Source organism: Roseibium album (genome assembly GCF_001404515.1).
Lineage (GTDB): Bacteria > Pseudomonadota > Alphaproteobacteria > Rhizobiales > Stappiaceae > Roseibium > Roseibium album.
The window spans coordinates 862,607-912,299 of record NZ_CXWE01000002.1 but is presented as its reverse complement, the minus strand read 5'-3'; the positions used below and the strand labels follow the sequence as shown (position 1 = coordinate 912,299).

The following is a 49,693-nucleotide window of genomic DNA, read 5'->3' as shown; positions in this document are numbered from 1 at the left end:
AAATCCTGCTCCCGCAACCAAATACGCCAAAGGCCGTCCAACAGGGCGGCCTTTGGCGTATCTGGACAGTGGATACAGGCGAGAACCTCTCCGGGCCCATCAAGGAGGGCAAAGCCCGACGCAGAAGGGCAAAAAAACACCAAATCCTGATCCCGCAAACAACAAAAACAAGCCGCCCACATCGGGCGGCTTTTTTGTTGGAAGGGGTCGCCGATTTTGACCTGACGGGGGCCCCGGAAGGAGGACATAGTCCGACGCAAAGGGGCAGAAAAACACCAAATCCTGCTCCCGCAAACAACAAAAAAAGCCGCCCACATCGGGCGGCTTTTTTGTTGCACCCGACAAGGACCCGGACCTTGCAAAACGCGACCAAAAGGCCAGGCTCACGACAAGCGCCTAGACCCAAAGCGCAACGCGAAAGCAAAATCCCGATCCCGCAAACAAACAAAGCCCGCCGAGAAATCGGACGGGCTTTTTTTTGGATCCGACAAAACAAATCCACCCGAGCAGTGACCAGACCCGACGCAGCAGACTAAAAGTCGCAAAGCTAACCACACTCAAATGGGTGGATCTTGCAGTGTCGGGCCGGAAGACCGGTGTCAAATCAGATTGGATCTGACGACCAGTTTCCGTCGACAAGCCTGCGGACACCCAGCGGATTGGTGTTTTTGAGTTCCTCAGGCAGCAACGCATCCGGAGTGTTCTGGTAACAAAGCGGGCGAACGAACCGATCGATGGCGCGCTCGCCGACTGATGTCGACTGCACATTTGTGCTGGAAGGATATGGGCCTCCATGCGACATGCCGGCGCAAACTTCAACACCGGTGCCATAACCGTTGAAGATCAAACGTCCGACCTTTTTCTGCATAACTGCGGCGATTGCAGTACTCATTTCACTGTCGGATTCTTCGGCAAATATCGAACCGGTCAGATGACCATGGAAACTGCCGGCAACCTGCAGCATCTCGCTGTCAGTGTCGCAGAGGATCATCAGTGTCGACGGCCCGAAGATTTCTTCCTGCAGATGCGGATCGCCCAGATATTCCTTTGCAGAGACGGCCATCAGCACAGGCGAAGCATCATTCCCGGATGCGTCCATACCAGTAGACAGAACGGACACGCTCTGCACACTCTCACGGTGAGCATTTCCTTTTCGAAAACTCGCGCATATCGAGGAAGTCAACATTGTTTGCGGAATTTGCTGCGAAACCAGCTCTGAAGCGTTTTTGATGAATGTTTCCGTTGCCACATTTTTTCGTGCGACAAGGATGCCCGGATTTGTGCAGAACTGACCGGCGCCGAGGGTCATCGCACCTACGAACGCCTGGACAATAGATTCTCCATTTGCCGCGAGTGCCTCCTCCAACAGGAACACCGGATTGGTAGAACCAAGTTCTCCGAAAAACGGGATCGGGTCGGGGCGCCCTGTTGCAACATCAAACAGTGCTCGGCCACCCGACACGGAGCCTGTAAAGCCTCCGGCCTTGATGCCCGGATGCCGCACGAGCGCTGTGCCGACAGTCCGTCCCGGACCGTGTAACATTGCAAAGGTTCCCGACGGAACACCCGTTTGCCTGATGGCGGCTAGAATGCAGCCTGCGACCAGTTCGGAAGTTCCCGGATGAGCGGAATGCGCCTTGACGATAACCGGACAACCCGCGGCAAGAGCGGAGGCCGTGTCACCGCCCGCAGTCGAAAAAGCCAGCGGAAAGTTACTCGCTGCGAATACAACGACCGGACCGAGTGGCACCTGCGTCAGGCGAATGTCCGGTTTCGGCAAGGGCTGGCGTGCAGGGTCGGCTGTATCGATCACAACACGTTTCCAGTCGCCACGTTTCAACAGATTGGCAAACATCCGCAGCTGTCCGGTCGTGCGGCCAAGTTCTCCACGGAGCCGCGCTTCCGGTAACCCGGTTTCCAGAATACCGCGATCGACAATAGGGTCGCTGGCGTGTTCCATCGCAGTGGCGATTGCCTCAAGAAAGGTGGCGCGTTTGGCGGCAGGCAGTACCGAATAGGACCGGAAAGCCTCTGTCGCCGCGCTCACTGCCAGATCAATTTCTTCTGGAGACGCATTGGCAAACTCCGTCGGCAGTTGCGTGTTGTCGGCGGGGTTGACTACCGTGAAAGCTTCATGCGGCAAGGAAGAAGCGAGCCAGCTTCCATTGATCAATAGATTTCCAGTCAGACTTGTCATGTTCAATCTCGGTCATGTTTAGAGTTTGGCTCATGAAGCCTAGGTCACGGGACATTGCCTGACAAAAGACGATTTTTGAGATACAGATGAGGATATACTCATCTAACCAGAACCAATTCCATTCACAGCGCCATGGCCTATCCTTCACTCAACAGCTTGCGTACGTTTGAAACGGCAGCGCGTTTGCTGAGCTTCAACAAGGCCGCAGACGAGCTGTGCATCAGTCCTTCTGCCGTCAGTCATCAGATACGCCAGCTTGAGAACACGCTCGGCGTCAAACTGTTTGCGCGGGTCGAGCGCGGTGTCACGTTGACGTCGAGAGGTGAGTTCTACTTCATGAATGTTCAGCAGGGCGTCCGGATTCTGCTTCGTGCGACGGATCTGCTGATGGATCCAAAGCGAAGCCGAACGATCAAGATGTCAGTCGTGCCGTTTTTTGCCACTCGCTGGCTGATGCCGCGCCTTGAGCGATTTCAGTCTCTCTTTGCCGACTGGGAACTGGCGATTCAAACCAGCACCCAGAAATCCGACTTTGAAGCGGAAGATCTGGATTTTGTCATCCGCAGGGGCAAGGGCAGTTGGCCGAACCTGGTGTCGCGTTTGCTCATGAACGAAAATCTGACGCCGTTCTGTGCGCCGCTTCTGGCCGATTCAATTTTAGACCTGAATGACCTCAAGACTGCGCCACTTCTCTATAACTCGCAGGTTCCGGCAGAATGGAGCGAGTTTTTTGCAAGTGTTGACGAGCCGTTCGATGCTCCGGCCGCACGCCTTGAATTTCAGAATACGTCTCAAATTCTCGATGCCTGCATAGCAGGTGCAGGCATTGCGCTGATGGATCCCGCTTTGATCGCAGCGGAGTTGCGCGACGGGCGCATCACCCCGGCTCTCGACATTACCGTTGCCAGTTACCGCCAGTACTATCTGGTCTTTCCGGAAAATCACGCCGACCGTCAAGCCGTCGATATTTTTTTGAAATGGGTCGACGCAGAGCTTCTCGCACAGGGCACTCAATAACGTCACTGCCGCGAGGATATGCCATACCCTGGTGATGAATTCCAAATTCCGCCTCCGGCAGGCCCAAACTTTCAGCGGCGCAAGACTGTTTCGATGTTCAAGGGCAAGCGCAGTGACCTGAACGGCTATCTGCTTCAGCGCAAGAAGAATGCCAGGGTCATGATCGTTCCGACTGTGGTCACAAAGTGATGGAGAAGATCGGTTCTGACGATTTTGAGACTGACCCGAGCACCCGCATAGCCGCCGAGAGCTGCGCTCGCAGCCATGATCAAAGCCTGTTCCCAGGCAATCAAACCTGCGGTGATGAATGTGAGGGCGGACACAAGTGACAGTATGACGGACAGGAGGTTTTTCAAGCCGTTCATTCCGTGCAGGTTTTCGTAACCCAGCAGGCCAAAGGTTGCGAGCAGCATGATTCCGAGGCCGCCGTTAAAATATCCGCCATAGATCGATACACAGATGATTGCGAAGATCGAAAAAAATGTTCCCGGATTTTCCATACCCCGTATGCGCATCCAGCGGAGCAACGCGGGTCCGACTGCAAAGAGTACCGTCGCGATCATCAGGAACCAGGGTACGATCCACAAAAAGGCCTCCCCTGGCGTGACAACCAGCAAAAGCGCTCCAAGGACACTTCCCACTGATGCGACGCCGATGATTACCGTCAGCTTCAGACTGCCTTCAGGGTGCATGTCTCTTCTGAATGCCCATGCACTGCCGAGATACCCGGGCAAGGCACTCAATGTAGCTGTCGCGTTGGCGCTGATCGGCGGAATGCCCGCGTAAAGAAGCGCGGGCAGGCTCAGGAATGTTCCGCCACCTGCGACGGCGTTCAAGAGGCCGGCCGCAAAACCGGCTGTAAACAGGAATGCAATTTCAAACACGTTCAGTCCCCATTCTGCATGAAGCGGAACTTGTCTTGCACATTGACAAAATGGTCTACAAATTGGTCTGAAAAGGAGAGGCCGATGTCCAGAAAATCAAGCGAATCCGTTTTGACCGAACTTCGGCAACTTCTTGCCGACCTCGCTCCCGATGCCGGTGACAGGTTGCCTGCCGAGCGGGTCTTGTCGATGCGCCTTGGCTGCAGCCGTGAAACGCTTCGAAAAGGGCTCTCCGACCTGGAGAAAGAAGGGGAAATCTGGCGCAATGTCGGGCAAGGTACCTTTCGCGGCGCGCGGCCTCGACATCTGCCTGTCCGGGATACATTGCTGTTGGAAGGCGCAACACCACCTGATCTGATGCGTGCCCGAATTCTGCTTGAGCCGCAAGTTGCTGCCGAGGCCGCCCGCCGCGCGGATGCGGCGGATGTTGCCATATTACGCAAACTGGTTGCGGAAGGACGCAAGGCCGCGGACAGAACCGCATGCGAACAAATAGATGATGCGTTTCATCGCACGGTCGCACTGGTGTCGCGAAACCCTATCCTGATCGGATTTCTGACTTATCTTTCCGGCGCGCGCCGCCGGGCTGCCTGGCAAAAGGAATGGGATCGCACGTATCGTCGCCTGGGCGCTGATGAATTCCGAACTGCCCATGGCGACCAGCACGAAAACATCGTGAACTTTATTGCATCCGCTGACGTAATCTCAGCTTCCAGTGCCATGGCTGATCACCTGGAGACGGTTGAAGCCGCCATGTCTCCAGGCAGATCGTAAGTGTTTCTTTTCAATAGTATTCCGCCCCTGGTGCGATTGGTCGGCCAGCGAACGACGTGAGATCCATCTTCCGCAAATCGAGCAGCTCTCCAGCCAACGTGAGCGCTTCTCTCCCGGTCATGTCGAATAGTACACGCGTGTTGACCGGGCAAAAGGCATAATAAGCGACGCGATGCTGCGCCTTTCAGATGAGACCGTTCACGTCAATAACTGACATGCCCGCATTGCCTGCTGCCTGCAGGCCTTGAGGACTGTCTTCAAAGACCAGGCAGAACCGGGATGTCACACCCAGACGTTCAGCTGCCTCCAGAAAAAGGTCCGGTGCGGGTTTGGCGTTGTTGACATCATCGATCGTCACGACGGTATCGAACAGCTGGAGCAAACCAGCAGCATCCAGTGATGCGCGGACGATTTCCCTAGGGCCACCCGAGGCGACCGCCATCGGTTTCAGGCCGTGGAACCTGCGAGCGACCGAAGCTACGTCCTGTATTTCCCGGACGGACGGCATGTCCTGGAGCAGAGCAGTCCGCAAGTCCTGGACCGTTCGCTCGCGGTCGAGTTTTACGTTGTGCTCCTGCTCGTAGGCGTCCATCAACACGTGTTCGGACATACCGGCGCGCAGGTGATACCAGGCGAGCTCCATGTCCAGCCCGGCATTCCGGAAGGCTTTCCGCCAGCCCTTGCCATAGAGATCAGGAGTCTTGACCAGCGTTCCGTCGCAATCGAAAATCAGGGCCCTGGCGCTGTGCAGGAGTGCCTCAAATTTTCCCGTATCGGGTGATGACAACGCGCCCTCAGGACAATCACTCATGATCAGGCCCGACACTCGACTGACGTTCGATCAGATTGACATCGTGGTGCTTGACGTCCGGCGGGCGTATATCGTCGACGATCCAGGTGAGCATGGCCTGTGCAGCACTTTGCCCGAAGAGTTCCGTGTCACACCTTATGGAACTGAGCCGCGGGTAAACAAGTGAACTTTCTTCGATATCGTCAAAACCGACGAGCCGAAAGTCCTCGCCAACCTTCACACCCGCCTCGGCAAAGCCGGAAAGCATGCCGAGTGCAACGAGATCACTGAAGCAGATCGCAGCTTCGATTTCCGGATGTTCAGAAGCTATTGTAAGCGCCATTTCCCGGCCGAATGCCCGGGAAGGCCGACCATGGAATGTTGTGGCGGAATATCCAAGGGCGGTCATGACCGTACGATAGCCAGACATTCTTTCATTTGTGATCGGCCGGTCTTTCAAACCGCCGACAAAGGCAATTTTCCGGCAACCCAGGTCGATCAGGTGGTGTGTCGCCATCTCGCCGCCTGCAGCATAGTTGTGCGTGGCGAAGGGGAACAGACCCGTTCGATTGTCGACCTGACGGAGCACCTGCATTGTCGGTATGCCGGCGTGCTCTATCCGGTCAAAGGCATTGTCGCCACCGCCATAGGCAGGTGAAATGACAAAGGCCGATACACCGTGCTCGATCATCGTTCCGATGACTTGTGCCTGATTGCCGGGGTCTTCGTCTGTGTTGGCAATGACTGTCGAATACCCCTTTCGGGCAAATTCCATCTGCGCGCTTGCAGCAAATTCGGTGAAGAAAGGGTTGCGCAAATCGTTGATGATGAGGCCGATCAGTCCGGAGGAGGCGCCGCGCAAACCGGCTGCGGAGCGGTTATAGACGTAGCCGAGGTCACTGATGGCCCTGTTTACATCTTCGCGCGTCGACTGCCTGACCGACGGAGAGTTCTGCAGGACAAGCGAGACGGTCGATTTCGATACGCCTGCCTTGTCCGCAACATCCAGTATCGTCGGTCTCTTTTTCATTCGCGCCCACCCCGGCCGTGCTCAATCAATGCCGTGCAGCTTCAAAAGCAGTTTCATCCGCTCAACGGCTTTGTCCGGCTTTGACAACAAACGTGCGCGATCCGCAAGCCTGAAGAGTTCCGCATAGTGCGTAATTTCCCGGGAAGACTGAAATCCGCCCGGCATGATGAAGTGGCTTTGCGCGTCATTCAGCCAGGCGAGAAACGCTATCCCGGCCTTGTAGAACTGGGTCGGGGCCTTGAAGATTTCCCGGCTCAACGGAACCGTCGGGCCGAGCAGCGCGTGATAGGTTTCACGGTCATCCTGCGCCAGGGCTTCAAGGGCCTGGCTGGCGGCAGGCGCGATGGCGGCAAAGGCGCCAAGCAAGGCATGGGAGTAGCGTTTGCCGTCGCCTTCGATCAATTCCGCATAGTTGAAATCGTCGCCGGTATAAAGGTGGACGCCTTCCGGCAGACGCCTGCGCAGATTTTCCTCATAGGATTTTTCAAGCAGCGAGATCTTGATGCCGTCGACCTTGTCCCGATGGGCCCCGATGATCGAAAGCACCGTTTCCATGGCGGTGCCGACATCTGCAGATCCCCAATAACCCTTCAGCTTCGGGTCGAACATGTCTCCGAGCCAGTGGAGGATCACGGGCGCTGAAACCTGTTCGAGCAGCCGACCATAGACAACCGCGTAGTCCGCGGCATTTGCACCGATTGCCGGAAACGCCTGAGAGGCCATCAGGATCACCTGTCCGCCCGCCGCCTCGATCGCTTCCATCTGTTCTGAGTAAGCGGAAATGATGTCGTCTGTTGTCTTGTAAGCGTCCCTCGGGTTTTGATCCGTCCCCGCGCCGCACGCAACACGTGGTTTCAGCGGATGCGCCCGGGCGTCGCGCATGGTGCGTTCGATCAATTCCTTCGCTGTCGGCCAGTCGACCCCCATGCCACGTTGCGCGGTGTCCATCGCTTCGGCAAGGCCGAGGCCCTGGTCCCAGAGCCAGTGACGAAACTGCAAGGAATTATCCCAGTCGACAGCCGGAGGTCCGAGCCAGGGATCCCGCTCTTTCAGGGGTGAAGAGACAACATGCGCTGCTGCAAAGGCGGTTCGGGTCAGAGGTACGCGCGGGGCCCGGGGGATGAGGGCATCCCCGGCGAGGCGGTATTCCTCAAGCCTGTTGTCGAGCGTGGGAAGGGTCAGCATCGGCTACTCCAAGAACATTTGCTGCCAGTCAGGCGGGGACAGGAATATCGAGCACAAGAATGCCATCAATGCCACCAACCGCATTGGCAACAAGCTTGGCACCAAGTGCCTTGTGATCTGGATGTGTCTGGTAGCGTTCAAGAGCGTCCCAGTTTTCGAAATCGACGACAAAGCCGTGCATGTAGCCGCGTTCGATCTTTTCGGGGCTCTCGCTGCGGCCGGATACGATGTCCAGGATGCCGGGGACCTGATCCCGGATCCTTCGCAGTTCCTGGAAAAGATCTTCGATGGTTTCTTCGGAAACACCTGTCTGAAATTTGACGAGAACGATATGTCTGATCATTGAAGTTCACCGTGGTCTTGCCGGATCATGTCAGCTCCCTTTTCACCGATCATAATGGCTGCTGCATTGGTATTGGAGGAAACGACTGTCGGCATTACCGATGCGTCGATGACGCGGAGACGGTCGAGGCCTTTGAAACGAAGTCGCGGATCGAGCACCGCCTTGTCATCGGGGCCCATGCGACATGTGCCGGCAGGGTGATGCGAGGTCTTGGAATGCTCGCAGATGAAGTTGAAATAGTCCTCGTCGGTCTTCACGCCCGGACCTGGCAACCGCTCTGCCTTGATGAAGTGCTCGAGTGGTCCCTGTGCGAGGATTTCCTGTGTCAGCTTCAGGCCCCTGATCGACATCTCCCGATCGCGGGGATCCTGCAGGTAGTTCGGATCGATCAACGGGGCATCATTCGGATTGGCACTTTGAAGGCGAACGCTGCCGCGGGAGCGTGGCCTGAGGTAGCACGAATTGAGTGTGACACCGCCGTCCGGCATCGATGCCACGCCAGATTCAATACCTGTACCAAGGCCAAGATGGAACTGAAGATCCGGTGAGCGTGCCTCCGGGTCGGCGTACCAGAAGCCGCCGGTTTCAAACAGGCTGGAGGAGACCGGCCCGCGTCTCGTGAAGAGATATTGCAGCCCCGCCAATGCCGACCAGTGCAGCTTGGCGTATCGATCATATGTGTGCGGACCGCTGACTTCGCAAATGCAGTAGAGATCGAGGTGATCCTGAAGATTGGCGCCGACTTCCGGCTGGTCGTACACCACCTCGATACCGAGATCTTTCAGGTGGTCAGCGGGTCCGATGCCGGACAGCTGCAACAATCTTGGCGAGCCGATGGACCCCGACGACAGAATGACTTCGGCGGAAGCGGCCAAGCGTGAACCATCAATCAATTCGACACCGGTCGCAGTTCCGTTTTCCACCACGATGCGGCGCACGGGTGCGCCGGTTTTCACGTGGAGGTTTTTCCGGTGCCGGTTGGGCGCCAGATAGGCCATGGCGGCAGAAGACCGGCGGGCGTTCTTTTGCGTCAGCTGGTAATAGGCAACGCCATCCTGTTTTTCTCCGGTCACATCCTCGTTTCTCGGAATGCCAAGCTCGGCCGCCGCCTTGAAATAGGCGTCGCAGATCGGGAGGGGCGCGCAAGGTTTGGAAACGCCGAGTGGCCCGCCCTGCCCGTGGTACCGGTTGTTGTACGTGTCGTTGTCCTCCGCCTTCCGGTAATAAGGCAGGACATCCTCGTAGCCCCAGCCGTCGCACCCCATCTGACGCCACTCGTCGTAGTCGAGCGCATTGCCGCGCGTATAGATCTGGGCGTTGATGGCGGAACCGCCGCCAATCACCCTTGCCTGGGTATAGTTGAAGACGCGATCCCGCATGTGTTTCTGTGGAACGGTTTGCCAACCCCAGGAGCCGATGCCCTTGGTCATTTTCGCGAAGCCGGCAGGGACATGATAAAACGGATGCCGGTCGTGCCCGCCCGCCTCCAGAAGCAAAACGCTGACATCAGGATTTTCGGTCAATCTGGCCGCGAGCACCGAGCCCGCGCTGCCACCGCCGATGATTATGAAATCGTAGCCTTTTTCCATTTCGGTCTCTCAAAGGCGTGGAATGGAAAGGCCGCCATCGACATTGATGACGGAACCGGTGGCGAAGGCCATCCGGCCTTCTGCGATCGGCACAACAGCCGAAGCAATGTCTGACGGTTGTCCCCAGCGCGCGGACGGTACAAGGCCATCTTCGATCTGCGGCGTGTATTTGTCCTTCACGGCGCGCGTCATGGCGGTTTCGATAATGCCGGGGCGGATTTCAAAGACGCCGATGCCATGCGGCGCCAAACGGGCCGCAAAGAGTTTTGCCATCATCGAGGCCCCGGCCTTCGACAGGCAGTATTCCGCACGTTCGATCGAAACCATGCCCGCACTGACAGAGGTGACGAAGGTCATCGAGCGATAGCTGTCACAGGATTGTTTCAGCATGCGCCGGGCGACATTCTGGGCGAGAAAAAACGCGCCGCGGAGATTGACGCCCAAGGTGAAATCAAAATTGTCGGGTTCAAGATCAAGCATGTCACCGCGTGCCTTCGCAGGTACACCGGCGTTCGAGACAAACGTTGTTATGGGCCCCAACCGGTTTTCGACCTGTTCGACAACCGCCGCGTGGCCGTCAATATTCAACAGGTCATGTGAGAAGAACGATGCATCAGGTCCAAGGCGCTCCAGAGCATCGGCAACTTCCGGGTCGCCGGAGCCGCATTGCGCGAGCAGGGCGATCTTGTAGCCTTCACCGGCAAGTGCTTCGGAAATACCGAACCCGATGCCTCGCTGGCCGCCGGTTACGAGTGCCACCTTGTTCATGCCGCAAGTTCCCGTCTGATCGTTTCCGCTGTTCTCAGGGACAGCGCGGCCACGGTAAGTGCCGGGTTGACCGCGGCGGATGTCGGCAATGCAGCCGCGTCCGTGACAAACAGATTTGGGTGATCCCAGGATCGGCAATCGGGATCGAGAACGCTGTTTTGCGGATCGGCGCCCATGCGAACGGTGCCGCATTGATGAGAGGGAACGCGGCCGTCGAACAGACGGGAAAGCACAATTGGAAATCCGGCCTTTCTCAAAGTCGCCTTCATCTTCCCGACGAGCTTCTTGTGCGCCTCCATGTTGGAGCGGCGCCAGACCAGTTGGATCTTGCCGTTTTTCAGAACGACACGACTTTCGGGATCGGGCAGGTCTTCCGATATCAGATAAAGATCAAGCGCATGACCGGAAATCCATCTGGCCGCAAAGTTTGGAAGTTGGGGCACCTGGATCTTCAGAATGTCCGGTGTCACACGCCCCAGCAGCTGGACGTTGCCGAGCGGTTTGCCTGCATCATTGTCTGCAAGATACCAGTCGTTGAGGCCGAATGTCTTCTGATAAACCGAGTCGTTTTTGTAACGGGGGTCGATTGCGATCATCGCCGTCGCGTTGTGGTTCATGAAACACCGGCCAACATAATCGGAGCTGTTGGCGATTCCGGATCGAAGCAAAAGAGCTGCGGATTGAACCGCGCCGGCGCAAACGGCAACAATCGACGAAGACAGGTTCGTTTCGACGCCTTCCTTCACATAGGTAACGGTGTCGACCTTTCCGGTTGACGGGTCCACCTTCAGTCCGGTGACCTCCGCACCGGTAATCAGATTGACATTTTCGTGGGCGAGTGCAGCCTCCAGCCCGCAGGTCTCCGCATCCATTTTCCCGCATCTGAGATCGGGATAGCCGTCCCAGCCGGTTTTTCCGGCCGAAAGCCATCTGTCGATATCGACGCCAAGAGGAAGACAGAAGGGATTGACGCCTGCCTGTTCCAGTCTCATGCGCGCAACCCGGATTGCCGGCTCGTCCGGTACCGGAGGAAACTGATAAGGTCCTGCGTGCGCCGGCTCGGTCGGGTCGGATGTCGCATCCCCCCTGACCCGGTAAAGCTTTTCGGCTGCGTCATACCAGGGAGCCAGTTCTTCGTAGGACAATGGCCATGCGGGCGAAAAACCTTCAAAATGTTCCAGTTCCGCAAAGTCTTCCGCGCGGTAGCGGATCAAAACGGCGCCATAGAGTTTCGAATTGCCACCGACATTGTAATAATTGCCCGGCTCGAAGGAATTGCCGTTTTCATCGAGCCAGGTTTCGGCGGACCGGAAGGCGCTGTTGGTATAGATGCGCCAGGGGTCGCGCGCCGGCGCATCGTCCGGGATCCGGTGACCCCGTTCCAGGATCGTGATTTGTGCTCCGGACGGTGCAAGACCGGCGGCGAGTGTCGCGCCGCCCATCCCGCTTCCGACGATGACGATGTCCGGCGCAGACGTCATGCTTCAGGCGATCCTGTTTTCGCTTTGCGGGTCGAAGGCGACAGCCTTTTCCATGTTGAAAGCGAACGGGAACGTCTCACCGGCATTGACCGCGACATCTGCGCGGAACCGGCCGGTGACATCCTTGCCGCCGATCTGGCTGACGACAAACGTATCGGATCCCGCCGGTTCAGTGATCTCGACCGGTGCCTCGACAATGTGAACCGACTGCGAATTCCGGTCGGCACCATCCCTGTCGGTGATCGCTTCCGGCCTGATTCCAAGAATGATGTCCCGACCGATACTGGAGCCCAGGGTGTCGGTGGCAAACGGTATGGCTGCTGTCGAGCCGTTGATGAGCGTGACTTCGGCGGCAGGCTGCCCGTTTTCCGAAACGACCTTTGCCGGAAACAGGTTCATGGATGGAGACCCCATAAAACCGGCTACGAACATGTTAGCGGGGTTGTCATAGATCTCTTTCGGCGTTCCAAGCTGCTGAACGTAGCCGCCGAACATCACCGCAATGCGCGTCGACAAGGTCAGCGCCTCGATCTGATCGTGGGTGACGTAGACGATGGTTGTGCCGAGTTTGCGGTGCAGTTTCTTGATTTCAGTGCGCATGTCGACACGCAGCTTGGCATCCAGGTTCGAGAGCGGCTCATCGAACAGGAACACGTCCGGTTCGCGTACGAGTGCACGGCCCATGGCAACACGCTGCCGCTGGCCGCCTGACAGCTGTCCGGGCTTCCGGTCAAGCAAATGGCTGATCTGAAGCAAATCCGAGACCTGGGCAATGCGCTTTGCCCGCTCCGACTTTTCGATGCCGTGCATTTCCATGCCGAAGGAGATGTTGCCGCTCACCGTCATGTTCGGATAAAGCGCGTAGGACTGGAACACCATGGCAATGTTGCGGTCTGCCGGCTTGACGCCGTTCATGCTTTTGCTGCGGATGGCGATTTCGCCGGACGTGATGTCTTCCAGGCCTGCAATCATGTTGAGCAGGGTGGACTTGCCGCACCCCGACGGTCCGACGAGAACGAGAAACTCACCTTCTTCGATAGAGATGTCGGTTTCATGCAGAACCTGCACTGTTCCGTAGGACTTGGTCGCCTGTTTGATGTCGAGAAAGCCCATTGTCTTATCCTTTAACTGAGCCGGCCATCAGGCCACGGACGAAGTATCGGCCCGCAACGATGTATACGAGTAGAGTTGGCAGGGCGGCCATGATGGCACCGGCGAAATGGACGTTGTACTCCTTCACGCCGGTGGACGATTGCACCAAGTTGTTCAACGCAACGGTCATTGGTTGACTGTCGAAGTCCGAGAAGGATGCACCGAACAGGAAGTCGTTCCAGATGTTGGTGAATTGCCAGATGATGCAGACAACGGCGATCGGACCGGATGACGGCAACAGAATGCGCCAGAAGATGCGGAAGAATCCGGCCCCGTCGATCTGTGCGGCCCGGACCAGTTCGGTCGGGAAGGCTGCGTAATAGTTTCGGAAGTACAGTGTCGAGAAACCGATGCCGTAAACGAAGTGCACGAAGATCAGACCTGGCACCGATCCGGCAAGTCCCATCAGACCCAACATCCGGGCCATCGGGATCAGCACCATCTGGAACGGGATGAAACAGCCGAACAGAAGCAGGCCAAAGAGTATGGTCGCACCGGGGAAGGTCCACTTGGTCAGGACATAGCCGTTAAGCGCGCCGACAATTGTCGACAGGGCAACGGCGGGAACGACCATGATGATCGAATTGAGGAAGTAGGGGCGAAGCCCCGTCGCCTCGACGCCGACCTGGGCACTCGACCAGGCGCTCAGCCAGGGCGCGACGGTCCAATCCTGCGGCAGGGCCATCATGCCACCGGCCGTGATTTCGGACAGCGGCTTCAAAGAGTTGACCAGCATCACGTAGAGCGGCAGCAGGTAGTAAATGCAGAAGAAGACCAGCAGCGTATAGAGGACAACACGGCCGAGGCTGAAAGAGCTTTTTGCGGGGGCAGCAGCCATCACTTCTTCTCCCTCAGTTCGGACCAGAGATAGGGGACGATGATGGCGGCAATCGTCATCAGCATGATCACTGCGGACGCTGCGCCGATACCCATCTGGTTCCGGGTGAATGTGTAGGAATACATGAATGTTGCCGGCAATTCGGTCGCGGTTCCGGGGCCACCGCCGGTCAGGGCGATAACAAGGTCGTAGGATTTGATCGCCATGTGGGCGAGCACCACGAAGGCCGACATGAAGGCCGGGCGCAACTGCGGGATAACGATCCGGCGGTAGAGCGCCAACGTGGAGGCTCCATCTATCTGGGCCGCTTTCAGCATCTCGTTGTCAATGCCGCGCAGGCCTGCGAGGAACATCGCCATGACGAAGCCGGACGTCTGCCAGACCGCTGCAATGACGATCGTGTAGATCGCCATCTGGCTGTCCTTGATCCAGTTGAATTCGAATGTCGTCCAACCCCAGCCGCGCACCACGGCCTCGATACCGATGCCCGGGTCAAGAAACCATTTCCAGGCGACACCGGTGACGATGAAGCTCAGGGCCATCGGGTAGAGATAGATGGTCCGGATAAATCCTTCTGCGCGGATGCGCTGATCGAGCAGGATCGCGAGCAGCAATCCCAGGGCGCAACAGATGGTGATGTAAAGAACGCCGAAAATAACGAGGTTCGAGACTGCCGTGTCCCACGCCCGGATCCGGAACAGGTTCTCGTAATTCTGCCAGCCGATCCATTCGAAGGAAGGCAGAATCCGGCTGTTGGTAAAGGACAGATACAGCGTGAACAGGATGAACCCGTAAACGAAGATCGCGACAATCGCGACCGTCGGGCTCAGCACTATTTTGGGTAAAGCGTCGCGCAGTCTGTCAACAACGGAACCACGCGGGTTCGCCGTTTCAGAAATAGACATCTCAAGCCCCCGGTAAGGGGAAAGCGGTGAACAGTCACCGCTTTCCGTAGGGTATTTTACTTGTTGATTTGAACGGCGGTTACGAGTTCGTCGACAGCAGTCGCGCTGTCATACTCGCCGTTGAAATGCGCCGTGATGACATCATACATGGCGTTCTTGATGGCGGCAGGGTTTGCATGGCCGTGCGCCATGGAACCATAGAGGTTGCCGCTGTCAGCAGCTGCCTTCAGATCTGCCATGCCCTTCTTTCCGCAGGCATCGAAAGCTTCATTGGAAACGTCCGTGCGTGCCGGGACCGAGCCTTTGACCACGTTGAACGCGGACTGGAAACTCGGAGACAGGATTGCTGTTGCAAGAGCTGCCTGTTCCTTGCCAACTTCCTTGCCCTGGGCAAACATTGCGAACTGGTCGGCGTTGAAGGTGACCTGGTCCTGAGTGCCGGGGAAGCGGAAGCAAAGGAAATCCGCATCGGGTTTCTTGCCGGCGTTCAGGAATTCACCCTTGGCCCAGTCGCCCATCATCTGGAAGGCCGCATCGCCATTGATCACCATCGCAGTGGCAAGGTTCCAGTCGCGGCCGGAGAAGTTGTCATCGACATATGAGCGGATAACGCCCATCCGGTCGAAAGTTTCCTTCATCGTATCGGAGCCAAGCGTTTCTTCATCAAGTTCGATGAAGGCTTTCTTGTAGAAATCCGGTCCGCCGGTCGACATGGCGACTGCATCAAATACAGTTGCGTCCTGCCATGGCTGGCCACCATGTGCAATCGCGGTCTTGCCCGAGGCTTTCACTTTCTCAAGCGCTGCCACGAACTCGTCCCAGTTTGTCGGAACCGCGATGCCGAGTTCATCCAGAACCGCCTTGTTCGCCCAGACCCAGTTGGTGGAGTGGACATTCACCGGTGCGGATACCCACTTGCCGTCATGCTTGGCAAACTGCTGGAGCGCCTCGGGAACAACCTCGTCCCAGCCTTCCAGGCCAGCCTGGATGTTCAGATCGGCAAGTGCACCTTCCTTGGCCCAGTCGAGAATATCGAAACCGAGCATCTGTACGGCGGTCGGCGGGTTGCCGGACGTTACGCGGGCACGCAGCACGGTCATGGCCTGAGAGCCGCCGCCACCTGCAACCGGCATGTCCTGCCAGCCGATACCCTGACCTTCAAGGTCTTCTTTCAAAACGTTCAGAGCAGCAGCTTCGCCGCCGGATGTCCACCAGTGCAGAACTTCAACATCTTCTGCCTTAACGCTGGTGCTCGCTGCCATCAGTGCAGCAGCTGCCGTCATCATCGTCAACTTACGCATGGATTTCCTCCCTTAACGTGCTCGTCGTCGTCATGGGCGCCGGTTGCTGGTCGCCCGGTAGTCACGCAACGTCTATTGTAACGTTGCAAACCGTGGTGATGTCAACAATTTAATTTTCTCTCGTTTGGAAATTCTTTTCCGTTATTTAACATCAGCTTATCTTCAAGTTTGAGATATTGCATTGCAGCATCTTAATTTGTTGCAACGTTTTAAATTCCCTGATTAGACTTGTGCGGACATTTGAGCTGCAAACCGTGGGGTAGAGAGAGCGGGCATGTCGCGTAAAACCTTGGAAACCAAGGCAGAAAGTGCCGAAGAAACAGCATCGCGTCCGACGCTGCGCACGGTCGCGGCGGAGGCTGGCGTTGCGGTGACGACGGTTTCCCGCGCCCTTGCGGATGATCCGAGGATCGCCGAATCCACCAGGAAACGCATTTCCGAAATCGCCGACAGACTGGGCTACGTTCCCAATCGTGCGGCGCAGAGATTGCGCACCGGCAGAACCAAGGTCATCAGCCTTATGATCAATCCCAGGCACGAGTTCCTGAGTTTTACCTCCGAGTTTCTCGGGGGCATGTATGAAGGGCTTTCCGGAACGGGTTATGCCATTAACATCACTGCAGACAGTTTGGGCGAAGACCGGCTGGACGCCATTCGCAATATCCGCCGCCATTCGCTGGCCGACGCGATCGTGTTCACCCGGACCGAGTGCTTTGATGACCGGGCCCGTTACCTTCTTGAGCACGATTTTCCGTTTGTCACTCACGGGCGCACAGACTTCATGACACCGCACCCGTTTGTCGATTTCGACAACGAGGCGTTCGTCCGTCTGGCAGTCGAGCGGCTCGTTGAAAAAGGACGGCAGCACGTGTGTATCGTCATGCCGAACGAAAAATACACCTTCGGCCAACATCTGCGCTTTGGCGCACGGCAGGCGGCGATGACCCATGGTGTTCGGTTGACGGTGCCCGGTGCCGTCGACCTCGACAGCGAACCGGACGAGATTGCCGCCATGTTGCGTGGCCTTCATGGCGGACCGGATGCACCGGACAGCTACATCTGTGTCGGTGAGGTCAGCGCGTTGATCACGCTGGCCTGTCTCAACGACATGGGTCTGACCCAGGGGCAGGAAGTGGACGTTCTTGCAAAGCGTGCGTCGCCGATTTCCAATCACTTTCGACCGCGTATCGAGACGATCGACGAGGACCTGCGAGCGACCGGCCGCGCAATGGCGAAGGTTCTTCTCGGTAGAATGTCCGGGGAGCCGGTGGAGGATCTGCAGATCCTGTTGAAGCCCGAGGGACCGTTCTCGGTTTCCAGCTAGGACCATCATCCCGACACCCAGGGCTCGCGGTTCTTGCCGATCCGCATGGTTACCGTTTTCGCCTCGAGAAATTCATCAAGTCCGTATTTGCCGAGTTCACGCCCCTGGCCGCTTTGCTTGACGCCGCCGAACGGCAGTTCCGCAAATCCGTCCATCCAGGTATTGGTCCAGATCGTCCCCGCGAGCGCACGCCGGGCAAATTCCAGGCAGGTGTGGACGTTTTCGCTCCAGACCCCCGCGGACAGTCCATAGTCGGCATCGTTTACCAGAGCGATGGCCTCATCAAGCGTTTTGAATGTCAGCACCGAGAGGACCGGTCCGAAGACTTCCTCTCGGGCGATGGGCATGTCGCCGGTGACATTCGTCACCACAGTCGGCTCGTAGAACCGGCCGCGCAATCCGGGAACTTCCAGCACCTTGCCGCCAAGCGGTACCGAAGCGCCGGTTGCTCTGGCTTCCTGAACATAGGTATCGATTTTGTTATTGTGTTCAGGTGTGATGATCGCGCCGACCTTGGTCGATGGGTCCAAAGGGTCGCCAAAAGGAACAAGACGGGACAGGGCAACCGTACGTGCGACAAATTCTTCCGCTATATCCTCGTGCACAATGATCCGGGATCCCGAATTGCAGCATTCGCCTGCATTGAAATAGACACCGAAAACAACAGCATCCGCCGCGGCGTCGAGTTCCGCGTCCGGAAAGATCACCTGCGGGTTCTTGCCACCGAGTTCCAGCGAAACCTTCTTCAGCGTACCTGCGGCTGTTTCGACGATCGCCTTGCCGACAGCCGTCGAACCGGTGAACGTCACCATGTCGACCCGCTTGTCTGTGGTCAGTGCTGCTCCAACCGGATCGCCAAAGCCGAGGACGATGTTGGCGACGCCGGCCGGGATGCCTGCCTCCAGAAGCAGTTCGCCCAGGATGACGGTTGTCGCTGGTGTCATCTCCGAGGGTTTGATGACGGCTGTGCACCCCGCTGCGAGCGCAAAGGGAAGCTTCTGCGATACGATCAGGAAAGGAAAATTCCAAGGTGTGATGATCGAGACGACCCCTACGGGTTCCTTCAGAACAAGCCCGAGAAAGTCGTTGCCCAGAGAATTGTGGCTCTCGCCATGAAGCGTGCGTGCGAGAGACGCCGCGTATCGCCAGATATCGGCAGCACCCTCGATCTCGGCCATTGCCTGGCTGATCGGTTTGCCGGATTCAATCGTCTCGTGGAAGGCAATGCGTTCCCGGTCCCGGTCGATCAGATCGGCAACCTTCAGCAGGAGTGTTGCCCTGTCCTTGCCGGTCGTGGCAGTCCAGCGTCCTTCGTCAAAGGCGCGCCTTGCGGCAGAAATGGCAGCATCAACATCCAGGAGGTTGCCCCGGCAGGCGACCGTGACCACCGCATCATGTGACGGTGAGACCCGCTCGAACGTGGCACCGTCAGTGCTTGAGCGCCAGTCACCGTCGATCAGGTGCCGGGCAACAAAAGGGTCTGCCGGTATCCGGGCGTTGCTAATGGAGACGACATTCAGATCACTCATGATTATTTTCCAGGAAAATTCGGTTTGCGCTTTTCGCGAAAGGCGGTGACACCTTCGGTGCGGTCGGCGGTTTGTCCAATCATGCCTGCGCCGAGGGCTTCGATCATGGCGTTGCGATCTTCCCCGGCTGCTGCATGGACCATGTATTTGGCAACCTCGACCGAACAGGAGGATCTGCCGGCCAGGCCTTGTGCCAATTCCATTGCCCTTGTTCTCGGATCGTCCGATATCTCAGCCACAAACCCGCAAGCGTGGGCGCGTTCGGCCGAAATACGGCGGCCGAACAGGGCCATTTCCTTCACGACCGGTTCGCCGAGCAAGCGGATCAGGCGCTGCGTGCCCGACCACCCCGGCACGATTCCGACCGCGGCTTCGGGCAGGGCAAGCGTGGCATGCGGTGCCATGATCCGGATGTCTGCCGTTGCCGCAAACTCAAGCCCACCACCGAAGGCGTGACCTGCGAGGGCAGCGACTGTCGGCTTGCCAAGGCGTGCAAGGCGATCGAAAATTCGATGACCTTCGCGAACCCAATGGCGAGCGAATTCCCACGGTTCCAGTTCTCCCCAGGCGACAATGTCGGCGCCGGCGCAAAATGCCTTGCTGTCCTCCGCGCTGATCACGACGGCACGGATGCCGGGATCTCTTTCGATTTCCGCGCAATGTGGCTCGACCGCACCCAGCATTTCGGCTGTAAAGGCATTGAGCTTTGCCGGATTGTCGAGACGAAGCTCGGCAACGTCACCGTGGCGTATCAGGTGAAGCGCGCTCACAGGTGAAGCTCCATCGCTTTGGTCCGCAACAGGGCCTTCGGCATTTCCCTGAGGTCATTTGCGAGTTTCACGCGGCCGCTGGATGCGTCAACAATATCCCTTTGCGGCTCGATGCCGGGCATGATTTCGGTTGCCAGCAGGCCTGCGTCGGTCAACTGAATGACGCAGCGCTCGGTGACGTAGAGAACCTCCTGACCGGTTTCGCGGGCGCGGTTGCCGGAAAACGTGACATGCTCGACCCTGTCCACCATCTTGGTGAACTTGCCCGGAGCGTTCACGGTCAGGGCTTCGTCGGTAAGTGACAGATCGGCTCCCGCCTCGAACAGGCCGGAAAACACGATTTTCCTGGCATTCGCGGTAATGTCGACAAAGCCGCCGCACCCGGCCGTCAGATAGGGTTTCTTGCCGAGTTTAGAGACGTTGACATTGCCCTGAAGATCAATTTCCAGAAAGGACAGGAAAGAAACGTCGAAGCCGCCTCCCTGGAAATAGGTAAACTGCTGGGGTGAAGGCATATAGGCGTCGGCGTTGGAGGCGCAGCCGAAGGCAAATCCTGTCAGCGGCATCCCGCCGGTCGCGCCCTGTTCGATCGCCCAGGTGACGGCCTGCTCCTGACCGGCCTCGAGGAGCACTCGCGGAACCATCGCCGAAATGCCGAAGCCGAGATTGGCCGTTTGACCTCTGCTCAACTCCATCGCCGCGCGCCGCGCGACAACCTTTTCGATGCCATGTTCGGCAAGAGAGAAGCTTGACCAGGGGCGCATGATCTCGCCGGAGATTGCCGGATCATAGTCTGTTTCCGTCGTCTGGCGCTGGTCAGGGTCGACGACGACAAGGTCAACCAGATGCCCGGGAACGCGAACGTCATGGGGGCGCAGCGAACCGGCTGCCGTGACCCGCTTGACCTGGGCAATGACCAGGCCGCCATGGTTGCGGACCGCAATAGCCTGCTCCAGGCCGCCAAGATAGGCACCCTCGTGCTCATAGGTCAGGTTGCCGCGCTCGTCGGCGGTTGTGGCGCGAATGATGGCCACGTCCGGTACGATATTCGGAAAATGCAGCCAGGTCTCTCCACCGAGTTCCATTCTCGACACTATGGGCTGTTTGGTCGCCGCATCGTTCATGGCGCAACCTTCACGGACCGGGTCGACAAATGTCTCCAGGCCGACTTTGGTCATGACACCCGGCCGCCTTGCGGCGACATCCCGGTGCATGTCGAACAGAATTCCGGAGGGAACGTTGTAGGCAGCGACCCGGTTCTCGACGAGCATGCGCCAGATCTCAGGCATTGGAAGGGAAGACGGACCCGAGGGATAGGACCCTGCGATGATCGTGGACAGAAGGCCGTCCCTGGCAATGTGATCGATACCCTTGATGCCATACATGTCGCCGGCAGCAATCGGGTGCAGCGTCGTCAAATTCCGCGGGTGCCCCTCTTTGCCAAACCTTGCTCCGAGGGCTTCAAGGACCTTGTCGGGGCAACCGAGGCCGGAGGACGAGGAAACGGTGACAACGGCTCCGTCCGCAATTCGTGCGACAGCGTCTGCTGCCGTAACGATCTTGGAAGACATGGATCAAAAGCCTCCGTAGTCGACGCGGACGGTCGAACCGGATTGTGCCGCTTCGCGAACAGCATGAGCTACAGCCAGTGACTTGATGCCGTCGATGCCGTCGGCGGAGGGGCTTCCGGTTCCACGAACTGCTCCGCAAAAGAGGCCGAGCGCGCGGTGATAAAGATTGTGTGTCTCGAACGAGATCTGCGTTTCGCCATTGGTATCAACGAGCCTGATCTCACCGACCGGTTCCTGGGTCATGACGTTGCGCGCGAAGATGGAACCGTCCGTTCCATGGAATTCGATTCCCGTCCCGGCAAAGGCGTGCGTGAAGCTTTCGTGTGTCTGAATCATTGCGCCGGACGGCATGGACCAGACCGACATGACACTATCCTCGACGCCTTCACCCATACCTGATGTTCCCGCTTTCGCGACGACATCGACGGGGTCTTCGGCCAGATGAAAGCGGATCGTGTCTGCGTCATGAACTGTAATGTCAGGAATGACACCACCACCTGCGGACGCGTCGTTGATCCGCCATCCGCGCAGATGTTCCGGCAGGTGGACGGCATGAAAAACGCGCGCGCTCAGAACCTTGCCGATGCGGCCGGAGGAAATCAGGTCGCGGATCGCGAGATGCGAACCGGCGTTGCGCAGATGATGGTTGGTGGCAAAAGTGACTGCGTTGTTGCGAGCGGCCTCTACCATCTCGACTGCGTCGGAGAGCGTCATGGCCAAAGGCTTTTCACACAGAACATGCTTGCCCGCGGCAATGGCGGCCAGGGCCTGAGAGTGGTGCTTCTCGTTGGTCGTGGAGATATAGACCGCATCGACTGTTTCGTCTGCCAGTTGCGCTTCCAGATCGGTAAAGCTTTCCGGGATTGCATTGTCCCTGGCAAAGACAGCGCCGCGCTCCGCATCGGAGCTCAGGACCGATTGAATTTCGGCTCCTTCCTGCGCGCGGATCGCATCAATCACATAACCAGACGCAATTCGGCTTGCACCGATCAGGGCCCAACGCATTCAAACCTCCCTATAAGCTCGTTTTGGAACGTTCCAATTTGGATGCATAAAACTTGGAACGTTCCAAAAAGTCAATATGTGAAGTCGGATATTTTGTCCGGTTGTCCGAGTTCATGTTTGCCGAACCAAGTTCATGCAGAGGAACGAAACCCGGAATTGCCGCGACGATCGACGCTGGTATTTGTTGAAATCATCGATTTCAAAAAAAGATCCAGGCTTGCAATGACGGCAATTCAAACCCCGGCAAGGGCGTCAAGCACACGAAAAATGGTGGCGACCCCCGATCCGTTCGCCCTACCGTCCGTGCTCGATCAGATGGGCGCGAACCGCATCATTTATCCACATGTGCAGGGAGTTCAGCAGTTTCATCAGAAACGGTCGTCCGGCCAACTCTCATGCAGATTGTCAATCACGTATGTATGCGCATGCCGCTTGCCGGAAGCGTTTTTAAGGTGCGGGTGATCAGCCGGGAGTTCAGGATGTTCATGAATGATGACCTTGGCGTCCGACGAGGGCCAAAGTCTTGCAGCAGCAACCGCACCGATGATTGCCAGGACGGCGAGTGTCAAAATGGTCGTTGGCAAGCCTGCCCCGCTGCCGAGCCAGCCGGCAAGCGGATAGGTGACCAACCAGCAGCCATGTGACAGGGCGAATTGTGCTGCAAAAACCATCGGCCTGTCTTCCGCATGCGCAGAATTGCGCAAGAGACGCCCGGATGGAACCAGTACTGCGGAATTGGCAAGTCCCATCAGGAACCATGTCGCAAGGAGATAGGGCCACAAGGCCGGTTCTGGAAGTTCCATCAACAGGACGGCAAACCCGAACAACAGCAACGGCAGGGCAAGCGCGCCCGACAGCATGATGTTCCTGTCTTTCAAGGAGGCAAGCAACCGTGGCAGGGCAATGGCCATTACCATGGATCCTCCACCATAGGCGGCCATTGTCAGGGCAAGGTCCGTGTCGGTTCCGCCGAGCAGTGTCTTGACGATGACGACAGAATTCACGATCACGATGGCGCCGGCGGCAGAGACGGTCAGGTTGAGCGCCAGTAGTCCCTGAAGTCTGGGGGTTCGCAGATAGATCCGCATTCCCTGCGAGATACGCTGCCACGGTGAAACGCGCCTGGTGGTCATGATTGCCGGAAGTGTTACGGTCAAAACGAGTGCGGCGGATACCAGGAAGCCGACCACCGTACCGCCAAAAAGCCAGTGAAATCCGACAAGACCGATCAGGGCGGCAGCTACCATCGGGCTCAGCAGGTTTTCGAGATCGTAGGCCATCCGCGAAAGAGACAGCGCATTGGTATAGTCATCCTCGTCAGGCAGGATGTCCGGTATGGTCGCCTGAAAAGTTGGCGTAAAGGCCGCGGAGGCCGATTGCAGAAGCGCGATCAGAACATAGATCTGCCAGACTGAATCGACAAAAGGCAAGGCGATCGCAACGCTGGCCCGGACAAGATCGAGCACAACAAGAAAAGGTCTGCGTGGAAAATGTGCGGCAAAACCGGCCGCTACCGGCGACAGGGTGACGTAGACGATCATCTTGATGGCAAGCGCTGTACCGAGAACCGCTCCGGCATCGGCGCCCGCCAGATCAAAAGCAAGAAGGGCAAGTGCCACCGTCATCAACCCGGTTCCAAAGAGGGCGATGACCTGGGCTGCAAAAAGATGCCGGTAGGTTCGATTGGCAAGAACGGTGAACATGTATCAGGTGCGGCTTCCGGCTGGTGCTGATCCTTGCTTGACTGATAGCACTTGCACGGTCCGACATCCATGATGGTTCAAACAGGCAAGGTCCAGACCACCGGAATTAATGCGGATGCGAGCGGGTCTCGCCGTAGTGGCCTACCTTGCTGCTATGCCGAACGGCAATTTTTCGCGCGCGTTCCGGTACCATTCGATGATCTTGCGCCGTTCTTCTGGCTCCATGTAGGAAACGTTTGCCGGTGGCATCGCGTTGGTAACACCGGCCTGCAGATAGATTTCCCGGGCAGCACGGACGACATCGGCTTCCGTTTCCAGAACCACGCCCTTCGGTGCCCAGTAAATACCCTCATAAAACGGTTCGCGGGAATGACACATGGAGCAGCGTCCGGGAACGATGGCCATCACGTCCTCAAAACCCTTCGCACTGGCAAATGCCTGTTCCGTGGGGTTGAGCGTGCGGGAATCGGAAACCTCAAGACTGTCGGCACTCCACATCGGCGCCATGCTCAGGTGAATGATTGCAACGAAGAGGATTGCCGTCACCAGCCATGTCCACATGGGCGCGCTGCCTCCCGCGTGCTTGGTGTTGAAATAGTGCCGGATCGATACTCCCATCAGGAATACCAGCGCAGCGATCACCCAGTTGTATTCGGAGGCGAAGGCAAGAGGGTAGTGATTGGAGAGCATGAGGAAGACGACAGGCAGCGTCAGATAATTGTTATGCATCGACCGCAGCTTGGCGATCTTGCCGTATTTGGCGTCCGGGGTGCGTCCGGCCTTCAGGTCGGCCACGACGATCTTCTGGTTGGGAATGATGATCAGGAACACATTCGCGGTCATGATGGTCGCCGTGAAGGCTCCCAGATGCAGCATCGTTGCGCGGCCCGTGAATACCTGATCATAGCCCCAACCCATCGCGACAAGCATGATGAACAGCAGGACCATCAGCAAGGTCGGGCTGTCTCCGAGTTTCGACTTGCACAGAAAATCGTAGATCAACCATCCGATCGTGAGCGATGCAGCCGAAATCACGATGCCCTGCCACAAGGCCAGATCCGCCTTCGCCGGATCAATCAGATAAAGTTCGCCGCCGACCCAATAGACGATCATCATGAGCGCCGCGCCGGAGAGCCATGTGGCATAGCTCTCCCATTTGAACCATGTCAGATGTTCCGGCATGTTTTCTGGTGCCACCAGATATTTCTGGATGTGATAGAAACCGCCGCCGTGGACCTGCCATTCTTCTCCGAAAGCCCCGGGCGGCAGGTGCGGCGACTTGCGCAATCCCAGATCCAGAGCGATGAAATAGAAGGACGAACCGATCCAGGCGATGGCAGTTACGACATGCAGCCACCTGACGGCGAATGCCAGCCACTCCCAGATAATGGCAATATCCAACATGGTGTCCCTCCGGTCCCCTTTAACGGCAAGCTAATCTAACTTGAAATTTTCTGGTATCTCGACATAATTCCGAGCAGTTTCAAAAAAAAACGGAAAAATAAGGCGTTGGCCTATCTGGAGAATATACGGACGTTCCTGCGCGTTTATGAATTGGGGAACATGTCCGCCGCAGCCCGCGATCTCCGGATTTCATCGGCTGTTGCATCTGCGCGGATCTCCCAGCTGGAAGAGCATCTGAACGTGCGCCTGTTCCAGCGGACGACGCGTGCGCTCAGCCCGACCGAACACGGGACGCTGTTTTACCGCGGTGCGACCAAGATCGTGGAGGCCGTCGAGGAAGCCGAAGCTGAAATCAGCAACGTCACGCAGTCGCCACGGGGCACCTTGTTCATCGCAGCCCCGATCGGCATGGGTCAGCGACTGATCGCACCTGCAATCCCGGTGTTCAAGGACGCCAATCAGCTGATCGATATCCGCTTGCGGCTGTCCGACCGGAAGGTCGATCTGACGGGGGAAGGTCTCGACGCAGCATTTTTCCTGGGATTGCCGGAAGACTCAACGCTCAAGATCCGAAAAATAGCCGATTGCGAACGGGTGCTGTGTGCCTCACCAGGCTACCTGGCGCGAAAAGGCGCCCCGGCGCTACATGAAGATCTGTCATCCGGCAAGCATGAGTGTCTCAACATGCGCTATCCTGGAGCACCGGAGTTTCAGTGGCCGCTCCAGACGAGAAGCGGTATCAGGAAAGTAGCGGTGACGGGACCCTTTGAATCCGATCACGGGGACGTTTTGACAGGCTGGGCGCTCGACGGTCACGGCATTATTTTGAAGCCGGTCTTCGAGGTTGCAGATTATCTCGCTTCAGGACGGCTTGTCCCGGTTCTGGAGCAGGAGCCGCCGGTTCCCGTGCAAATGGCCTGTCTTTACACCCACCGGAAACGTCAGGATCCGAAAGTAAGGCTGTTCCTAGACTTCATGATCGGGCATATCCAGCGTGCGCTGGCAGACATGCCGGAGCGATGAGGTGGCATTCCGTATCTGAAAGCCGCCCAAGGGCGACTTCCAGCAGGTCGTGGTTCGGTTTGTAAACCGCGAAGACTACTCAGCCTTCATTTCGGTGACTATTTGAATGGTTATCGGACCTGTCGAGAAAGGCCCGACGCCAAATTCCGTATGATCAATCGTGGTCGACGCTTCAAAGGCAATCCATTCACCCTTGTAATAGTCGAGGCTGCTGCCGACGGGATGCGGTCCGATATGGGTCAGTTTGGTGTCCAGCGTGACGGGCTTGGTCGTGCCGTGCAGTGTCAAATCTCCGGTCACCTTGGCTGTGTCTTCGCCGGTTTTCTCAACGGCGGTGCTGACAAAGGTGATCTCCGGATAGGTTTCGACTTCCAGGAAATCCGCGCTTGACAGATGATCGTCGAGAGGCTTGAAGCCGGTTGCCAGGCTGTCGGTCTTGATCGTCACGCTGAGGGAGGCATCTTCCGCATTCTCAGGGTCGATATCCAGTGTTCCCGCTACTTCTGTGAATTCCCCACTCTGTGTGGAAACACCTGCATGCGACCAGCTGAACTGCACCTCGGTATGTCCCTGGTCGGTCTTGTAGGTCGTGGCCATCGCGGCAGGAACTGTCAACAGGAATGCGGCAATGCCTGTTTGGGCAAGTCTGATCATTTGAAAATCCCTCCTTTTCACAGTCAAGCAGAATTGCCTGAGCCTGGTGATATCTTGATTTTCAAGAATACCAAAATAGATGCTATGACATCTATCAGAATGACAGTCTTGAAAAAACCGTTGCAATCCCTGCTCACTGAAACTTGAAGATGATGAAGCCAAGCGACCGAGAAACCGATATCTGGATCATGTTGAACCGGGTGCACCGGCAAGCGCACCGCAATATGGAAGCCGAGTTGCGTCAGAAAGGGTTCCCGTCGCTCCGTGTCTACGACTTGCTCTGGGGCGTTGAAATGTCGGGTAAAGAGGGCGTGAGGGCTTATGAACTGACAAGCTGGCTGCTTTTCGAGCAATCCAACCTGTCGCGCCTGCTGGCCCGGCAGATCTCAAAGGGACTGATCCGCGAAACGGTCATGTCGGAAGATCGCCGTGGCAAGGTCCTGCATATCACGCCTGAAGGTGCCGCGTTGCGAAAGGACATGTGGGAAGTCTACGGCTCGGGCATTCATCAACATATGAAAGATCTGGCGACGGCAAGCGGATTGGCGGAATTCTTCAAGCAGTTGTGTGACGTTGGCGGCGGACCGATCGGTCTGCCGGACCAACGGCAAGTGTCAAAAGAGATGTAGCGACAGGGCTATCGCGACGCAGTTGTCCATTGTCGGCGATGTTTCCATCGGAAAGTGGTGTTAGCTGCCCCGATAAGTCGAATAGCTGTACGGTGATACCAGGAGAGGCACATGATAGTGCGTGTCATCGGACATGCCGAAGCGCAGTGGAACGGTGTCCAGGAAGCGCGGGCCGACCGCCGTTGCATCGAGCGAGTCAAAATACTCGCCGACGTGAAAAACGAGCTCGTAAATTCCTTTCCTGAAATCGGATTCCGGCAGAATGGGGGCATCTGTCCGGCCATCACTGTTGGTCGTCAGGCTTGCGATGTGACATCTTGCGTCTCCGTTGATTTCGTAGAGATCGATCTTGATGCCTGCTCCGGGCGTGCCCCGCACGGTGTCCAGCACGTGGGTCGTCAAAAATCCCGCCATGTGGGTCTCCTTGAAATTTGAAACGGATGCACAGTCTCGGGAGTTGAATGTTTGTCTTCAGATCTGTCCCGGGATGATTGCAGAAGATACCGCCGAGCATAGAGTGCGTTCCCCTGAAGCTCTTTCTAAAAAAGCCTGAAAGTCATCATCACTGTTTTGTCGTAAAAGAAAAAGAAAGCTGGAGGTCTGTCTTGAATCGGTATGTGCGCGATTTGCGGGGTTACGGTGCGTTTCCACCCGATCCAAAGTGGCCTGGAAATGCCAGAGTCGCCGTTCAGTTCGTTCTGAATTACGAGGAAGGCGGCGAAAACAATATCCTGCATGGTGACAGTGCATCCGAAGCCTTTCTGTCCGACATACCGGGCGTCGCCCAATGGCCCGGGCAGCGTCACTGGAACATGGAATCCATTTATGAGTACGGTTCTCGCGCCGGTTTCTGGAGACTCCACCGGCTGTTCACACGTGCCGGTATTCCGCTGACGATTTACGGTGTTGCCTCCGCGCTGGCGCGAAGCCCGGAACAGGTCGAAGCGATGAAGGATGCCGGTTGGGAGATCGCCAGCCATGGCCTCAAATGGGTCGAGCACAAGGACATGCCCGACGACGAGGAGCGCGCTGTCATCGCGGAGGCTATCCGGCTGCATACTGAAGTCGTCGGAGAACGCCCTCGCGGCTGGTATACGGGCCGCTGCTCGGAAAATACCGTCCGTCTTGTCGCCGAAGAGGGGGGATTCGATTACATCTCGGATACCTATGACGACGATCTGCCCTACTGGCTGGATGTCGAAGGCCGTGATCAGCTGATCATACCCTACACGCTCGAAGCAAATGACATGCGATTTGCCGTATCGCCCGGCTGGAGTGACGGAGATGATTTCTTCAACTACCTGAAGAATGCCTTCGACGTGCTTTATGCCGAGGGTGAAAGCGATACACCAAGGATGATGTCTGTCGGACTGCATTGCCGTCTGGTGGGGCGCCCAGGCAAGATTGCGGCAATACGGAAGTTCATCGAATACATCCAGTCCCACGATCGTGTCTGGTGCCCGCGCCGGATCGACATCGCTCAACATTGGTCGGCGCACCATCCACCACAAGTTTCCCTGTCGCCAAGCCGCATGACGAAGGACGAATTTGTCGAACGCTTCGGCGGGATATTCGAGCATTCGCCCTGGATAGCCGAACGCGCATTTCAGCTTGAACTCGGACCGGCGCACGATTGCGCTGCAGGTGTTCACAATGTCCTTTGCAGAATGTTCCGCTCAGCAAACGGGGAAGAACGCCTCGGTGTCCTGAAGGCGCATCCGGACCTGGCCGGCAAGCTGGCCCAGGCCGGCCGTCTGACTGCGGAAAGCACATCGGAACAGGCGAGCGCCGGACTTGATCTTCTGACCGATGACGAGCGGGAGACTTTCAAAGATCTCAATACCGCCTATGTCGCAAAACACGGTTTTCCCTTTATTATCGCCGTACGCGACAACGACAAGTCATCCATACTGGCTGCCTTTCACCGGCGAATCGACAATGATGGGCCGACTGAGTTCAAGGAGGCCTGTAACCAGGTGGAACGCATCGCCCGACATCGACTGCAGGACCTTTTGCCGTGAAACCGACTTCAATTGCGGCAACACCTCTGACAGCGGCAGACTTTGCACCCTATGGTGACCTGATCGAAGTGAGGGGCAATCCTGACAAGATCATCAATCAGGGCATGTGCGGACGTCACAACGACCTGGCAAGGCTGGATTTCGAAGCAGGACGGGCAGGGATCAGCCTTTTCGATGCCAAGGCCCGCTCATTGCCTCACATGGTCGACATGGTCGAGCGGCATCCGATGGGGAGTCAGGCATTTGTTCCCGTCGACGGCGTGCCGATGCTGGTTGTCGTTGCAGATGATCTGAACGGTGAACCCGTCAGCCTGAAGGCCTTTGTCAGCAAGCCCGGTCAGTCAATCAATCTGCATAGGGGCGTGTGGCATGGTGTGCTGGCTCCACTGGAAAGGGACGGCCGCTTTGTTGTCGTCGATTGGATCGGGAACGGAACCAACCTGGAGGAACATTGGTTTCCCGTTCCCTGGACTGTGGAGATGCTTGACGGTTGAAGTGCATCTTCACGAATGGATGATTTCTGCCCGCCCAATGAGGTGGAAACATCCTTTTGACCTTCAGAGGAGAAGTTATGGACAGCTCGACAATCGGGACGGCAGAGCAACTGCGAGATCCCAACTATACTCCGCCATTGGCGAAGGCAATTCCACTTGGAATCCAGCATGTGCTGGCAATGTTTGTGTCAAACGTTACACCTGCCATCATTGTTGCCGGTGCAGCCGGGTTTGGCTTCGGCTCCAACTCGCCGGACTTTCCCGAGTTGCTGTACCTCATACAAATGTCGATGGTGTTCGCCGGTATCGCGACATTGCTGCAGACAATGACACTCGGCCCGGTAGGGTCCGGTCTTCCGATCGTTCAGGGAACGTCGTTTGCCTTTCTGCCGATCATGATCCCGATCGTCGCGGGCAAGGGTGTCGAGGGACTTGCCGCCCTTTTCGGTGGCGTGATCATCGGCGGTATCTTCCACGCTGTCCTGGGTCTTTTCATCGGACGCATCCGATTTGCCCTGCCGCCGCTCGTTACGGGGCTCGTGGTCACCATGATCGGCCTCGCGCTTGTAAAGGTCGGTATCCAGTACGCGGCCGGCGGTGTGCCTGCGATCGGCAAACCGGAATACGGTTCGCTGCTGAACTGGGCCGCGGCTCTGGTCGTCATCGTCGTCACGCTGGGATTGAAGTTCTTCGCAAGGGGCATGCTGTCCGTTGCAGCGGTTCTTCTAGGATTGATCGCGGGCTACATTTTCGCGCTGCTGACGGGAATGCTCACCTTTGATGTGATAGCCGGATCATGGTCGAAAGCTGCCGCCTTTGCGTTGCCTCAGCCGTTCAAATACGGTTTTGAGTTTTCGCTGGCCGCAGTCATCGGTTTCTGTCTGATGGCATTCGTGTCTGCGGTGGAAACCGTGGGCGACGTTTCCGGTGTCACAAAAGGTGGTGCGGGTCGTGAGGCAACCGACAAGGAAATTTCTGGTGCGACCTATGCGGACGGTGTCGGCTCAGCGATTGCCGGTTTTTTCGGCGGCTTGCCGAACACCTCGTTCAGTCAGAATGTCGGGCTTATCGCAATGACCGGCGTCATGAGCAGGCATGTCGTCACGTTCGGTGCGATCTTTCTCATCGTCTGCGGATTGATTCCGAAAGTGGGCAGCGTCATTCGCACAGTGCCGATCGAGGTGCTCGGCGGAGGGGTCATCGTCATGTTCGGCATGGTCGTTGCCGCTGGCGTCTCGATGCTGTCGGACGTCAACTGGAACCGACGCAACATGGTCATTTTTGCGATCTCGCTGTCGATCGGTCTCGGGCTTCAGCTGGAACCCGGCGCGTTGCAGCATGTTCCCGACACCGCGCGCATTCTACTGACCAGCGGACTGCTGCCGGCGGCGCTTCTGGCGATTGTCCTGAACCTCATCCTTCCGGAAGAGCTTTCAGATGAATCGACCGAAGAGGTCTCAGGTGGCATGACGGGTCACGGTCAGGGCTCCCTGCCGAAAAGTGAAAAAACCTGACCAGTCGCACATAAGGGAAACACGGAAGGGCCGCTGACGCGGCCCTTCTTTTTTGTCTACCCGTTTCGACAATGCGCGCTATGAAAACCATTCCAACTTTTGTCAGAGAGTTCGGCGCTTCATGGAAACACGATCATCGGTCAACGAGTTGCATGAACAGATCGAGGTCCGCTATCTCGCCGCCATCAGCCGGGCCATGTCGATCATGCGTCTCGAGAAACCCCATTCGTTGTCGTACCAGCCGAAAATGCGGGCCTGACGGTCGCCCGTGGTAAGGGTCTCCGGGAGGGCGATCACGAGCGATTCCGGTCTCGCGCGCATATCGGTCGACACGACATGGTCGCCGGTAAAGCCGATGACCGAACTGCTTGAGAAAATATCCTGAAGCAGATCATTGACCGATCCCGCAACAGGACGCTTCCAGGTCACGGTCAGATCAACCGCCGATACGCTGATCGTGGGAACCCGGACAGCAGCACCTGTGATTCTGCCTTCGATCTGCGGCAGGACTTTTCCGACAAGTTTGGTTGCGCTGGTCGTGGTGGGCACCATGGAGACCCCGCCGGCACGGCTGCGTTCCAGAGGACCGCGCGGTGCGTCGACCATGGGCTGGCTGCCGGTATAACAGTGGATCGTTGTCATGTGCCCTGACTGAATTCCGATTGCGTCGTCCAGCCCTCGCAAGAGAGGGGCAAGTGCATTGGTGGTGCATGAACCGTTGGAGATGAGGCGATGACTGCCAAGTTCCTCCTCGTTGGCGCCGAGCACAAGTGTGCGGTCGGCGGCGGGAGACGGGCCGGAGATCAGGACATTTCGTGCTCCCGCCAAAAGTCCGCGCCCCGCGATCTCCTCCGTGTTCGCCTTGCCGGTGCATTCCAGCACGACGTCGACGTCGGACAAGTCCAGAACGGAGAGATCCGGTTCACCCGAGAACAGGATTTCCTGGCCGTCGATCGTCAGGCTCCGGGCACCAGCCTCGACGTGTCCGGGATAGGGGCCGAAAACACTGTCATATTTGAAAAGATAGGTGCAGGTCTCGAGCGGCGCGATATCGTTGATCCGCACAATCGCGATTTCCTCCTTTTCGGGGAGGGCCAAGATCTGCCGCAATACGGTCCGGCCTATCCGGCCGAACCCGTTGATGACAATCCGCATTCCGATGATCCGTGTCTTTAGAATTCGACGATCATGGCGCCCTGGAATACAGGCACCCGGAGAATGCGTATCACTCTTTAAAGTATTGATCTCATTTATATTGTCCCTAGGGACAATCGGAATTTCTTCAGCGGCCAGCCGGCCGCAGCGGCATGTGGCGGTTGACGTCCTTGTAGAGAAGATAGCGGAATGGCCCGGGGCCTCCCGCATAGCATGCCTGCGGACAGAAGGCGCGCAGCCACATGTAGTCACCCGCCTCGACTTCGACCCAATCCTGATTGAGCCGGTAAACGGCCTTGCCCTGGAGGACATAAAGACCGTGCTCCATGACGTGCGTTTCGGCAAACGGGATTACGGCACCGGGTTGAAACGTGACGATGGTGACATGCATGTCGTGCCGCAGATCGGCCGGGTCCACAAATCGGGAGGTTGCCCATTTGCCGTCCGTGCCGGGCATTGCACTCGGGGTGACATCGCTTTCATGTGTCACGAAGAAACTTGGCCGGTCGAGCCCCTTGACCGGTTCATATGCCTTGCGGATCCAGTGAAATCGAACGTGTTCCGGACTGTCATTCCTGAAACGCCAATCGGTTTCCGGTGGCAGATAAACGTAACTTCCGGCTCTCAGCGCGTGTTCTGTGCCATTTGCTGTCAGTGTCGCTTCGCCCTCAACGACAAACAACACAGCTTCAGCCGTGGGGTCCGTTTCCGGACGATCCGACCCTCCCTCCGGTGCCACCTCCATGATGTATTGCGAGAAGGTTTCCGCAAAGCCGGACAAAGGCCGGGACAGGACCCACAGCCGCGTGCCGGACCAGAACGGAAGGAAGCTGGTCACGATATCGCGCATCGTTCCGCGGGGGATGACAGCGTATGCGTCGGTGAACACGGCTCGATCGGTCAGAAGCGTTTCCTGGCCAGGATGACCGCCTTTCGGAGCGAAATAGGTTTCAGACACAGCTTTGCTTTCTCGACAGTTTACAGGGCTTGAAAGACTATGACGATCTGAAGCGTCGACGACCAGATTGCTTGTGAGAAGAAATCTTTATTGAAAATCAAGAAAATGAGCGCGGTGCATTTTTCCTGACAAAAACCGGTCCGTCAGCCGGTTTTCTTGATCATGGCAGATTGAACGGTTGCCATTTCCGCGCTGAGAAAATCACAGAAATCCTTGGCGACGATCGAAATCGGCCGGTGGGTCGGCGTCAGAATGGAAAGGCCGTTCTGGATTCGTGGACGGAACGGACGAAAAACAATCATTGGCGGTCCCATGCCGAGCCGTCCGTCCTCCTGCGCCTTGTAGGCCGTGAGCATGTCGCAGATAAGGGCGCACAGGCCCGACTCGACAAATCTCAATCCGGGCAAGGCGGTCTGCAGTTCAAATCGCTGGTTGAAGCGCACACCCGCATCCCGGAAACGCGCCAGGATCTGCTTGTGACTGCGATGTTCGGAATGCATGAGTGCAAGCGGGTGGCCATCGAGATGTTCCGGTGTGATGACTTCCCTTGCGGCGAGTGGATCCGTTGCCGGGACAGCGCACATGCATTCCAGATCGAAGTCGATCTGGTCGAAGGAATTTCGCGCACGGGGTGTTTCCGTGAAACCTATGTCAAATTGCTGAGCAGCAATAAGCTCTTCAATTTCCTGGGATGTCCGGCTTGCCAGTGCAATCTTCACGCTCGGTTTGTCGGCAACGAATTTGGAAAGGCTGTTTGGAAGGAAATCGGCAATCGCCTCCGGAATCCCTGCAATGCGAAGCTGTCCGTGTTCGCGGTTGGCAAGACCGCGCAGAGTGCGTTTGGAGATTTCGAGCCGCTGCAGAATCGCTTCGGCTTCTTCGAGAAAGAACTCCGCTTCGGGGGTCGGAACGAGACGCCCTTGCTCGCGCATGAACAGCTTGAGTTCAAGCTCCGTTTCAAGACCGGCGATTGTCGAACTGACGGCAGGCTGTGTCCGGCCAAGCGTGCGGGCTGCTTCCGAAATGGAACCGCTCCGCATGACCTCACGAAAGGTCGCCAATTGCCGAATTGACAGGTTCATTGAAACTCGAGAACTGCCCCCTGGTAAATATCTTCGAACAATGTGTCGCCTAAGGGAAGCAAGGTCAACTGCCGCAAAAAAAACCTGTGCAATTTCACGGATTTAGCCGGGGACTATTTTTCCACTACTGCGAGTTGACCCATGTATTCCGGCTGTCGCAACTTACAATTGCTTATGTGGTTTAAGATGAATTCAGCCGGAAACAAGGTGATCCCGAAAGGCACTGCCGCATTTTGAGTTCAAGGTCTCCAGAGCCGATCGAGGTCAAATGTCTCAACGTCCCTGAGCAGATCGATGAATCCCTTTGCCGCGTGGTCGAGCGACAGACGGCCCTTTTCAGCGGTGGCGATTTCAGCATTGCCGAGAGCGCCTAGCGGATTGAGATCCTGTGCCTTCCAACCGTATTGCGCCTTGCCATGGCCACGCAGATGCTTGAATTCCTTCTGGTAGTCTTGCTGTTGCGACTTGAAGTCCTGTGCGCGATCCATTTGCACGAGGTCAGGCCGAAGATGCAGCATCAATGAGGTTTCGATGTCACCGCCATGGATGCCGAAGGATAACTCTTCCTTGGAAAAGAGACCTTCCGGCTGGCCAAAGCGCAGCCAATTGGTGGCGGTCACGAACATGTCGTGCTTCACCCGCAGTTCACGCGCAACGATATCAAGAATCGGGACGTTGCCGCCGTGTGCGTTGACAAGGACCATCTTCCTGATGCCAGCCCGGGCGACGCATTCGCCAATTTCGATCCAGCAACGTGTCACCGTATCCCACGACAATGTCAGGGTTCCCGGAGAAGAGATGTGTTCGTCGGATTTGCCGACCTGTTGTGTTGGCAGAAAGGTGGCGGGCAGATCGTCCGGAAGCAGTTCAAGCACGCGCTGGACCTGACCGTCGGCAATGGCGGTATCCGTGACAATCGGCAAATGGGGACCATGCTGCTCGATGGCGGCGACCGGAAGCACGGCAATCCAATTGCCCCGGGACGGGTCCCTGAAGTCCTCCGTGGTCATTTCGTGCCAAAAGTGTCTGGGCAGCATTGTTTCTGTCCTGTCGTGGTCCTGATCCCCGCGTCTGCTTGGCACAGCCTGTCCAGACAGGCAAGTGGCAGCAGGTTTCCGCTGGTGTTCGGTTAACTGATCACAAACAAATGATCGATCTGACTTAACCCCTGTTTAGAATTTGCTGACTTCTACCGGCGACAATCGGATGCATGATCGGCGCCCTGTTGTCCAATACGCCGGCGAACCTTTTGAGGAGTAGTGGTGTCGCGGGTGAACCTGAAACCGGGGCAGAGGCAAACGCTTCTGGCCGGGATCGGGAAACTGCGCGCAACAGCCTGGCAAGTGCATCCGTGCAATCCGCCAGGAGAAACAATGGCCCTGTTCTGACATCCCAAGCGGTGTTGGCGCTCCAAGATGCTCAGGAAACGGAAACCAGGAACCAGGGAAACACGAGTTCCGGAGCAACTGGTGGCGAAGCGGAAGACAGCGGGGAGCAAGGTCAGGCCCCGGTTGCCGGGTCAAATGGTAGTGCCGCGGCACAGGTCGCGAACGGCGGGTCGCAGGCCCAGGGCGGAACCGGGGAAAAAGAAGATCCTGATGGCGACGGCCTGAACGAGGCAGAGGAAAAACAGGTCCAGGAACTGGAAAAGCGTGACCGTGAGGTTCGGGCGCACGAGCAGGCACACGCACGTGTCGGAGGGGCTTATGCGGGCGCGCCCAGCTATACCTTCCAGCAAGGACCGGATGGGAAGCGCTACGCGATCGGCGGCGAGGTTCAGATCGACACGAGCAAGGAAAAAACGCCGCAGGAAACCATCCGCAAGATGCAGATCGTCATTCGGGCTGCACTGGCTCCGGCAGAACCCTCGTCACAGGATCTGAAGGTTGCCCAGTTGGCCCGCTCTCAATTGTCCGAGGCCCAGGCGGAGTCGCGCCAGCAGAAGGCGGAGGAACTGGAGGGCGACGACAAGGGCGAAACGGAAGCGGCAAGCAGTGCATCCGAGGCGTCTGACAGCGGATCTGCGGATTCCGGTGGTGCCGGCAATGCGAATTCCGACAAGTCCGATGACAAGAAATCCGACTTTGCAGCCCGAAACGCCGAGGCTGCGTCGGCTTATCAGTCCGCCATTCCAAAGGCGAGTGAAGCCGAGGCGCTGCTTGCTTCCATAGTAGCGTAATGCAATCTTTAGATTGATAGAAACAAGTCGCAACACCCAATCAGATCATCAAGATGAACATGCAGCGAAAGTCGATCCGGATACTCGATGGACCCGTATTGAGCTATCTTGAAGGCGGTACCGGCAGACCACTTCTCATGCTTCACGGGTGGTCGCAATCGGCCACCGGGTTTTCTGGTCAATTTGAAAAACTTTGCGAGACTCGACATGTTATTGCTCTTGACTGGCGTGGACATGGAGAGTCGGAGAAACCCGAAACAGGTTACAGAATTTGCCGCTTTGCAAAGGATCTCGTCGAGTTTCTGGACGCGTTGTCACTGACGGATTTCGACGTCCTTTGCCATTCTCTAGGCGCTTCCGTTATTTGGGCTTATCTGTCAATGTTCGGCAAAGAAAGGCCTCCCCAGAAAGTCATCTTCATCGATGAGCCTGCCGCTCTTCTTGCAAGGCCGGATTGGAACGAACAGGTTCAGCGGGAGGCCGGCGCAATAATCGCCTCTCTCGAGATCCTGGCAAACTTCACCAATTCCATAAGAAATGCCGATACGGTCGCTGCACACGCCGAAATCCTGCGACCGATGTTTACAAACTCATTTCCAGAAGAAAAGTTGTTTGCCGTCGCCAAGGAAAATCTCAAATTCCCACGCAGCCATGCTGCTGTTCTGCTCGCGGATAACTGTCTTCAGGATTGGCGAAGTGTAGTCGGAGAAATAGACAAAGAAGTTCTTGTCGTTGCAGCTGAAGCAAGTCCTCATCCACTGGATTCACAAATATGGATTGCAAACCAGATCAAAGGGGCTGAGCTGGAGATCTTTGCCGAAACTGAAGGCGGAAGCCATTTCATGTTTCTGGAAAATCCAGATCGGTTCAATTTCGTTCTAAACGGGTTCCTGAATAGACCTGGTAGAGGATGATCTTTAACTCGATATTGCACGGGTCCCTGGCTGTTCAAAAAAACATAACCTGATACAACGCAGAACTGCGGCGTTGAATCGTGACGTTGAACAAGATACAGCCGCCGTCGTATCCTCATTTTGCAGATCTTCACGGTCTCAGGCCTCAGGTCAGTTCATGCCAGCTATCGCAGCGCGCCGGGTTGTTTCGGCCGTCTTCTTCATGTGTGGGACGTTCATCGGTTTGTGGGCTTCCCGCATACCGGACATCAAGACTGCAACCGGCCTGAGCGAAGGTGGTTTCGGTATATTGCTCCTGGTGATGGCGGTTGGAGCCCTGCTGGCATTTCCTCTCGCAGGCGCCCTGATGGATCGCAAAGGCTCCGCTTCCGTCACGAAAATGACTGCAATCGCGACGGTTGTCGCCTTTGCGCTCATCGGTCTTGCCCCTTCCACACCGATTTTGACAGTCACCTTGTTTATGGGAGGATTTGCATTCGGAGCGCTGGATGTTTCGATGAACGGATGGGGCGCTGAAGTTGAAAAAAGGCTCGAACGCCCCATCATGTCGTCCTTTCACGGACTTTTCAGTCTCGGGGCGGGTGTGGCGGCGGCGGCCGGCGGCGTCGCGATCAAACTGGGCCTGAGCGTCACCCAGCACTTTTGTCTGTGGAGTGCGCTGGCAATTCCAATTCTCGTCTGGACGCTGAGGCAGCCTTGGTCTCACACCGGAACGGGCGTGCGCAATGAAGGGAAATCTCCGCTTTTTGCCATTCCCAAAGGGGCTTTGTTTCTGGCCGGGCTGATTGCACTTGTGGCAGCCCTTGGAGAAGGTGCCATGACCGACTGGGCTGCGCTCTATCAGATCTACGACCTCGGTTACTCCGAAGCGATCGCGCCGACTGCATTCACAGTCTTTTCGGTCGCCATGGTGATCATGAGGCTTGCCGGGGACCGGGTCATTGCTCTCTATGGCCCGGTCGCCGTCGCGCGCGCCAGCGGACTGGTCGCCAGCCTGGGCTGCTTGCTTCTGGTTTCCGGTTTGAACATCTGGACCGTTTGGGCAGGCAGCTTTGTCATGGGTCTCGGCTATGCGGTTCTCTTTCCACTGGCCATGTCGCGCGCTGCAAGCGATCCGCATATGTCGACGGGCCAGGCCCTTGCTGCGGTCGCAACGCTCGGCTATGGCGCCTTCCTTTTCGGTCCGCCGTTGCTCGGGTTCATCGGAGATCTTTTTTCTCTCAGAATGTCTTTTGGAACCGTTGCCTTTCTGACGCTCGCAATTCCACTGCTGGCCGGATCTTTGAAAGTAAAGTCCTGATGTTTTCGTGCGAACATGTCTGATCATTTCCCGAACCGGGGTCTGGTTTAGCTGGCGAACAATGTCAAAACGCCGTTAAACGGAAAAAAAACCGCACCAAAGCGACATGTGTCATTTGACGGTTAAATACTCAGGCTACCTTTGCACCGCGACAGACATGACGATTCGGGCTGAACTTGGAACAGGTAGCGGGCAATGGCTTTCAATTACAAAAAGAGCATAACTTTTCGGCTTGTTCAGGCAGCAAAGGCGCAGCGGGCCCGGTCGGGGTCGCATCTCATGCGGATTGGATTGCATCCCGGACAGGAACTGGTGCTGAAGGTGCTGGCTGATTCAGATGGCCGAACAATGAGCCAGCTGGCATTGGCGCTCGGAGTTCAGCCGCCAACCGTTACAAAAATGGTCACACGTCTTTCAAGCCAGGGTTATGTGCTCAGAAAAGTTTCCGACACGGATGGCCGTCTGGCAAGGGTTTTTCTGACCGATGAAGGACGCGAGCTGGTGGTCTTCGTCGACAAGGCCTGGAAGCGGCTTGAACGGGAAGCCATGTCGGGGCTTGATGACAAGGACCGAAAGAAATTGCGCAAACTGCTTCGACAGGTGGAGAAGAACCTGTCCTTGTCGGTTGATGACGATCCAGAACATGAAAGTGATCTTGAGCCGGATAACGAAGAGCCTGAGGTTGCCGAAAAGAAAAGCGCTTCCGGAAAAGGCAAGGAACGTTCCGCGGCCTAACGGTTTGCGAAGACCCCGCGCACTCGCTCAATTGCCATGGAGTTTCTGGCGCGGTTTTCTGAATTTCCACTTCTTCTGAGGTGTCTTGCGACCGTATCTGAAAATCGCGATTGTTCGGGTTTGCGATACCCGGGTCGTCGTGATGACGTCGGTACGACCGGTCGTTCTTACTGAGAAGATTACAAAAAGCTCATTTGTAATTACCTGATCCTGAACCCATTTTTGTTCGTAAGCAGAGGTGTTCTGGAAGGAGATCGGAATGTCAATAACCTCTCAGACGATCAATGAGGAGCGGGGCGCCAGAAAGGCTGCAGAATTGCGCCGGCGTTTTCGGTCTGCATCGAAAGGTGCTGCCGGTACTTACGGTTTTGGACCTGTCAAACTGAAGGCCGCTCACTCCGGTTTAGGCTCCCGCCGGGAGTATTTCGGCGCGTTCCTGATCTGGGTCACAATGGCAGCGGTCATTACATTGTTTGGATTGGTGCTGTTTTAGGGATCGGGCAACAAGCGCCCGACCGGACACCACTGCCGAAAACTGTCACATCATTCATCAATGAATGGCAACAGGTCTTGCCCGGGCATACCGGCACACATGTGTTTGGTACCAAGATCTGTGCACTAACCGGAGGCAAGGCCGTTTTTCAATGCCGCCGCAATTGCAATTGTGATTTCCGGAGGTGATGCCGGTCCAACCAGCAGGGACCGTGACATCGCAGGCAGCGCCGGCAAGTTTCTTCTTGCCGGCGAGACACGCATTCCCGACTGGATTGCGCGTGCAGGCAATATTCCGATCGCCAGACCGGCTCGTATCGCGCAGCGCAGGTTTGAAAAACTCTCGCTCTTGAAAGTCACGTTGAAAGCCCTTTGTTCCTGCGACAACAGGTTGACAGGCAATTTGCTCCACCAGCATCCCCGGTCGAGCACGGCGAGAGGGACAGGCGTGTCCGGATCACACTCGAACGTTTCGCTTTCGGCCCAATGGGACAACTCTGTCTCCAGCAGTTTTCCCTGTCCCGGCTCCGAACTGGCAACAACCGCGATGTCCAGTCTGCCGTCGGCTATGGCCGCCGGAAATCCAGAGGAGCAGCCTGATTTCACGAAGATATCCAGATGCGGGTAGTCCTTTCCGAATTTGATCAGTACTTTCTCGAAAACCGTGCCGTCGTAGTGGTCGGGAATGCCGACCCTTATTTTTCCGCGCAGCGGTTGTTCGAAGAGCGATTGAGCGTGATAGAGATCGCCCATGATCCTTTGCGCTAGCGGTAACAGCTTCTCTCCATCAGGCGTAAGTCTCATACCCTTCGCGTGACGTTCGAAAAGGCTTGCGTCGAGCGTGGCTTCCAGCTTGCGCAATTGTACGCTCAGGGCCGACTGAGTCCTGTTCAAACTTTCAGCGGCAAGAGTGAGATGCCCATGTTCGGCTATAGCCACAAAGGCACGCAACAGATCGCTGGACAGTTTCATCCGTTCGCTTTTTTTCATCAACTCTATAAACTTTATTCATTTTTTTTATGAAGATAGCCAATCTAGTCTCGCCGTCAATCTCTGGAGGTTGAGACATGGATTTCCCGGCCATCATGCTGCTTTTGTCGGTGGGTTTTATCGGCGGTGTCTGGAATGCGATCGCAGGTGGCGCAACCCTGTTCACTTTTCCCGCACTCATGGCGGCTGGATTGCCGCCTGTCGTGGCCAATGCGACGAACTTCTTGGGCTTGCTTCCCTCCAATGCAGCAGCCCTAGCCGCCTACAGGGAAGAACTCAGGAAAGCGGGCCCGGCGTTGATCAAGCTGAGTCTGATTTCCGGGGCTGGAGCGGCGACGGGATCGGTACTTCTCCTGGTCTCAAATCCAGAGACATTTCTGGTTCTCGTGCCATTTCTCCTGGCAGCCGCAACACTGCTTTTTGCATTTGGAGATCAGATGCGCAGTGCATTCCTGCATTTTGCAGGACCGTCACACACGTCTTCGCTGGTCTTCACCGTGCTGTTTCTGGCATCCATCTACGGCGGATATTTCGGTGCAGGACTGGGGATCATTCTGTTGGCAATTGCTCAGGTCATCGGTCATTCCGACTTTCACGAAGCCAACAGCATCAAGAACCTGCTTGCCACGAATTTCACGATCATCAGCATAGTGCTTTTCGGTGTCGGAGGACTGATCGACTGGCCGGCCGCGTTTTCCATGATGAGCGGGAGCGTCTTCGGGGGGTACCTGGGAGGCCGATGGGCAAGGCTGGTCAATCAGAGGGTGCTGCGAACGATTGTCATAGGTTTCGGCACCATTTTGTCTGTCATCTACTTCTGGCGCACATTCATTCCGTAACACATATAAATCGGCATCAAACTCGTGCCGCCGGGAAAAAACCAGCAGAAAGGTCAAGACGTCATGGACAAGAGATTTTGGCAAACCCGCTGGCAGGAAGGAAAGATTGCCTTCCACGAAAGTGTACCAAACAGGCATCTCGTCCGACATTTCATGGCTTTGTCTTTATCGTCCGGGTCGCGTGTGTTCGTACCCTTTTGCGGAAAGACCGCAGACCTGGACTGGCTGCTTTCACAAGGGTACGGGGTCAGTGGGATCGAGTTGAATCAAGATGCCGTCGGCGAGGTTTTCGAACGTCTGGCGTTGACGCCGGATGTCGCCCGGTTTCGCGGTCTGACACGATTTTCAGGCAAGGGAATTGTCATATGGGTCGGCGATTTTTTTGAGTTGAGTGCCCTGGATCTCGGCTCAGTCGATGCTGTTTACGATCGCGCGGCCCTGGTCGCGCTGCCTGCGCAGATGAGGACCAAATACGTTCGGCATCTTCAATCGCTCTGCCCATCCGTGCCGCAGTTGCTGGTCAGCTATGACTATGATCAGGGCAAGATGGAAGGGCCGCCATTTTCACTGCCGGAAGAGCATGTTCGCAGCCTGTACAAAGACATTTATGAAATTGAAAATCTTGCGAGTGTGGACATTTACGGGCCACTCGCCGAGCGGTGTTCGGGCAGGGAGGAATCCTGGATTTTGCGACCCATCGGCCAGTCTTGACCGGAAATATGCCTAAAACTCCAATGTTCTGGAAGAAAACAGAGCCCTTGCCCGGAGGGCTCCGCCGACAATCATTGTCCGCCGACCTCTCCTGTGTCTTTCCGGAATGAGTTCCAGACCGGCAGGATCAGCTTGGTGACAATGGGGATCAGGATCAGCCCGAGGATCAATCCGAAAATGCCGTCCAATGTTGCGGTCATGGCCCAGGCGACAAAGCCTTCCAGCTGCCCGATGCCATGGGCAACACCGTGAGCCACATCATGAATGGTTCCGTACAACCATTTGACGCCGAGTTCCTTCAGACCATGAATGACAATGGATCCACCGACCCAGAGCATGGCGGCAGTGCCGACAGCCATCAGAATCTTCAAGAAACCCGGCATTGCCTTGACGATGCCTCTTCCGAGGGCGCGTACAATCGACAATCGCCCCTTGTTGGACATCATCAGTCCGACATCATCGGCCTTGACGATAAGCGCGACCGAACCATAGACCATAACGGTGATGCCGATTGCGACGACGGCAAGTGTCGCTGCTTCCATCCAGATGTTGCTTTCGGGGATTTCAGAAAGCGCAATCGTCATGATTTCCGCAGACAGGATAAAATCGGTCTTGATGGCCCCTGAGACTTTCTGTTCCTCCAGGTGGACTGCATCAACAGCCTCTTCCAGAGGCAAATCGGCGTGGCTTTCCTTGTGTGCGAAGAGATGGTGGATCTTTTCCGCGCCTTCGAAACACAGGTAAGCCCCGCCGAGCATAAGCAAGGGAGTGATCGTCCAGGGCGCAAACTCGTTGAGAGCCAGACCGACCGGCAACAGGAAGATCAGTTTGTTCTTGAGCGATCCGGTTGCAATTCGCATGACAATCGGGAGTTCGCGGGCCGGTTTGAAGCCGGTCACGTATTTCGGCGTGACCGCAGCATCGTCAATGACCGCACCTGCGGCCTTGGACCCAGCCTTGGCGGCCTGACCTATGACGTCATCAACAGATGCAGCTGCAACTTTTGCAATGGCTGCAACGTCATCTAGTAGGGCAAGTAGTCCGCTCATGGCCGCTCCTGAAAATCTCGTGTTCGCGGGTCGGGAACATAGGGTGTCTTCACGACAGCTCAAATGTACCAGGGTCGTTCCTGTTCAATCACCTAAGCAAAGCAGTGCCGCCAGTGTTTCAGTCAAGGGTTGCCTGCTCAATACGGTTCCGTATGTCATCCACAGGCAGCCCTCAAGATCAAATGCTGTTTGTTTTGCCAGAAGCATGGGCGGATGCAATTGGTTTGCTTCAAACCAGAAAAGGATACCCGCCCTCATGTTTCAGGAGTGCGATCTTGGTTTCCGTACCGCCAGAACCGGAAAAGCCGCCCAGGCCATTGGCCGAAAGAATACGGTGGCAGGGAATGATGATCGGGATCGGATTGGCACCACAGGCCTGACCGACGGGCTGGCCATATGTGTCCAGTTCCCTGGCGACATCACCGTAAGTCCGTGTCTCACCAAAGGGGATCGCCAGCATTGCACGAAAGACCGCCTGATGAAGGTCACCGCCTTTCGGCGACAGGGGCAGGTCAAACTTCTCGAGCTTGCCGTTCATATAGGCTTGCAGCTGCGCGGCTGCTTCCTTGAGGACGGGCGTTTCTTCTTTGCGACCGGAACCGTTCCATAGTAGTTGAGTGATCGCGCCATCCGTTTCATGAATGGACAAGCGTCCCAGCCATGTATCGATTTCTGTAACAGGCATGCCGGCTCCCGCTTTGCTCACGATGTGTCTAGTAGGTTGCGGAACCGATCTCAACCGGACTTTTTCGTCGAAGACGTCCGAACACCCGGCGTTTTCGTCGACGGATGACAGGTAAAAGGCCAATTTGATGGTGCAAGACAGCCAGGATGCGCAAGCTGGTGGTTCGCTCACTGAGGCTGCCCCCCTTGCCGGTATCGGCCTCATCGTACTTGCTTGTCTGAGTTTTTCATTCCTCGATGCGACAGCAAAGTATCTCATCGAATCCGTGCCAACGCTGCAGATTGTCTGGCTGCGATTCGTCAGTCACGTCATCCTGTCGTTTCTCCTGTTTCGTGTCTGGAAAAATCCGGCGCTGTTCAAGACCAAAAGGCCCATGCTGCATATTGTGCGGGCCTTCTGCCTGCTGGGCATAACAATCTTCAATTTTCTCGCGGTTCGCTACCTGCAACTGGCGGAAACGACGGCGATCATGTTTGCCGCGCCTTTCGTCATCACCGCGCTTGCCGGCCCGATGCTGGGAGAATGGGCGGGGCCAAGGCGCTGGATCGCGATTGTCATCGGTTTCCTGGGTATTCTTGTCGTCACTCAACCGGGTCTGGGCAACATGCATTGGGCCGCAGTCTATTCGGTCGCGTCGATGGTTTTTTACGCGATTTACGCGATACTCACCAGACAGTTGACAGGCACTGACAGTTCGGCAGGCATGCTGATCATTTCGGGAATTGTCGCGGCCATTGCCATGGCGCCCGCAGGTCTGACCGTCTGGGTGACGCCGCCGGACCTCTGGAGCTGGGTCCTGCTGTTTGCGACAGGTGTGTTCGGCGGCGGCGGGCATTATCTGTTCATCATGGCACACAGGATCGCACCGGCCCCGGTGCTCGCGCCGTTCATCTACACACAGATCGTCTGGATGATTGCGCTCGGATTTCTGGTATTCGGCGATGTGCCGACGGTCACGACCATCATTGGTGCGGCTATTGTTGTCGGGTCGGGTCTCTACATTCTCTACCGGGAACGTATGCGGAAAATCTGAGCAAGACGTCTTCATTTCCGGCAGAAATGTCTCGAAGATCAGGTTTCTTGCCAAGACAATCGTTTCTTGGCGGTTGACGGGTCGCTCGAGATTCCGTCTTAATGTCGGCTGGCGTGGACCCCGGGTGACATATGGTCACCGACCTGTTTAGGAGGAATGGGATGGAAATTGATCGCCGAACATTATTAGGAGGAGCCGCAGCTTTTGCGGGGACTCTTGCACTGCCACATGCAGCGAAAGCCAATGCTGCTGCGAATGCCTATTTCAACGGCTACCAGCAGGACAATGGATATCAGTACCGGCGTACAAACCTGAACCGCATCGATCCCGTCTGGCGCCGCCAGATGGTCAAGTATTTCAGCCCGGAACCTCCGGGGACTGTCGTGGTCGATACCAAGAACCACTTTCTTTACTGGATCTGGGAAAACAACACGGCGCTGAGATATGGCGTGGGTGTCGGCCGGGAAGGCTTCAAATGGTACGGACGTGCCCGGATCGACCGCAAGGCACTGTGGCCGCGGTGGGTTCCACCGCCCGAGATGTTGAAGCGTCAACCCGAATTGCCGCGCAAGGTCGACGGCGGCGCCGCCAACAATCCGCTCGGTCCAAGGGCTCTGTATCTCTACCGGGACGGCAGGGATCTCGGCTACCGTCTGCACGGGACGCTGGAACCCTGGAGCATCGGGCATGACGTCTCCAGCGGGTGCGTCCGCATGCTGCCGGAAGATGTCATCGACCTGTACCAACGGTGCCCGAAAGGAACAGCGGTTCTTGTTCTTGAGCATCTTGGGGCAAGTGCCGGCTGACGCCGGCACTTTCGGAGAAAAACAAAAATTCTTGGGGGGCATTCTTGGGTAATTGGATTGGCCGATGGGGCCAGAGTGCATTGATCGTCGTCTTGTGCGGATTCGGGCTGGCTGCCTGTAATTCCGCCGGCGGCCTGTCGTCGCCGGATGTAACAAACGCACCGGCAGCCGGGTTCGGCCAGATTTCGAACGGCTCCGAAGAAGAATTCATCATCAATGTCGGACGACGGGTTTACTTCGACAGGGGTTCCGCGGTCGTGACCGAAGAAGCCAAGATGACAATCAAGAGCCAGGCAGACTGGCTCAAACGCAACAAGAAGTGGCTGGTTAAGGTCCAGGGCCACGCAGATGACCCGGGCAGTGAAGCGGCACAGAAAACGCTTTCCGCGAAGAGGGCCGATGCAGTGATGGCCGAACTCGTCAGCCTTGGGGTCAGCCCAAAGCGGGTGTGGTCCAAAGGCTATGGAGTCGAACGCCCGGTCACGGATTGCGCCTCGATCGAATGCCAGTCTCAGAACCGCCGCGTGGTTGTCAATCTGAGAACAGAATACGACGAATCCGCTCCACAAGGTCGGTAGTCGGCAATTTTGTCTGTTTACCGCGGCAGCCGGGGGCTATAACGGTCGTTCCTGTCGCTGCCGCGGGAATTGAGACCACTGAATGTCAGAAGACAAAGACTCCACGTCACCTTCATCAGATTTGCCACCCAAGCCGGGCAAGCGCCTCACGCTCGGTCATATCGCCGACCAGCTCGGGATTTCGACGGCCACGGTTTCGCTCGCGTTGCGCGACAGCCCCCTGGTCGCGGAGGAGACACGCGAGAAGGTCAAGCAGACGGCGCAGGAGATCGGCTATATCTACAACCGCTCCGCCGCCTCGCTGCGTACCTCGCGCAGTCAGATCGTCGGTGTTGCTGTTCACGACATCCTCAATCCATATTTTGCCGAAGTCTTTTCAGCGCTTGAAGACGTTCTGGAAGAACAGGGACAGATGATTTTCATCTGCAATCACCGCGATGACGTGAAGAGGCAGCGCGGATTCGTCAACACGCTTTTGCAGCACAGAGCCGACGGACTGATCCTGTGTCCTTCAGTCGGCACGACCGCGGAAGAGATCAACCGGCTCGTTGATCAGGGTATCCCTGTAACGCTGGTCGCGCGCGAAGTGCCCGGTGTCTGGGCACCGTGCGTGCGGGGCGACGATGTTGCCGGCACCTATCTGGCGACCAAACACCTTCTGGCTCAGGGCCACACGAAGATTGCAATGGCCGGCGGGCGCCGGGAAAGTTCGACCGGTCGACACAGGAACGAGGGCTGGCGAAACGCTCTTGAGGAGGCGGGAATCGACTACCGGTCGCAGCTCGATCTGCCTGAACTCATGACACAGGCGGACGGACGTGCGGCTGTACCCGCGATCATGGAAGCAGATGAACGGCCAACGGCGATCGTCGGTTTCAACGACCTGGTCGCGTTCGGAATGATGACGACACTGCGGCGTGCCGGCATCGAACCAGGTCCGGACATGGCCATTACGGGCTATGACGACATTGACGGGGCCGATGCGAGAACACCTGCATTGACGACCATCGCCAACCAGCCGGACAAGATAGGCCGGTTGGCTGCATTGACCCTGCTGCGCCAGATAGCGGGCGACAGGGTTCCAAACAAGCCGATCGTGATCGAGCCGGAATTGCGCGTCCGTGAAAGTTCACCGCCCCCGGGCGTTCGTCTCGCGCCGAGGCTTGCAGACTAGGTTCGGATCCTGAGACCCGATCGCGTTCCGTCCAGGCGATGTGAAACAACTCGCCGAACTGTCAACATGTTGGCTAAACGGGAATATTTGCCAGTTTTTTCATTTCAAGTTCTCGAGAATAGGCGACGCACCTGTTTCGCCCGGAAGCCTTGGCTTCATAGAGCGCCGTGTCGGCCCTTTGCATGAGGGTCGAAAATGCCACGTCTTCCTTTGCGGACTGAGCCAGACCCATGCTGCAGGTAATCGTTTGCGCGATGCGGTCCATCCGGCAATCCGACACGATTTTCTCTCGCAGCCTTTCACAGGCCGCGACGGCATCGCTGATGTCTGTGTCGACAAGAATGACGCAGAATTCCTCGCCTCCTACCCGTCCAAACAAATCAGCTGCTCGCAACTGGTCGCCGATGATGCGGCTAAAGGCCTCCAGAACTTCGTCGCCTGCGGCATGACCGTAAACGTCATTGATATTCTTGAACCGGTCGATGTCCATCATGACCGCAGTGAACGGTTTTTCCGTTCTGCGGAAGCGCTGAAGTTCCAAATGAGCTCGCTCGAGAAAGGCACGTCGGTTGTAAATCTGTGTCAGGTCGTCGATGCTCGCGATCCGTTCCATGCGGATTTTTGCGTCCATCAATGCCTGGTGGTCGCGCTGGCGCGCTATTTCGTGGCCGATCCAGTCCGCAAACTGTCGAATGATCTGAATGTCCGAAGGCGTAAACTGTCGCTTGCGAAGTTCGTGGGCGGTGAAACTGATCGTTCCATGGACAAGGCCGTCTACCAAAAGGGGTGCCCCAATATAGGTTTCGAAACCAAACAGTTTGTAACAGGAGTGACTTGCGAATTCGGACTCTGCTGCATGGGCAGTTGAAACCGGTTCATTGGCCTCAAGCGTCAATGCGCAATAGGTGTCCCGGAGTTTGAACGTCCGTGCCGGTTCGACAATGCTGCCCGGACTTTGCGCCTGTGTGACGGTATAGTGATCTCCGACGACCTGGCTGATGATGCCAAAAGGCAGATCAAAGTGATCGCAGCCAAGCTGCAGGATCTCGGCAATCTTGTCCTCATGGCCGAGCGCGCGCGTCGACGTGATTGCATAGAGATCCGCGAGGGTTCGTTCG

Annotated in this window: 48 protein-coding genes (1 of these 48 only partly in view); 19 read left to right on the top strand and 29 right to left on the bottom strand. The window is 56.8% G+C overall.

Annotated elements, in window-relative coordinates; all coding sequences use genetic code 11:
* Positions 1-604: 604 nt before the first annotated feature.
* Positions 605-2,197: an aldehyde dehydrogenase (NADP(+)) gene (locus LA5095_RS09445; RefSeq protein ID WP_055114158.1), complete on the bottom strand. Its 1,593-nt coding sequence runs from the start codon at positions 2,195-2,197 to the stop codon at positions 605-607.
* Between the two features lie 132 nt (positions 2,198-2,329).
* Here LA5095_RS09445 and LA5095_RS09440 point away from each other — a divergent pair, with 132 nt between their 5' ends.
* Entirely contained in the window at positions 2,330-3,214 is an 885-nt protein-coding gene (locus LA5095_RS09440; protein WP_055114155.1) for a LysR substrate-binding domain-containing protein, read from the top strand.
* A 134-nt stretch (positions 3,215-3,348) separates the two neighbouring features.
* Here the strand turns inward: LA5095_RS09440 and LA5095_RS09435 are convergent, their stop codons facing one another.
* A complete protein-coding gene (locus tag LA5095_RS09435; protein ID WP_144435907.1) occupies positions 3,349-4,098 on the bottom strand; it encodes a sulfite exporter TauE/SafE family protein in 750 nt (249 codons plus the stop codon).
* An 84-nt stretch (positions 4,099-4,182) separates the two neighbouring features.
* Between LA5095_RS09435 and LA5095_RS09430 the strand changes: the two genes are divergently transcribed.
* Positions 4,183-4,872, top strand: a complete 690-nt coding sequence (locus tag LA5095_RS09430) for a FadR/GntR family transcriptional regulator (protein WP_055114151.1) — start codon at positions 4,183-4,185, stop codon at positions 4,870-4,872.
* A 184-nt stretch (positions 4,873-5,056) separates the two neighbouring features.
* On the opposite strand, the gene LA5095_RS09425 is transcribed toward LA5095_RS09430, so the two are convergent.
* From LA5095_RS09425 to LA5095_RS09375, 11 genes are read right to left on the bottom strand one after another with little or no spacing between them, the layout of a single operon-like run.
* Complete coding sequence (locus tag LA5095_RS09425) at positions 5,057-5,683, bottom strand: HAD family hydrolase (RefSeq protein WP_082442672.1); 627 nt, start codon at positions 5,681-5,683, stop codon at positions 5,057-5,059.
* A complete protein-coding gene (locus LA5095_RS09420) occupies positions 5,676-6,692 on the bottom strand; it encodes a LacI family DNA-binding transcriptional regulator (RefSeq protein ID WP_055114148.1) in 1,017 nt (338 codons plus the stop codon). The genes LA5095_RS09425 and LA5095_RS09420 overlap by 8 nt, the downstream gene beginning before the upstream one ends.
* Positions 6,693-6,713: 21 nt before the next feature.
* Complete coding sequence (locus LA5095_RS09415) at positions 6,714-7,877, bottom strand: dihydrodipicolinate synthase family protein (protein ID WP_082442671.1); 1,164 nt, start codon at positions 7,875-7,877, stop codon at positions 6,714-6,716.
* A gap of 28 nt (positions 7,878-7,905) precedes the next feature.
* On the bottom strand, positions 7,906-8,220 hold the full coding sequence (locus LA5095_RS09410; RefSeq protein ID WP_055114146.1) for a Dabb family protein: 315 nt from the start codon (positions 8,218-8,220) through the stop codon (positions 7,906-7,908).
* Positions 8,217-9,809 (bottom strand): GMC family oxidoreductase, encoded by a 1,593-nt coding sequence (locus LA5095_RS09405; protein ID WP_055114144.1) that lies wholly within the window; start codon positions 9,807-9,809, stop codon positions 8,217-8,219. The genes LA5095_RS09410 and LA5095_RS09405 overlap by 4 nt, the downstream gene beginning before the upstream one ends.
* Before the next feature lie 9 nt (positions 9,810-9,818).
* Complete coding sequence (locus LA5095_RS09400) at positions 9,819-10,577, bottom strand: 3-ketoacyl-ACP reductase (RefSeq protein WP_055114143.1); 759 nt, start codon at positions 10,575-10,577, stop codon at positions 9,819-9,821.
* On the bottom strand, positions 10,574-12,058 hold the full coding sequence (locus LA5095_RS09395; RefSeq protein ID WP_055114141.1) for a GMC oxidoreductase: 1,485 nt from the start codon (positions 12,056-12,058) through the stop codon (positions 10,574-10,576). Before LA5095_RS09395 ends, LA5095_RS09400 begins: the two co-directional genes overlap by 4 nt.
* 3 nt (positions 12,059-12,061) lie before the next feature.
* Positions 12,062-13,171 carry an ABC transporter ATP-binding protein gene (locus tag LA5095_RS09390; RefSeq protein WP_055114139.1) on the bottom strand — a complete coding sequence of 370 codons (1,110 nt, stop codon included), beginning with the start codon at positions 13,169-13,171 and terminating at the stop codon, positions 12,062-12,064.
* 4 nt (positions 13,172-13,175) lie between these two features.
* Complete coding sequence (locus LA5095_RS09385; RefSeq protein WP_055114138.1) at positions 13,176-14,048, bottom strand: carbohydrate ABC transporter permease; 873 nt, start codon at positions 14,046-14,048, stop codon at positions 13,176-13,178.
* On the bottom strand, positions 14,048-14,953 hold the full coding sequence (locus tag LA5095_RS09380) for a carbohydrate ABC transporter permease (RefSeq protein WP_173937229.1): 906 nt from the start codon (positions 14,951-14,953) through the stop codon (positions 14,048-14,050). Before LA5095_RS09380 ends, LA5095_RS09385 begins: the two co-directional genes overlap by 1 nt.
* Before the next feature lie 56 nt (positions 14,954-15,009).
* The gene (locus LA5095_RS09375; RefSeq protein WP_055114136.1) at positions 15,010-16,254 is read right to left on the bottom strand and encodes an ABC transporter substrate-binding protein; all 1,245 of its coding nucleotides are present in this window, start codon (positions 16,252-16,254) and stop codon (positions 15,010-15,012) included.
* Positions 16,255-16,528: 274 nt separating this feature from the next.
* Here LA5095_RS09375 and LA5095_RS09370 point away from each other — a divergent pair, with 274 nt between their 5' ends.
* Positions 16,529-17,578, top strand: coding sequence for a LacI family DNA-binding transcriptional regulator (locus tag LA5095_RS09370; protein WP_055114134.1), 1,050 nt, complete (start codon positions 16,529-16,531; stop codon positions 17,576-17,578).
* A gap of 5 nt (positions 17,579-17,583) precedes the next feature.
* On the opposite strand, the gene LA5095_RS09365 is transcribed toward LA5095_RS09370, so the two are convergent.
* From LA5095_RS09365 to LA5095_RS09340, 6 genes are all read right to left on the bottom strand, one after another.
* Entirely contained in the window at positions 17,584-19,107 is a 1,524-nt protein-coding gene (locus LA5095_RS09365) for an aldehyde dehydrogenase family protein (RefSeq protein WP_082442670.1), read from the bottom strand.
* 2 nt (positions 19,108-19,109) lie between these two features.
* The gene (locus tag LA5095_RS09360) at positions 19,110-19,877 is read right to left on the bottom strand and encodes an enoyl-CoA hydratase/isomerase family protein (RefSeq protein ID WP_055114131.1); all 768 of its coding nucleotides are present in this window, start codon (positions 19,875-19,877) and stop codon (positions 19,110-19,112) included.
* Positions 19,874-21,448, bottom strand: coding sequence for an acyl CoA:acetate/3-ketoacid CoA transferase (locus LA5095_RS09355; RefSeq protein WP_055114129.1), 1,575 nt, complete (start codon positions 21,446-21,448; stop codon positions 19,874-19,876). The genes LA5095_RS09360 and LA5095_RS09355 overlap by 4 nt, the downstream gene beginning before the upstream one ends.
* A 3-nt stretch (positions 21,449-21,451) precedes the next feature.
* The gene (locus LA5095_RS09350) at positions 21,452-22,453 is read right to left on the bottom strand and encodes a Gfo/Idh/MocA family protein (RefSeq protein ID WP_055114127.1); all 1,002 of its coding nucleotides are present in this window, start codon (positions 22,451-22,453) and stop codon (positions 21,452-21,454) included.
* A 368-nt stretch (positions 22,454-22,821) separates the two neighbouring features.
* A complete protein-coding gene (locus tag LA5095_RS09345; protein ID WP_055114125.1) occupies positions 22,822-24,156 on the bottom strand; it encodes an MFS transporter in 1,335 nt (444 codons plus the stop codon).
* A 141-nt stretch (positions 24,157-24,297) separates the two neighbouring features.
* Positions 24,298-25,560: a urate hydroxylase PuuD gene (locus LA5095_RS09340; RefSeq protein ID WP_055114123.1), complete on the bottom strand. Its 1,263-nt coding sequence runs from the start codon at positions 25,558-25,560 to the stop codon at positions 24,298-24,300.
* A 105-nt stretch (positions 25,561-25,665) separates the two neighbouring features.
* Between LA5095_RS09340 and LA5095_RS09335 the strand changes: the two genes are divergently transcribed.
* The gene (locus LA5095_RS09335; protein WP_055114121.1) at positions 25,666-26,583 is read left to right on the top strand and encodes a LysR family transcriptional regulator; all 918 of its coding nucleotides are present in this window, start codon (positions 25,666-25,668) and stop codon (positions 26,581-26,583) included.
* Positions 26,584-26,658: 75 nt separating this feature from the next.
* Here the strand turns inward: LA5095_RS09335 and LA5095_RS09330 are convergent, their stop codons facing one another.
* The gene (locus tag LA5095_RS09330) at positions 26,659-27,237 is read right to left on the bottom strand and encodes a YceI family protein (protein WP_055114119.1); all 579 of its coding nucleotides are present in this window, start codon (positions 27,235-27,237) and stop codon (positions 26,659-26,661) included.
* A gap of 149 nt (positions 27,238-27,386) precedes the next feature.
* Between LA5095_RS09330 and LA5095_RS09325 the strand changes: the two genes are divergently transcribed.
* Positions 27,387-27,866 (top strand): MarR family winged helix-turn-helix transcriptional regulator, encoded by a 480-nt coding sequence (locus tag LA5095_RS09325; RefSeq protein WP_055114117.1) that lies wholly within the window; start codon positions 27,387-27,389, stop codon positions 27,864-27,866.
* A gap of 60 nt (positions 27,867-27,926) precedes the next feature.
* Here the strand turns inward: LA5095_RS09325 and uraH are convergent, their stop codons facing one another.
* Positions 27,927-28,280: a hydroxyisourate hydrolase gene (gene uraH, locus LA5095_RS09320; RefSeq protein ID WP_055114114.1), complete on the bottom strand. Its 354-nt coding sequence runs from the start codon at positions 28,278-28,280 to the stop codon at positions 27,927-27,929.
* Between the two features lie 191 nt (positions 28,281-28,471).
* On the opposite strand from uraH, the gene puuE reads away from it, so the two are divergent.
* From puuE to LA5095_RS09305, 3 genes are all read left to right on the top strand, one after another.
* On the top strand, positions 28,472-29,887 hold the full coding sequence (puuE, locus tag LA5095_RS09315) for an allantoinase PuuE (RefSeq protein WP_055114112.1): 1,416 nt from the start codon (positions 28,472-28,474) through the stop codon (positions 29,885-29,887).
* Entirely contained in the window at positions 29,884-30,381 is a 498-nt protein-coding gene (locus tag LA5095_RS09310) for an ureidoglycolate lyase (protein WP_055114110.1), read from the top strand. The genes puuE and LA5095_RS09310 overlap by 4 nt, the downstream gene beginning before the upstream one ends.
* Before the next feature lie 77 nt (positions 30,382-30,458).
* Entirely contained in the window at positions 30,459-31,895 is a 1,437-nt protein-coding gene (locus LA5095_RS09305; RefSeq protein WP_055114107.1) for a uracil-xanthine permease family protein, read from the top strand.
* 171 nt (positions 31,896-32,066) lie between these two features.
* Here the strand turns inward: LA5095_RS09305 and LA5095_RS09300 are convergent, their stop codons facing one another.
* From LA5095_RS09300 to LA5095_RS09285, 4 genes are all read right to left on the bottom strand, one after another.
* Positions 32,067-33,050, bottom strand: a complete 984-nt coding sequence (locus tag LA5095_RS09300) for a type I glyceraldehyde-3-phosphate dehydrogenase (RefSeq protein WP_055114105.1) — start codon at positions 33,048-33,050, stop codon at positions 32,067-32,069.
* A gap of 127 nt (positions 33,051-33,177) precedes the next feature.
* Positions 33,178-34,008, bottom strand: a complete 831-nt coding sequence (locus LA5095_RS09295; protein ID WP_055114103.1) for a bifunctional allantoicase/(S)-ureidoglycine aminohydrolase — start codon at positions 34,006-34,008, stop codon at positions 33,178-33,180.
* 143 nt (positions 34,009-34,151) lie between these two features.
* Entirely contained in the window at positions 34,152-35,090 is a 939-nt protein-coding gene (locus tag LA5095_RS09290) for a LysR substrate-binding domain-containing protein (protein WP_055114100.1), read from the bottom strand.
* A gap of 239 nt (positions 35,091-35,329) precedes the next feature.
* Positions 35,330-36,127 carry a creatininase family protein gene (locus LA5095_RS09285; protein WP_055114365.1) on the bottom strand — a complete coding sequence of 266 codons (798 nt, stop codon included), beginning with the start codon at positions 36,125-36,127 and terminating at the stop codon, positions 35,330-35,332.
* Between the two features lie 173 nt (positions 36,128-36,300).
* Between LA5095_RS09285 and LA5095_RS09280 the strand changes: the two genes are divergently transcribed.
* From LA5095_RS09280 to LA5095_RS09260, 5 genes are all read left to right on the top strand, one after another.
* A complete protein-coding gene (locus LA5095_RS09280; RefSeq protein WP_055114098.1) occupies positions 36,301-37,269 on the top strand; it encodes a putative metalloprotease CJM1_0395 family protein in 969 nt (322 codons plus the stop codon).
* A gap of 98 nt (positions 37,270-37,367) precedes the next feature.
* Positions 37,368-38,183, top strand: coding sequence for an alpha/beta fold hydrolase (locus LA5095_RS09275; RefSeq protein ID WP_208992606.1), 816 nt, complete (start codon positions 37,368-37,370; stop codon positions 38,181-38,183).
* A 157-nt stretch (positions 38,184-38,340) separates the two neighbouring features.
* Positions 38,341-39,483 (top strand): MFS transporter, encoded by a 1,143-nt coding sequence (locus LA5095_RS09270; RefSeq protein WP_055114094.1) that lies wholly within the window; start codon positions 38,341-38,343, stop codon positions 39,481-39,483.
* A 195-nt stretch (positions 39,484-39,678) separates the two neighbouring features.
* Complete coding sequence (locus LA5095_RS09265) at positions 39,679-40,218, top strand: MarR family winged helix-turn-helix transcriptional regulator (RefSeq protein WP_055114092.1); 540 nt, start codon at positions 39,679-39,681, stop codon at positions 40,216-40,218.
* Between the two features lie 259 nt (positions 40,219-40,477).
* A complete protein-coding gene (locus LA5095_RS09260; protein WP_144435908.1) occupies positions 40,478-40,711 on the top strand; it encodes a hypothetical protein in 234 nt (77 codons plus the stop codon).
* A 125-nt stretch (positions 40,712-40,836) separates the two neighbouring features.
* On the opposite strand, the gene LA5095_RS09255 is transcribed toward LA5095_RS09260, so the two are convergent.
* Positions 40,837-41,682 carry a LysR family transcriptional regulator gene (locus LA5095_RS09255; protein ID WP_158510359.1) on the bottom strand — a complete coding sequence of 282 codons (846 nt, stop codon included), beginning with the start codon at positions 41,680-41,682 and terminating at the stop codon, positions 40,837-40,839.
* 95 nt (positions 41,683-41,777) lie between these two features.
* Between LA5095_RS09255 and LA5095_RS09250 the strand changes: the two genes are divergently transcribed.
* Entirely contained in the window at positions 41,778-42,539 is a 762-nt protein-coding gene (locus tag LA5095_RS09250) for a sulfite exporter TauE/SafE family protein (protein ID WP_055114085.1), read from the top strand.
* Between the two features lie 63 nt (positions 42,540-42,602).
* Positions 42,603-43,250: a thiopurine S-methyltransferase gene (gene tmpT, locus LA5095_RS09245; RefSeq protein ID WP_055114364.1), complete on the top strand. Its 648-nt coding sequence runs from the start codon at positions 42,603-42,605 to the stop codon at positions 43,248-43,250.
* A gap of 71 nt (positions 43,251-43,321) precedes the next feature.
* On the opposite strand, the gene LA5095_RS09240 is transcribed toward tmpT, so the two are convergent.
* A complete protein-coding gene (locus tag LA5095_RS09240; protein ID WP_055114083.1) occupies positions 43,322-44,299 on the bottom strand; it encodes a DUF808 domain-containing protein in 978 nt (325 codons plus the stop codon).
* Positions 44,300-44,528: 229 nt separating this feature from the next.
* Positions 44,529-44,984, bottom strand: a complete 456-nt coding sequence (locus LA5095_RS09235) for a methylated-DNA--[protein]-cysteine S-methyltransferase (RefSeq protein ID WP_029066635.1) — start codon at positions 44,982-44,984, stop codon at positions 44,529-44,531.
* Positions 44,985-45,111: 127 nt separating this feature from the next.
* Between LA5095_RS09235 and LA5095_RS09230 the strand changes: the two genes are divergently transcribed.
* The 4 genes from LA5095_RS09230 (at position 45,112) to LA5095_RS09215 (ending at position 48,575) form a co-directional block, all read left to right on the top strand.
* Positions 45,112-46,017: a DMT family transporter gene (locus LA5095_RS09230; RefSeq protein WP_055114081.1), complete on the top strand. Its 906-nt coding sequence runs from the start codon at positions 45,112-45,114 to the stop codon at positions 46,015-46,017.
* Between the two features lie 161 nt (positions 46,018-46,178).
* Complete coding sequence (locus tag LA5095_RS09225; RefSeq protein WP_055114078.1) at positions 46,179-46,823, top strand: L,D-transpeptidase; 645 nt, start codon at positions 46,179-46,181, stop codon at positions 46,821-46,823.
* Positions 46,824-46,867: 44 nt separating this feature from the next.
* Positions 46,868-47,401: an OmpA family protein gene (locus LA5095_RS09220; RefSeq protein ID WP_208992605.1), complete on the top strand. Its 534-nt coding sequence runs from the start codon at positions 46,868-46,870 to the stop codon at positions 47,399-47,401.
* 82 nt (positions 47,402-47,483) lie between these two features.
* On the top strand, positions 47,484-48,575 hold the full coding sequence (locus tag LA5095_RS09215) for a LacI family DNA-binding transcriptional regulator (protein WP_051645471.1): 1,092 nt from the start codon (positions 47,484-47,486) through the stop codon (positions 48,573-48,575).
* A gap of 73 nt (positions 48,576-48,648) precedes the next feature.
* On the opposite strand, the gene LA5095_RS09210 is transcribed toward LA5095_RS09215, so the two are convergent.
* Positions 48,649-49,693, bottom strand: partial view of a diguanylate cyclase gene (locus LA5095_RS09210; RefSeq protein ID WP_055114076.1) — the 3' end only. The gene runs 1,133 nt beyond the window's last position; the window shows 1,045 of its 2,178 coding nt (coding positions 1,134-2,178); its start codon lies off the right edge, out of view — the gene reads right to left on this strand; the stop codon is at positions 48,649-48,651.

Coding starts and splice junctions, on each gene's coding strand:
- LA5095_RS09380 (WP_173937229.1), bottom strand. CDS start 14,953: ATGTCTATTTCTGAAACGGCGAACCCGCGTGGTTCCGTTGTTGACAGA.
- LA5095_RS09250 (WP_055114085.1), top strand. CDS start 41,778: ATGGATTTCCCGGCCATCATGCTGCTTTTGTCGGTGGGTTTTATCGGC.
- LA5095_RS09300 (WP_055114105.1), bottom strand. CDS start 33,050: ATGCGGATTGTCATCAACGGGTTCGGCCGGATAGGCCGGACCGTATTG.
- LA5095_RS09415 (WP_082442671.1), bottom strand. CDS start 7,877: ATGCTGACCCTTCCCACGCTCGACAACAGGCTTGAGGAATACCGCCTC.
- LA5095_RS09325 (WP_055114117.1), top strand. CDS start 27,387: ATGATGAAGCCAAGCGACCGAGAAACCGATATCTGGATCATGTTGAAC.
- LA5095_RS09410 (WP_055114146.1), bottom strand. CDS start 8,220: ATGATCAGACATATCGTTCTCGTCAAATTTCAGACAGGTGTTTCCGAA.
- LA5095_RS09215 (WP_051645471.1), top strand. CDS start 47,484: ATGTCAGAAGACAAAGACTCCACGTCACCTTCATCAGATTTGCCACCC.
- LA5095_RS09405 (WP_055114144.1), bottom strand. CDS start 9,809: ATGGAAAAAGGCTACGATTTCATAATCATCGGCGGTGGCAGCGCGGGC.
- LA5095_RS09340 (WP_055114123.1), bottom strand. CDS start 25,560: ATGTTGGATATTGCCATTATCTGGGAGTGGCTGGCATTCGCCGTCAGG.
- LA5095_RS09240 (WP_055114083.1), bottom strand. CDS start 44,299: ATGAGCGGACTACTTGCCCTACTAGATGACGTTGCAGCCATTGCAAAA.
- LA5095_RS09225 (WP_055114078.1), top strand. CDS start 46,179: ATGGAAATTGATCGCCGAACATTATTAGGAGGAGCCGCAGCTTTTGCG.
- LA5095_RS09280 (WP_055114098.1), top strand. CDS start 36,301: ATGATCGGCGCCCTGTTGTCCAATACGCCGGCGAACCTTTTGAGGAGT.
- LA5095_RS09445 (WP_055114158.1), bottom strand. CDS start 2,197: ATGACAAGTCTGACTGGAAATCTATTGATCAATGGAAGCTGGCTCGCT.
- LA5095_RS09230 (WP_055114081.1), top strand. CDS start 45,112: ATGGTGCAAGACAGCCAGGATGCGCAAGCTGGTGGTTCGCTCACTGAG.
- LA5095_RS09440 (WP_055114155.1), top strand. CDS start 2,330: ATGGCCTATCCTTCACTCAACAGCTTGCGTACGTTTGAAACGGCAGCG.
- LA5095_RS09350 (WP_055114127.1), bottom strand. CDS start 22,453: ATGCGTTGGGCCCTGATCGGTGCAAGCCGAATTGCGTCTGGTTATGTG.
- LA5095_RS09430 (WP_055114151.1), top strand. CDS start 4,183: ATGTCCAGAAAATCAAGCGAATCCGTTTTGACCGAACTTCGGCAACTT.
- LA5095_RS09255 (WP_158510359.1), bottom strand. CDS start 41,682: ATGAAACTGTCCAGCGATCTGTTGCGTGCCTTTGTGGCTATAGCCGAA.
- LA5095_RS09270 (WP_055114094.1), top strand. CDS start 38,341: ATGCCAGCTATCGCAGCGCGCCGGGTTGTTTCGGCCGTCTTCTTCATG.
- LA5095_RS09260 (WP_144435908.1), top strand. CDS start 40,478: ATGTCAATAACCTCTCAGACGATCAATGAGGAGCGGGGCGCCAGAAAG.
- tmpT (WP_055114364.1), top strand. CDS start 42,603: ATGGACAAGAGATTTTGGCAAACCCGCTGGCAGGAAGGAAAGATTGCC.
- LA5095_RS09400 (WP_055114143.1), bottom strand. CDS start 10,577: ATGAACAAGGTGGCACTCGTAACCGGCGGCCAGCGAGGCATCGGGTTC.
- LA5095_RS09365 (WP_082442670.1), bottom strand. CDS start 19,107: ATGAGTGATCTGAATGTCGTCTCCATTAGCAACGCCCGGATACCGGCA.
- LA5095_RS09395 (WP_055114141.1), bottom strand. CDS start 12,058: ATGACGTCTGCGCCGGACATCGTCATCGTCGGAAGCGGGATGGGCGGC.
- LA5095_RS09420 (WP_055114148.1), bottom strand. CDS start 6,692: ATGAAAAAGAGACCGACGATACTGGATGTTGCGGACAAGGCAGGCGTA.
- LA5095_RS09345 (WP_055114125.1), bottom strand. CDS start 24,156: ATGTTCACCGTTCTTGCCAATCGAACCTACCGGCATCTTTTTGCAGCC.
- LA5095_RS09330 (WP_055114119.1), bottom strand. CDS start 27,237: ATGATCAGACTTGCCCAAACAGGCATTGCCGCATTCCTGTTGACAGTT.
- LA5095_RS09305 (WP_055114107.1), top strand. CDS start 30,459: ATGGACAGCTCGACAATCGGGACGGCAGAGCAACTGCGAGATCCCAAC.
- LA5095_RS09425 (WP_082442672.1), bottom strand. CDS start 5,683: ATGAGTGATTGTCCTGAGGGCGCGTTGTCATCACCCGATACGGGAAAA.
- LA5095_RS09235 (WP_029066635.1), bottom strand. CDS start 44,984: ATGCCTGTTACAGAAATCGATACATGGCTGGGACGCTTGTCCATTCAT.
- LA5095_RS09290 (WP_055114100.1), bottom strand. CDS start 35,090: ATGAACCTGTCAATTCGGCAATTGGCGACCTTTCGTGAGGTCATGCGG.
- LA5095_RS09285 (WP_055114365.1), bottom strand. CDS start 36,127: ATGCTGCCCAGACACTTTTGGCACGAAATGACCACGGAGGACTTCAGG.
- LA5095_RS09370 (WP_055114134.1), top strand. CDS start 16,529: ATGTCGCGTAAAACCTTGGAAACCAAGGCAGAAAGTGCCGAAGAAACA.
- uraH (WP_055114114.1), bottom strand. CDS start 28,280: ATGGCGGGATTTTTGACGACCCACGTGCTGGACACCGTGCGGGGCACG.
- LA5095_RS09385 (WP_055114138.1), bottom strand. CDS start 14,048: ATGGCTGCTGCCCCCGCAAAAAGCTCTTTCAGCCTCGGCCGTGTTGTC.
- LA5095_RS09390 (WP_055114139.1), bottom strand. CDS start 13,171: ATGGGCTTTCTCGACATCAAACAGGCGACCAAGTCCTACGGAACAGTG.
- LA5095_RS09355 (WP_055114129.1), bottom strand. CDS start 21,448: ATGTCTTCCAAGATCGTTACGGCAGCAGACGCTGTCGCACGAATTGCG.
- LA5095_RS09375 (WP_055114136.1), bottom strand. CDS start 16,254: ATGCGTAAGTTGACGATGATGACGGCAGCTGCTGCACTGATGGCAGCG.
- LA5095_RS09265 (WP_055114092.1), top strand. CDS start 39,679: ATGGCTTTCAATTACAAAAAGAGCATAACTTTTCGGCTTGTTCAGGCA.